Source organism: Paenibacillus oryziterrae, from assembly GCF_042610485.1.
In the GTDB taxonomy this organism is placed as follows: Bacteria; Bacillota; Bacilli; order Paenibacillales; family Paenibacillaceae; genus Paenibacillus_AQ.
Genome location: NZ_JBGJZO010000003.1, coordinates 1 through 56472, shown reverse-complemented (window position 1 = coordinate 56472; position 56472 = coordinate 1). Strand labels below are relative to the sequence as shown.

At 47.9% G+C, this 56472-nt stretch carries 64 protein-coding genes (1 of these 64 only partly in view); 14 read left to right on the top strand and 50 right to left on the bottom strand.

The genetic code is table 11. The annotated features are described in order from the left end of the window. A protein-coding gene (gene prli42, locus ACAN55_RS04895) for a stressosome-associated protein Prli42 (protein WP_379128905.1) crosses the window boundary here: on the top strand, positions 1-79 show its 3' portion. It extends 17 nt beyond the left edge of the window; only the last 79 of its 96 coding nucleotides appear in the window; its start codon lies beyond the left edge, outside the window; it ends in the stop codon at positions 77-79. A 90-nt stretch (positions 80-169) separates the two neighbouring features. Here the strand turns inward: prli42 and ACAN55_RS04890 are convergent, their stop codons facing one another. From ACAN55_RS04890 to lpdA, 4 genes are all read right to left on the bottom strand, one after another. Further along, on the bottom strand, positions 170-1612 hold the full coding sequence (locus tag ACAN55_RS04890; RefSeq protein WP_379128902.1) for a dihydrolipoamide acetyltransferase family protein: 1443 nt from the start codon (positions 1610-1612) through the stop codon (positions 170-172). Positions 1613-1746: 134 nt separating this feature from the next. Next, on the bottom strand, positions 1747-2733 hold the full coding sequence (locus ACAN55_RS04885; protein WP_379128899.1) for an alpha-ketoacid dehydrogenase subunit beta: 987 nt from the start codon (positions 2731-2733) through the stop codon (positions 1747-1749). Between the two features lie 3 nt (positions 2734-2736). Continuing rightward, entirely contained in the window at positions 2737-3762 is a 1026-nt protein-coding gene (locus ACAN55_RS04880; RefSeq protein WP_379128896.1) for a thiamine pyrophosphate-dependent dehydrogenase E1 component subunit alpha, read from the bottom strand. Between the two features lie 147 nt (positions 3763-3909). After that, positions 3910-5331, bottom strand: a complete 1422-nt coding sequence (gene lpdA, locus ACAN55_RS04875; RefSeq protein WP_379128893.1) for a dihydrolipoyl dehydrogenase — start codon at positions 5329-5331, stop codon at positions 3910-3912. 166 nt (positions 5332-5497) lie between these two features. Here lpdA and ACAN55_RS04870 point away from each other — a divergent pair, with 166 nt between their 5' ends. Next, positions 5498-5782 carry a DUF2627 domain-containing protein gene (locus ACAN55_RS04870; RefSeq protein ID WP_379128891.1) on the top strand — a complete coding sequence of 95 codons (285 nt, stop codon included), beginning with the start codon at positions 5498-5500 and terminating at the stop codon, positions 5780-5782. Positions 5783-6027: 245 nt separating this feature from the next. Here the strand turns inward: ACAN55_RS04870 and ACAN55_RS04865 are convergent, their stop codons facing one another. The 3 genes from ACAN55_RS04865 to ACAN55_RS04855 are packed head-to-tail and all read right to left on the bottom strand — an operon-like array spanning position 6028 to position 9876. Continuing rightward, on the bottom strand, positions 6028-7878 hold the full coding sequence (locus ACAN55_RS04865) for an ABC transporter ATP-binding protein (protein ID WP_379128887.1): 1851 nt from the start codon (positions 7876-7878) through the stop codon (positions 6028-6030). Continuing rightward, positions 7859-9616, bottom strand: coding sequence for an ABC transporter ATP-binding protein (locus ACAN55_RS04860; protein ID WP_379128884.1), 1758 nt, complete (start codon positions 9614-9616; stop codon positions 7859-7861). The genes ACAN55_RS04865 and ACAN55_RS04860 overlap by 20 nt, the downstream gene beginning before the upstream one ends. A 50-nt stretch (positions 9617-9666) precedes the next feature. After that, positions 9667-9876, bottom strand: coding sequence for a Ni2+-binding GTPase (locus ACAN55_RS04855; protein ID WP_379128881.1), 210 nt, complete (start codon positions 9874-9876; stop codon positions 9667-9669). A gap of 383 nt (positions 9877-10259) precedes the next feature. Between ACAN55_RS04855 and ACAN55_RS04850 the strand changes: the two genes are divergently transcribed. Further along, a complete protein-coding gene (locus ACAN55_RS04850; RefSeq protein ID WP_379128878.1) occupies positions 10260-10829 on the top strand; it encodes a thymidine kinase in 570 nt (189 codons plus the stop codon). A gap of 77 nt (positions 10830-10906) precedes the next feature. Here ACAN55_RS04850 and ACAN55_RS04845 read toward each other — a convergent pair whose 3' ends face one another. Further along, a complete protein-coding gene (locus ACAN55_RS04845; RefSeq protein ID WP_379128875.1) occupies positions 10907-11428 on the bottom strand; it encodes a DinB family protein in 522 nt (173 codons plus the stop codon). Positions 11429-11556: 128 nt separating this feature from the next. On the opposite strand from ACAN55_RS04845, the gene ACAN55_RS04840 reads away from it, so the two are divergent. The 5 genes from ACAN55_RS04840 (at position 11557) to ACAN55_RS04820 (ending at position 13618) form a co-directional block, all read left to right on the top strand. Beyond that, the gene (locus ACAN55_RS04840) at positions 11557-12219 is read left to right on the top strand and encodes a hypothetical protein (protein ID WP_379128872.1); all 663 of its coding nucleotides are present in this window, start codon (positions 11557-11559) and stop codon (positions 12217-12219) included. After that, positions 12200-12724, top strand: coding sequence for an accessory gene regulator ArgB-like protein (locus tag ACAN55_RS04835; protein WP_379128870.1), 525 nt, complete (start codon positions 12200-12202; stop codon positions 12722-12724). Before ACAN55_RS04840 ends, ACAN55_RS04835 begins: the two co-directional genes overlap by 20 nt. Continuing rightward, entirely contained in the window at positions 12721-12840 is a 120-nt protein-coding gene (locus ACAN55_RS04830) for a cyclic lactone autoinducer peptide (RefSeq protein ID WP_379128868.1), read from the top strand. Before ACAN55_RS04835 ends, ACAN55_RS04830 begins: the two co-directional genes overlap by 4 nt. Before the next feature lie 21 nt (positions 12841-12861). Continuing rightward, complete coding sequence (locus ACAN55_RS04825) at positions 12862-13203, top strand: LytTR family DNA-binding domain-containing protein (RefSeq protein ID WP_379128866.1); 342 nt, start codon at positions 12862-12864, stop codon at positions 13201-13203. A gap of 199 nt (positions 13204-13402) precedes the next feature. Then, complete coding sequence (locus tag ACAN55_RS04820) at positions 13403-13618, top strand: sporulation histidine kinase inhibitor Sda (protein ID WP_379128863.1); 216 nt, start codon at positions 13403-13405, stop codon at positions 13616-13618. 180 nt (positions 13619-13798) lie between these two features. Here ACAN55_RS04820 and ACAN55_RS04815 read toward each other — a convergent pair whose 3' ends face one another. Then, positions 13799-15277: a DHA2 family efflux MFS transporter permease subunit gene (locus tag ACAN55_RS04815; protein WP_379128860.1), complete on the bottom strand. Its 1479-nt coding sequence runs from the start codon at positions 15275-15277 to the stop codon at positions 13799-13801. Between the two features lie 250 nt (positions 15278-15527). Between ACAN55_RS04815 and ACAN55_RS04810 the strand changes: the two genes are divergently transcribed. Then, positions 15528-16037, top strand: coding sequence for a TetR/AcrR family transcriptional regulator (locus ACAN55_RS04810; RefSeq protein WP_379128857.1), 510 nt, complete (start codon positions 15528-15530; stop codon positions 16035-16037). Between the two features lie 382 nt (positions 16038-16419). Here the strand turns inward: ACAN55_RS04810 and ACAN55_RS04805 are convergent, their stop codons facing one another. Continuing rightward, positions 16420-16878, bottom strand: a complete 459-nt coding sequence (locus ACAN55_RS04805; RefSeq protein WP_379128854.1) for a hypothetical protein — start codon at positions 16876-16878, stop codon at positions 16420-16422. Between the two features lie 531 nt (positions 16879-17409). Then, complete coding sequence (locus ACAN55_RS04800; RefSeq protein WP_379128851.1) at positions 17410-17838, bottom strand: hypothetical protein; 429 nt, start codon at positions 17836-17838, stop codon at positions 17410-17412. A gap of 399 nt (positions 17839-18237) precedes the next feature. On the opposite strand from ACAN55_RS04800, the gene ACAN55_RS04795 reads away from it, so the two are divergent. After that, a complete protein-coding gene (locus ACAN55_RS04795) occupies positions 18238-18516 on the top strand; it encodes a hypothetical protein (RefSeq protein WP_379128848.1) in 279 nt (92 codons plus the stop codon). Here ACAN55_RS04795 and ACAN55_RS04790 read toward each other — a convergent pair. The 27 genes from ACAN55_RS04790 to ACAN55_RS04660 form a co-directional block, all read right to left on the bottom strand. After that, entirely contained in the window at positions 18499-18738 is a 240-nt protein-coding gene (locus ACAN55_RS04790) for a site-specific integrase (RefSeq protein ID WP_379129828.1), read from the bottom strand. The two genes, ACAN55_RS04795 and ACAN55_RS04790, sit on opposite strands and share 18 nt — an antisense overlap. A gap of 213 nt (positions 18739-18951) precedes the next feature. Further along, positions 18952-19764 carry a sporulation transcription factor Spo0A gene (spo0A, locus tag ACAN55_RS04785; RefSeq protein WP_379128846.1) on the bottom strand — a complete coding sequence of 271 codons (813 nt, stop codon included), beginning with the start codon at positions 19762-19764 and terminating at the stop codon, positions 18952-18954. Between the two features lie 201 nt (positions 19765-19965). Continuing rightward, entirely contained in the window at positions 19966-21108 is a 1143-nt protein-coding gene (gene spoIVB, locus ACAN55_RS04780) for a SpoIVB peptidase (protein WP_379128843.1), read from the bottom strand. A 138-nt stretch (positions 21109-21246) separates the two neighbouring features. After that, positions 21247-22974 carry a DNA repair protein RecN gene (gene recN / locus ACAN55_RS04775; protein WP_379128841.1) on the bottom strand — a complete coding sequence of 576 codons (1728 nt, stop codon included), beginning with the start codon at positions 22972-22974 and terminating at the stop codon, positions 21247-21249. Between the two features lie 43 nt (positions 22975-23017). Next, positions 23018-23467 (bottom strand): transcriptional regulator AhrC/ArgR, encoded by a 450-nt coding sequence (gene ahrC, locus ACAN55_RS04770; RefSeq protein ID WP_379128839.1) that lies wholly within the window; start codon positions 23465-23467, stop codon positions 23018-23020. Positions 23468-23494: 27 nt separating this feature from the next. Continuing rightward, positions 23495-23947, bottom strand: coding sequence for a hypothetical protein (locus tag ACAN55_RS04765; protein WP_379128836.1), 453 nt, complete (start codon positions 23945-23947; stop codon positions 23495-23497). An 89-nt stretch (positions 23948-24036) separates the two neighbouring features. Continuing rightward, a complete protein-coding gene (locus tag ACAN55_RS04760) occupies positions 24037-24933 on the bottom strand; it encodes a TlyA family RNA methyltransferase (RefSeq protein ID WP_379128834.1) in 897 nt (298 codons plus the stop codon). 53 nt (positions 24934-24986) lie between these two features. Beyond that, a complete protein-coding gene (gene dxs / locus ACAN55_RS04755) occupies positions 24987-26894 on the bottom strand; it encodes a 1-deoxy-D-xylulose-5-phosphate synthase (RefSeq protein WP_379128832.1) in 1908 nt (635 codons plus the stop codon). 162 nt (positions 26895-27056) lie between these two features. After that, a complete protein-coding gene (locus tag ACAN55_RS04750; RefSeq protein WP_379128829.1) occupies positions 27057-28004 on the bottom strand; it encodes a polyprenyl synthetase family protein in 948 nt (315 codons plus the stop codon). Next, a complete protein-coding gene (gene xseB, locus ACAN55_RS04745; RefSeq protein ID WP_379128825.1) occupies positions 27991-28248 on the bottom strand; it encodes an exodeoxyribonuclease VII small subunit in 258 nt (85 codons plus the stop codon). The genes ACAN55_RS04750 and xseB overlap by 14 nt, the downstream gene beginning before the upstream one ends. Continuing rightward, positions 28226-29605: an exodeoxyribonuclease VII large subunit gene (gene xseA / locus ACAN55_RS04740; RefSeq protein WP_379128822.1), complete on the bottom strand. Its 1380-nt coding sequence runs from the start codon at positions 29603-29605 to the stop codon at positions 28226-28228. Before xseA ends, xseB begins: the two co-directional genes overlap by 23 nt. Before the next feature lie 9 nt (positions 29606-29614). After that, on the bottom strand, positions 29615-30472 hold the full coding sequence (gene folD / locus ACAN55_RS04735; RefSeq protein ID WP_379128820.1) for a bifunctional methylenetetrahydrofolate dehydrogenase/methenyltetrahydrofolate cyclohydrolase FolD: 858 nt from the start codon (positions 30470-30472) through the stop codon (positions 29615-29617). A 292-nt stretch (positions 30473-30764) separates the two neighbouring features. Further along, positions 30765-31220: a transcription antitermination factor NusB gene (nusB, locus tag ACAN55_RS04730; RefSeq protein WP_379128817.1), complete on the bottom strand. Its 456-nt coding sequence runs from the start codon at positions 31218-31220 to the stop codon at positions 30765-30767. Positions 31221-31357: 137 nt separating this feature from the next. Continuing rightward, positions 31358-31591: a DUF2273 domain-containing protein gene (locus tag ACAN55_RS04725; RefSeq protein ID WP_379128814.1), complete on the bottom strand. Its 234-nt coding sequence runs from the start codon at positions 31589-31591 to the stop codon at positions 31358-31360. A 15-nt stretch (positions 31592-31606) separates the two neighbouring features. Further along, positions 31607-32146, bottom strand: coding sequence for an alkaline shock response membrane anchor protein AmaP (gene amaP, locus ACAN55_RS04720; RefSeq protein ID WP_379128810.1), 540 nt, complete (start codon positions 32144-32146; stop codon positions 31607-31609). Positions 32147-32221: 75 nt separating this feature from the next. Next, positions 32222-32629, bottom strand: a complete 408-nt coding sequence (locus ACAN55_RS04715; protein WP_379128808.1) for an Asp23/Gls24 family envelope stress response protein — start codon at positions 32627-32629, stop codon at positions 32222-32224. A 118-nt stretch (positions 32630-32747) separates the two neighbouring features. Then, positions 32748-34091 carry an acetyl-CoA carboxylase biotin carboxylase subunit gene (gene accC, locus ACAN55_RS04710; RefSeq protein WP_379128806.1) on the bottom strand — a complete coding sequence of 448 codons (1344 nt, stop codon included), beginning with the start codon at positions 34089-34091 and terminating at the stop codon, positions 32748-32750. 35 nt (positions 34092-34126) lie between these two features. After that, a complete protein-coding gene (accB, locus tag ACAN55_RS04705; RefSeq protein WP_379128804.1) occupies positions 34127-34633 on the bottom strand; it encodes an acetyl-CoA carboxylase biotin carboxyl carrier protein in 507 nt (168 codons plus the stop codon). Positions 34634-34787: 154 nt separating this feature from the next. Next, positions 34788-35633: a SpoIIIAH-like family protein gene (locus tag ACAN55_RS04700; RefSeq protein ID WP_379128802.1), complete on the bottom strand. Its 846-nt coding sequence runs from the start codon at positions 35631-35633 to the stop codon at positions 34788-34790. A gap of 56 nt (positions 35634-35689) precedes the next feature. After that, positions 35690-36331, bottom strand: a complete 642-nt coding sequence (gene spoIIIAG / locus ACAN55_RS04695) for a stage III sporulation protein AG (protein ID WP_379128799.1) — start codon at positions 36329-36331, stop codon at positions 35690-35692. A 41-nt stretch (positions 36332-36372) separates the two neighbouring features. Then, positions 36373-37143, bottom strand: a complete 771-nt coding sequence (gene spoIIIAF, locus ACAN55_RS04690) for a stage III sporulation protein AF (protein ID WP_379128796.1) — start codon at positions 37141-37143, stop codon at positions 36373-36375. A gap of 26 nt (positions 37144-37169) precedes the next feature. After that, positions 37170-38393: a stage III sporulation protein AE gene (gene spoIIIAE / locus ACAN55_RS04685; RefSeq protein ID WP_379128794.1), complete on the bottom strand. Its 1224-nt coding sequence runs from the start codon at positions 38391-38393 to the stop codon at positions 37170-37172. 35 nt (positions 38394-38428) lie between these two features. Next, entirely contained in the window at positions 38429-38818 is a 390-nt protein-coding gene (gene spoIIIAD / locus ACAN55_RS04680) for a stage III sporulation protein AD (RefSeq protein ID WP_379128792.1), read from the bottom strand. An 8-nt stretch (positions 38819-38826) separates the two neighbouring features. Next, positions 38827-39030 carry a stage III sporulation protein AC gene (gene spoIIIAC, locus ACAN55_RS04675; protein WP_379128789.1) on the bottom strand — a complete coding sequence of 68 codons (204 nt, stop codon included), beginning with the start codon at positions 39028-39030 and terminating at the stop codon, positions 38827-38829. A gap of 13 nt (positions 39031-39043) precedes the next feature. Continuing rightward, positions 39044-39562: a stage III sporulation protein SpoIIIAB gene (gene spoIIIAB / locus ACAN55_RS04670; RefSeq protein ID WP_379128787.1), complete on the bottom strand. Its 519-nt coding sequence runs from the start codon at positions 39560-39562 to the stop codon at positions 39044-39046. Further along, a complete protein-coding gene (spoIIIAA, locus tag ACAN55_RS04665; RefSeq protein WP_379128785.1) occupies positions 39555-40553 on the bottom strand; it encodes a stage III sporulation protein AA in 999 nt (332 codons plus the stop codon). The genes spoIIIAB and spoIIIAA overlap by 8 nt, the downstream gene beginning before the upstream one ends. An 84-nt stretch (positions 40554-40637) precedes the next feature. Further along, positions 40638-40931 (bottom strand): YqhV family protein, encoded by a 294-nt coding sequence (locus tag ACAN55_RS04660; RefSeq protein WP_379129825.1) that lies wholly within the window; start codon positions 40929-40931, stop codon positions 40638-40640. A gap of 216 nt (positions 40932-41147) precedes the next feature. On the opposite strand from ACAN55_RS04660, the gene ACAN55_RS04655 reads away from it, so the two are divergent. Further along, positions 41148-42014, top strand: coding sequence for a YitT family protein (locus tag ACAN55_RS04655; protein ID WP_379128782.1), 867 nt, complete (start codon positions 41148-41150; stop codon positions 42012-42014). 81 nt (positions 42015-42095) lie between these two features. Here the strand turns inward: ACAN55_RS04655 and ACAN55_RS04650 are convergent, their stop codons facing one another. The 4 genes from ACAN55_RS04650 to ACAN55_RS04635 form a co-directional block, all read right to left on the bottom strand. Continuing rightward, positions 42096-43349 carry an aspartate kinase gene (locus tag ACAN55_RS04650; RefSeq protein ID WP_379128778.1) on the bottom strand — a complete coding sequence of 418 codons (1254 nt, stop codon included), beginning with the start codon at positions 43347-43349 and terminating at the stop codon, positions 42096-42098. A 255-nt stretch (positions 43350-43604) separates the two neighbouring features. Beyond that, positions 43605-44162, bottom strand: coding sequence for an elongation factor P (gene efp / locus ACAN55_RS04645; RefSeq protein WP_379128776.1), 558 nt, complete (start codon positions 44160-44162; stop codon positions 43605-43607). A 66-nt stretch (positions 44163-44228) separates the two neighbouring features. Further along, entirely contained in the window at positions 44229-45299 is a 1071-nt protein-coding gene (locus ACAN55_RS04640; RefSeq protein WP_379128774.1) for a M24 family metallopeptidase, read from the bottom strand. Positions 45300-45373: 74 nt separating this feature from the next. Next, entirely contained in the window at positions 45374-45865 is a 492-nt protein-coding gene (locus ACAN55_RS04635; protein ID WP_379128771.1) for a YqhR family membrane protein, read from the bottom strand. Between the two features lie 211 nt (positions 45866-46076). Here ACAN55_RS04635 and ACAN55_RS04630 point away from each other — a divergent pair, with 211 nt between their 5' ends. Both ACAN55_RS04630 and ACAN55_RS04625 read left to right on the top strand, forming a co-directional pair. Continuing rightward, positions 46077-47027 carry a DUF1385 domain-containing protein gene (locus tag ACAN55_RS04630; protein ID WP_379129822.1) on the top strand — a complete coding sequence of 317 codons (951 nt, stop codon included), beginning with the start codon at positions 46077-46079 and terminating at the stop codon, positions 47025-47027. A gap of 7 nt (positions 47028-47034) precedes the next feature. Next, positions 47035-47370 carry a hypothetical protein gene (locus tag ACAN55_RS04625; protein ID WP_379128768.1) on the top strand — a complete coding sequence of 112 codons (336 nt, stop codon included), beginning with the start codon at positions 47035-47037 and terminating at the stop codon, positions 47368-47370. Positions 47371-47432: 62 nt separating this feature from the next. Here the strand turns inward: ACAN55_RS04625 and ACAN55_RS04620 are convergent, their stop codons facing one another. The 3 genes from ACAN55_RS04620 to mntR form a co-directional block, all read right to left on the bottom strand. Continuing rightward, complete coding sequence (locus ACAN55_RS04620; protein WP_379128765.1) at positions 47433-48365, bottom strand: patatin-like phospholipase family protein; 933 nt, start codon at positions 48363-48365, stop codon at positions 47433-47435. A gap of 81 nt (positions 48366-48446) precedes the next feature. Next, on the bottom strand, positions 48447-50084 hold the full coding sequence (locus ACAN55_RS04615; protein WP_379128763.1) for a family 10 glycosylhydrolase: 1638 nt from the start codon (positions 50082-50084) through the stop codon (positions 48447-48449). Positions 50085-50322: 238 nt separating this feature from the next. Continuing rightward, positions 50323-50748, bottom strand: coding sequence for a transcriptional regulator MntR (gene mntR / locus ACAN55_RS04610; RefSeq protein WP_379128761.1), 426 nt, complete (start codon positions 50746-50748; stop codon positions 50323-50325). A 180-nt stretch (positions 50749-50928) separates the two neighbouring features. On the opposite strand from mntR, the gene splB reads away from it, so the two are divergent. Then, positions 50929-52005, top strand: a complete 1077-nt coding sequence (gene splB / locus ACAN55_RS04605; RefSeq protein ID WP_379128759.1) for a spore photoproduct lyase — start codon at positions 50929-50931, stop codon at positions 52003-52005. A gap of 5 nt (positions 52006-52010) precedes the next feature. Here the strand turns inward: splB and ACAN55_RS04600 are convergent, their stop codons facing one another. From ACAN55_RS04600 to ACAN55_RS04580, 5 genes are all read right to left on the bottom strand, one after another. Next, positions 52011-52724 carry a cytochrome c biogenesis CcdA family protein gene (locus ACAN55_RS04600; RefSeq protein ID WP_379128757.1) on the bottom strand — a complete coding sequence of 238 codons (714 nt, stop codon included), beginning with the start codon at positions 52722-52724 and terminating at the stop codon, positions 52011-52013. A 44-nt stretch (positions 52725-52768) separates the two neighbouring features. Next, a complete protein-coding gene (locus tag ACAN55_RS04595; RefSeq protein WP_379128754.1) occupies positions 52769-53572 on the bottom strand; it encodes a metal ABC transporter permease in 804 nt (267 codons plus the stop codon). Between the two features lie 663 nt (positions 53573-54235). After that, a complete protein-coding gene (locus ACAN55_RS04590; protein WP_379128752.1) occupies positions 54236-54409 on the bottom strand; it encodes a hypothetical protein in 174 nt (57 codons plus the stop codon). A gap of 15 nt (positions 54410-54424) precedes the next feature. Continuing rightward, positions 54425-55174 (bottom strand): metal ABC transporter ATP-binding protein, encoded by a 750-nt coding sequence (locus tag ACAN55_RS04585; protein ID WP_379128749.1) that lies wholly within the window; start codon positions 55172-55174, stop codon positions 54425-54427. A 30-nt stretch (positions 55175-55204) separates the two neighbouring features. Further along, positions 55205-56188 (bottom strand): metal ABC transporter solute-binding protein, Zn/Mn family, encoded by a 984-nt coding sequence (locus tag ACAN55_RS04580; protein ID WP_379128746.1) that lies wholly within the window; start codon positions 56186-56188, stop codon positions 55205-55207. Positions 56189-56472: the final 284 nt, after the last annotated feature.

Below are 56472 nucleotides of genomic sequence, written 5' to 3'. Positions count from 1 at the left end.
GTTCCGTATTTTCATTTATGTAATGCTGATCGCCATGCTCGCATCTTCCTTGCTTGCCTTCATCCAGCCGTTCTTCTAATAGTATAACCTAAACAGCAGGAAGCCGATAATAGCAGCCTGGCGAATTCCGCCGGCTGCTATTTGTTATGTCATTTATAAAAAGTAAATCTTAGTACAGCTTGCTATCCGGCGTGTATCCTTCAATATTGTCTTTCACACGCTGCAGGAAACGTCCGCAGATCACACCATCCAGAATCCGGTGATCCAGAGAGAGACAAATGTTGGCCATGGAACGAACGGCGATCATATCATTGATCACTACCGGCTTCTTCACAATGGACTCGAATGTCAATATGGCTGCCTGCGGGTAGTTGATGATTGGATAAGAAAGAATGGAGCCGAATGAACCCGTGTTATTAACGGTAAACGTTCCACCCTGCATATCTTCCAGCCGCAGTTTACCCTCGCGTGTACGCATTGCCAGTTCGTCAATCTCCCGGGCTAAACCGGCGACATTCTTCTGATCAGCTTTCTTGATGACTGGTGTCATCACCGAATCCTCGGTACCTACCGCAAGCGAGATATTAATATCGCGTTTGACGATGATTTTATCGACAGCCCAAACGGAGTTCATGATCGGATAATCCTTAATCGCACTTACCACAGCCTTCATCAGGAAGGCAAGATAAGTCAGATTGATACCTTCCTTGCGCTTGAACTCATCCTTCAGCTTATTGCGCAGAACAACAAGATTCGTTACATCGACTTCAATCATTGTCCAGGCATGCGGAATCTCCGTTACGCTCTGCCGCATCCGTGAGGCAATCGTATTACGGATCGGGGTAACATCGATCAGATACTCCGAGCTGCTGCCTCGTCCGCCTTCCACTTCAATGGTTGGAATACGCGGGGATTCACTAAGATGCAGACCGGAATGGCGAACGGGTTGGATCACTTCGCCTTCCTCAGTCATCGCAGCCGCCGGAACACGCTGCGGAGCTGCCGATGTAGGGGCATCTGATGCTGCGGCAACATGTCCCGGCTTAGCCACGGCATGAACTGTTGCTGGAGCTGCTGACTGCGCCCCACCGGCCGCAATATATGCCAGCACATCCTTGCGCGTAATGCGCCCACCGTTGCCTGTGCCTGCCACGGCGTTCAGATCGATCACGTGCTCAGCCGCCAGTGTCTGCACTGCCGGAGAGTACCGGGAACGCATCGGCGCATTTGGATCATGGGCAGGCGCTGGCTGGCTTCCGCGGGGAGCAGATGCTGCACCGGAATGACTGGTAGAGCGCTGAGGGGCAGCAACTGCCGGAGCCTCCGAAACCCCAGGCGCAGACGTATCGGAAGCCGCTTGCGGCACAGCGATCCGGCAGATAATCTCACCAACATTGACGGTTTGGCCTTCCTCCGCGAGCAGTTCTCCCATAATCCCGTCAACGGTGGAAGGAAGCTCCGCATTAACTTTATCCGTAATGACCTCGCAAAGCGGCTCGTACTGTTCCACCGGATCTCCCGGCTTCTTCAGCCACTTGCCTATGGTCGCCGATACAAGCGATTCCGCGAATTGCGGCATGCTTACATCGATCAGCTTTTGCTTGTCAGACATAATTTCAACTCCTTAAAGTTTTACGAAGTAAAACTACTTCGTAAGCATAAGCTTAGTTTTACGAAGTAAAACTACTTCGTAAGCATAATCTTAAAGTTTTACGAAGTAAAACTCACTTCGTAAGCGTAATCCTTCTAGTACTGCGCCAGACGCAGCATTTCCGCTTTGACCTTCTCTTTGCTCAGCATGAAGAATTTCTCCATGGGAGGGCTGATCGGCATTGCAGGAACATCGGGACCGCACAATCGGAAGATCGGCGCATCCAGCTCGAACAGGCAGTGCTCTGCAATAATCGCAGCCACTTCTCCGCCGATACCGCCGGTTTTGTTGTCTTCATGCACAATCAGAACCTTGCCGGTCTGGCGGGCAGCGGCAATAATAGCCTCCTGGTCCAGAGGCTGGAGAGTACGCAGATCGAGAATATGAGCAGTGATACCTTCTTCAAGTTCCAGTTCTTCTGCGGCCTGCATAGCAAAATGCAGCGGAAGACTGTAGCCGATCACCGTAATGTCGGTTCCTGTACGAAGCAGGTTCGCTTCCCCGATCGGTACGGTGTAATCCTCTACAGGTACATCTCCCTTGATAAGCTTATAACACTTCTTGTTCTCAAAAAATATGACCGGGTCCGGATCGCGGACAGCGGATTTCAGCAGTCCTTTGGCATCGTAAGCCGAATAAGGAGCTACGATCTTAAGTCCGGGCGTTCCAAAGAAGATCGATTCCGGACACTGGGAATGGTACAGCCCGCCGAAGATACCGCCGCCGATCGGCGCGCGGATGACTACAGGGCAGCTCCAGTCGTTATTGGAACGATAGCGAATTTTAGCCGCTTCACTAATAATCTGATTGGTCGCTGGAAGCATAAAGTCGGAATACTGCATCTCAGCAATTGGCTTCATTCCGTACATCGCTGCGCCAATCGCTACACCGGCAATTGCCGATTCTGCAAGTGGCGTATCCAGTACTCGTTCGGCTCCGAACTGATCCTGAAGCCCTTTGGTTGTCGTGAATACTCCGCCTTTAACACCTACATCCTCGCCAAGTACAAATACCGACTCATCCCGTTCCATTTCCTCTTTCATTGCCAGCCTTATGGCATCGATATATTCCATCATCGCCATGGTCTATGCGCCTCCTTTGGATTCGCTGTACACATGCAGCAGCGTATCTTCCGGTTTCGGGAACGGTGCATTGTCGGCGTACTCAATCGCTTCTTTTAACTCCAGGTTGCATTCAGCAATATAATCGCGTTCCTGCTCTTCACTCCAAAGTCCGAGGTTAATCAGATAATTCCTGAATGCAGCTACGCCATCCTTCTTCCAGTTCTCATCTACCTCTTCTTTCGTCCGGTAAGCCAAATCGTTATCCGAAGTGGAATGCGGAGACAAGCGGTACATCATCGCTTCAATCAGTGTTGGTCCTTCTCCGGCCAATGCACGCTCACGCGCTTCCTTGACTACACGATACACTTCCAGCGGATCATTGCCATCCACGCGAATCCCGGGGAATCCATACCCGAGTGCCCGGTCGCTGACCTTGCCGCCAAGCTGACGATGGGCTGGAATCGAAATCGCATACTGGTTATTCTGGCACATAATGATGACCGGAAGCTTGTTCACACCAGCGAAATTGCACGCTTCATGGAAATCCCCCTGATTGCTGGAGCCTTCTCCAAAATCAACAAAGGAGACAAATTGTTTCTTCTGCATCTTAGCGGCCAGCGCAAAACCTACCGCATGCGGGACCTGCGTAGTCACCGGACTCGATCCGGTCACAATCCGCAGGCGTTTGCTGCCGAAGTGGCCAGGCATTTGACGTCCGCCGCTGTTCGGATCTTCAGCCTTAGCGAAGACTGAAAGCATCAGTTCACGTGCCGTCATACCAACCGTCAGCACAAAGGCGTAGTCACGGTAGTATGGCAGAAAATAATCATTCTCACGGTCAAGAGCGAATGCCGCCCCAACCTGTGCCGCCTCCTGGCCGATGCCGGAGACATGAAAGTTGATCTTGCCCGCCCGCTGCAGCAGCAGGCTCCGCTCGTCGTATTTGCGCGCAAGCAGCATATATCTGTACATATCAATGACCTGTCCGTCACTTAAACCTAGCGCTTTATGTCTGTTCATAGTTTCAACAGTACCTTGGGACTCCATAAATACGGTACCTCCTTATTTGTAAGCCTCAAGCCTAGTTAATCCATACCAGATGCCCTATACGGAGCTGATCTTATCACCTGGTACTAAGACTTGGCCTGAGTTCATTATAATCCCTTTGCTTGCAAAAAGAAACGCTACTCTTATTTACATTCCGATTGCTTTTCCGTCAACCGCCAGCATTGCTTCACCGATGATTTCGGATAGCGTAGGATGGGCGTGAATCGCTTCTCCCACTTCCCATGGGGTTGCATCGAGCAGTTGTGCCAATGCCGCTTCACCAATCAGATCGGTGACATGAGGACCGATCATTTGTACACCAAGAATATCTGAGCTGGTGCGGTCGGCTACAACTTTAACGAACCCGTCCTTCATGCCGAATACGATCGCTTTGCCAATCGCTGAGAAAGGAAATTTACCAGTGACCACATCATGACCAAGCGCTTTGGCTTCCTTCTCGGTGTAACCCACACTGGCGACCTCCGGTCTGGAGTATACACAGCGCGGAACAAGATGAGTATGATAGGGATGCAGTGTTTCTCCGGCCAAATGATTCACAGCGCGAATACCCTCATGACTTGCGGCATGGGCTAACTGCAGACCGCCAATACAGTCGCCGATTGCATAGATATGCGGTTCATGGGTCTGCATATTGGCGTTAACTTCAATAACACCCTTGTCAAAATGGATATCGGTATTTTCAAGCCCGATATTCTCAACATTAGCTTGTCTGCCCACAGATACCAGTAATTTACCGGCAACGAGTGTCTGGCTTTGCTCGCCTTTGCGCGCTTCAATCGTTACACCTTGACCTGTCACCTTGCAGGTGCTGCTATCAACAGTGGTACCCGTAAGTACTTTGACTCCACGCTTCTTCAAGAGTCGAAGCAGCTCCTTGGCCACATCAGAATCTTCGAAAGGCAGCAATTGCTCAGCGGCTTCCACTACGGTTACCTCAACGCCGAAATCAGCCAGCATCGATGCCCATTCAACGCCAATAACGCCGCCGCCCACGATAATCATCGAACCCGGGAGCTCCTCCATCGCGAGAGCCTCTTCACTGCTCAGAATAAACTGGCCGTCCGGCTTAAGGCCGGGAAGAACACGCGGACGTGAGCCTGTGGCGATAATCAGGTGAGCAGACACCACGGTCTCCATCTCACCGTCCTCCAGCTCTACAGCCACCGCACCGCTGCGCGGAGAGAAAATTGAAGGGCCGGTTACACGTCCTTTACCCTTGACCACTTGAATTTTATTCTTGCGCATCAGGTACTGCACACCTTGATGAAGCTGTTCAACCACAGCTTCCTTCCGCTGCTGCACCTTTGGGAACACCAGCTTCACACCTGAGGTTTCAATCCCGTAGCTCTCACTTTCATTAATCTCCGCATATACTTCCGCACTCCGAAGCAACGACTTACTTGGAATGCAGCCCCGGTGAAGACATGTGCCTCCTAATTTATCCTGTTCAATGACGACAACGGATTTCCCGAGCTGGGCGGCGCGTATAGCTGCCACATAGCCCCCTGTTCCTCCGCCAAGCACCGCAACGTCACAAGTGATTGTCATAATATGTATCCTCCGCTCCTACAAATAAGTTCATTCTTATCGTTCTATATTGTACTCCCTTTTGCATCTATTACAAAACTTACAAACGTCATATCCAATGGACTTTTTCAGATCGAAGCGTTATCATAAAATTAAACTATTTGGTTCAGAAGGGTAGGGAATACCTATGAAGCTGCTCATCTCACGGTTCATCGCCATCCTTATTCTTGTGATTCCCGGACTCATTGCCATGAAGGGCTTTATCATGATGAAAGACGATCTGTTTGACTACATCTCCATGCATGGGGATGAAGCAGCCATTCCTCACTTTGCCTGGCTGCATTTCGCCGGCGGACTACTCATGTTCGCCGCAGGGATGGCTTTTCTGGGGGGCTGGATTCTTACCCGTGACCGCAAGCGCAACTATGTCGGGCCACGTTTCAAGGAGAAACGGAAGCCCAAACCGCAATAACCTTGGACCCGGACTTATAAATGAACACTGCAACCTAATAAACAAGCGGGGCCGATTACCGGCCCCGCTTGTTTGATACCCATTTACTGACCATATCCCTCAACTTCCCCAAGTGAATAACCATACTGTGTTGATCTAGTAACTCTTGCCGTATACCAGTTCAGTTTATCAGTCCACTTTACTTAACCCAGTGCGGTAATCCAATAAAAAGGACAGAAATCCCTATACGTTTTACCTTCATCAACTTATTTCTCAGCCATTGCCTGGCTCTTGCCGCCTGCCACCAGTTCACTGTACAAGCCACCCTGCCGAAGCAGTTCCTCATGGGTACCCTGCTGCAGCAGACGCCCGCCTTGAAGCACAAGTATACGGTCAGCTGAGCGGATCGTATTCAACCTGTGGGCAATGACGAAGCTCGTACGTCCCTTCATCAGCGCCTGAAGTCCAGCCTGAATTTTGATTTCAGTGACGGTGTCAATGCTGCTAGTAGCCTCGTCCAGTACCAGCATTGCCGGATTCGCAAGAATGGCTCTGGCAATCGCCAGCAGCTGCTTCTGCCCCTGGCTGATCCCACTTCCGTCAGCGGCAAGCTGCCGTTCATATCCTCCGGGGATCCGCATAATAAAAGCATGGGCGTTCGCAAGCATCGCCGCTTCCTCCACCTCTTCATCCGTAGCATCCAGTCTGCCGTAACGGATATTATCGCGGATACTCCCTTTGAAGAGAAAAGAGTCCTGAAGCACAAATGCCATATGGCTGCGCAGGCTTTCACGCCGGATCGTGGTCAGATCACGGCCGTCCAGGGTAATCAAACCCTTCTCCGGGTTGTAGAAACGGGAGAGCAGCCCGATCAGCGTGCTTTTGCCTGCTCCTGTCGGACCGACCAGTGCTATCATTTCCCCCGGCTTCGCCTTGAAGGATATGTCATACAGCGTATCGGCATTCCCGTCATACGAAAAAGCTACATGGGAGAACTCCACTTCTCCCCTTACACTATCAAGTGTTACAGCGGCAGCTTCATCCCGGGCTTCCGTCTCTTCATCCAAAACCTCAAACACACGCTCGGCTCCAGCAATCGCAGACAGCAGACTGTTCCACTGGTTCGCCAGATCATTTAAAGGCCGGGTGAATTGGCGGGTATACTCGACAAAAACAATAATGACCCCAACCGTTATCGATCCCCGGATCGCCAGAATCCCGCCAACCCCGGCAACGATAGCAAAGCTCAGATTATTGAGACTGTTCATCAGCTTCGGAATGAAACCTGAGATGGACTGCGCCCAATAGCCGGACAGCATAATGCGGTTATTACGTTCACGGAAGCCGGTAATCACACGTTCCTCCTGCGAAAATGCCTTGATAATCCGCTGGCCGGATAACGTCTCTTCAATAAACCCGTTCAGCTCCCCCATATTCTTCTGCCGCTCCTTGAAGAGCGGGCCTGTCCGCCTGGTAATCCAGCGCATTCCAAAGAACATGAGTGGCACAACGATGAACGTAAGCAGAGTAAGCAGCGGGCTGAGCCACAGCATTACCGAGACGGTTCCGATCAGCGTCAGTACACTGGAGAAGATCTGGATCGCCGAACTGTTCAGGGTAGAGCTTATATTTTCAATATCATTTGTAAGCCGGCTCATAATCTCGCCCTGCTGACGGCGGTTAAAGAAGGCAATCGGAAGCCTGTGCAGATGGGCGAACAAATCGGTGCGCATCCTGAAGACCGTCTCCTGGGCAATTTCGATCATCCAGATATTTTGCAGCCAGGAAGTCAGTGAAGTGATTATATACACTGCAGCTAATCCTAGTAAAAACAAACCCCATGCCCGTCCTCCCGGCCCTTCCAGATAATCATCTACCGCAATCCCGATCAGATAGGGTCCAAGGAGAGCCAAAAGCGAGCTCCCAATGACCATAAAGAGAACTAACCCCAGCTTCACTTTACGCTCAGCCAGGTAATGCCAGATGCGTCTCAGTGTGCCTGACCAATCCTTGGCTTTGGCTTTTGGCTTCCGGCCGGAGGCAAAACTTCCTTTACCAGCATCCGGTTGAAGGAGAGGTCTTGGGTGACGAAAAGGCTCAAGTAAAGCTTTGAACATGTTGAACCTCCTTTCCGGCTTGGGAATCACAAATCGCCCGGTATAGCTGCGAGCCTTCTAGCAGTTCTTTATGGCTGCCGCTTCCGATTAAGCGCCCTTCATCAAGCAAAAGGATCAAATCTGCAGCAGCTGTAGAACTCACTTTCTGAGTGATGAGAAACGTAGTGCAGGACATCTTCTTCAATGCATCCAGCAATGCGCCCTCTGTCACTGCATCCAAGGCACTCGTACTGTCGTCAAGAATGAGGATAGAAGGTTTTCTGACCAGAGCTCTGGCAATCGTCATCCGCTGCTTTTGTCCGCCGGACAGATTCACCCCACGCTGGCCAAGCATGCTGTCATATCCATTCGGGAGGCTGAGAATGGTTTCGTGGATTTGTGCTGCCACTGCAGCCTCTTCAATCTCCGCGCGTGTTGCATGCTCATTGCCCCAGGCGATATTGTCACTCACTGTACCTGTGAAGAGCAGCACTTCCTGAGGAATATAGCCGATGGCGTGGCGAAGCCTCGAGATATCCATCTGCCGGATATCCTCTCCGCCGATTCGGATGACACCGCCGCTAGTTTCATATAGCCGGGGAATCAGTCCAACGAGCGAGGTTTTACCTGACCCCGTAGCTCCCATAATGGCAATTCGTTTGCCGGGTAATGCCGAGAAGGAAATGTCCTCCAGCACCGAAATATCACTTCCCGGATAGCGGAAATCTACGCACTCAAATTCAACAGAAGCAGCATCCCCGTTAATAAGGACATTCTTCTCCGCTGTATCCGCTCCGGCGGAACTGGCGGATACTTCTGCCTCTTCGGCGAATACTTCATGAATACGCTGTGAGGATGCGCGGGCCCTGGAGAATGTCACGACGATCCAGGATAGTGCCGACAGTGCCCCGATCGTCCGCAGGGAATAATTGACCACCGCAACAGCTTGCCCCAGGGTCGCCCCTCCCGCAGAAATCTCCAGACGGCCGAACCACAGTACGGCAAGAATCCCTGCGTTCATCATCAGCAGAATGATCGGTGTAGTGGTTTCCGTCAAGCGTAGCACCTTCACCGTCGTGCTCATCAAATTTTTGCTGAACTCAGCAAACCTGGCCATTTCATGAGCCATTCTTACAAAGACACGGATCAGACGGATACCTGTAAGGTTCTCCTGAATCACTCCATTCACACCATCCAGGCGGCTCTGCACGATACGGAATAACACAGATGATTTCTTCATGACTCCATACAAAATAAGTGCGAGAACTGGTACGGTGAGCGTCACAATAAGCCCCAGCTTCACATGTACAATCAGAGCCATCACTACGCTTCCGATAACGACCAGCGGAATCCGGGTCATGAAGCGCAGGCTCATAAATATCGTATCCTGCAGCTGTGAAATATCACCGGTCAGCCGGGTAATCAGTGATGAAGTCGCAAAACGGTTAAATACCTCATAGGAGAAGGACTGCACCCGCTCAAACAGCTTGTCCCGTAGATCAAAAGCAAACCCCTGACTGGCATGCGAGGCAAAAAAGGAGCTAAGAATACCAGCGATAAACGCGACTACCGCGCTACCCACCAATATTCCGCCCCACATCCACACCACTGAGGTATCCCTGTCTTTGATGCCGTCGTCGATGATCTTGGAGATCAGCAGCGGCTGCGACAGCTCCACGGCAAGCTCAATCAGCATCATTACAAACGCTGCAACAGCTGCTGTGCGGTATTTTTTTAGATAAGACATGATCAAGCCCATTCGTATGCCTCCGACCGGACAATCCGTTCTCCGAGATTTAGTGTTACTTTCTATTCATGCAGCGCATCGCGCAAACGGCTGGACATCATAGAGCCTTGACCCGCTTTCAGGGCTGCTTTTCTTAAGGCATGATTGCTGCGAACCGCTTCTGTCAAATCAGCCAGCATATCTGTCAGCAATGCCTGTACCTCAGGTATAAGCTTCCCCTCCTGCATTAAATTGTCCATCTGTGTTCTATACTCATTCAGCTTCTCACTCAAATGATTACTTCCTCTCTGTTATTTCTCATAAGCTATATTATAACATTTCCCGGACAAATAAGGTTCTATTTGCTTCCCGTCATCTTTTGCTGGATTGAGCGGCGGGGTGTGTGATACGCTTGGAGAGTTGTTTTTGAATAAGATGTACACAAAGATATGCTTAGCAACAACGGTCATAACTTCGGTGAATATTTGGACTTACGGCCGCTGTTGTCTTCAGATTTCTCGATTAACCGCCTCAGCGGTTGAAATCCGAAGACAAAGGCGGACGCTCACGCTCCTCCAGTTCCAAAATTCCCCTACGCTATTCCCTTCTGCTAACCAATTAACTTACACACATCTTATATATCATTATTGTTTGAAGAAGAAAGGACCGATGGACAGTGGCACAGTTGTTTTACAAGTACGGGGCAATGAATAGCGGCAAATCCATTGAAATACTCAAGGTTGCGCATAATTATGAGGAACAGGGCAAATCGGTGCTGATCTTCACCCCATCGATTGACAACCGGGACGAGGTCGGATTTATCTCCTCCAGAATCGGTCTTCGCAAGCAGGCCATCCCTGTCGACGAGAATACAGACATTTACGGCATCGTGAGCAGCAGCGTACCGAAGCCACATTGTGTATTAATTGACGAATGCCAGTTTCTGAGCAAGGACTGCATTCTGCAGCTGGTCCGGATTGTGGATGAGCTGAATATACCTGTTATGGCTTTCGGTCTTAAAAATGATTTTCAGAACAATCTCTTTGAGGGCAGCAAATATATGCTCATCTATGCCGATAAAATCGAAGAAATGAAGACCATCTGCTGGTTCTGCGAGCGCAAAGCCATCATGGCACTCCGGGTAGAGAACGGCAAACCCGTGTACAGCGGCAAGCAAATCCAGATTGGCGGGAACGAGGCTTACTATCCTGTCTGCCGTAAATGTCATAAGAATCCGTCATTGTAAACACAGAAAGCATTCCAAAGCCGGTAAATCGGCAGGAATGCTTTTTTTTATAAATTATATATAAGTACTCTTTTCAATTATTGCAAATAACGCTCCATCAGCACATTCCAATGATGTTGTTCATGCCCGATCAACACACATACCTGTGCACGCACAGAAATGGGATTACCATTTACCGTTCCGGTTAAAGTCCATGAATCCTCCTGCACAGTTGCTACAAGGGCAAGGGTTGATTCACGCACCAGACCGTATTGCTTCAACAACTCTTCCAGAGTGTAGCGGTCGAAATCACCGGCAGCCACGTAATCGTTCTCCTCATAGCCGGCGAGAGGTGTCTGATCCCCCCGGAGAACGCGCAGCAAGCGATACGACATGATCCGGTCATTGTCTGTCAGATGGCCAATCATCTGCTTAATGCTCCACTTCTCCGCCGCATAACGATAGTTCCCTTGCTCCTCGCTCAGTGCTGCCAAAAAAGCAAAAAACCGTTCCGATTGTTCCCTGAAAATGCTGTACAAGTCCCCTTCTTGCGGAACCAAATCCACATAGGCAGCCTGGTATTCCATATACTCGCTTCTCTCCGGACGCTGAAACGTCATAGACCTCACTCCTCCTATATTTTTCAAGAAATATTTGGTGAAAAGTGTCATTTCTCGTTGTTGTATTTTATTCCATTAGGTATACTATTTGCAAGATTAAGAATAAATTAATCGGTCACCGGGAGTGTATGCAGTTGGATTTTGTGTTATTTGTGCTTTTTTCGGTATTGGAATCATTCGCAATGTTCTATTTAGTATTCAAGACTTTTAAAATCGATGTGTACCCGTTAGAAATTTTGTTCAGCGGATTCATCATGGCTTTTTTCTCTTTTGTATTACGGAACGTCTACGGATGGGTCCAGGTTGATATTATTGTTCAATTTTTTCTGGTTTTTTGCTTTCTCTGGCTACTGTTCAAAATTCATATTTTTTATGCGATTATCATGACTGGTTTGGGTTATCAGGCTTACATGCTCATACAATCCTTAATCTTTCTGGCGATGAGCCAGGCAGGGGTGTTCTCGCTTAATAACTCCTATATGTCTTATCTGCTGCAGTTTCTAAGTGCTGGAATGACCATTGGGATCGCCAATTATTTAGCTAAGAAGAGAAAGGGCTTCGATTTCATTCCTGACAAACCCCGGGGGAAGATACATATTAACAAACGGGAAAAGATTCTATTCGCCTTGACCCTGCCTTCAATCTTGATAATCCTTTCAACATTCTATTTCGCTACTCATTTCATTCGTTTCTTTACTGTAATACCTTTCCTGTATGCTGTCGTGCTTTATGTATACCTATACCATTCTTATAAAAAGGATCGCGGTGAGCATGAACACTTTAGCCTATAAAATCGCCCTAATGATTAAAAGAGCAAATCCGGAGCAGACACATTCCGTAGAAGTTATGAACTATGCTCTGGGTATCATCCTCAACACCATGTTTATCATTGTTATATCAGGTCTAATCGGGTTAATAACAGGCGCGTGGCATGAAACTATGCTGTTTCTGTGCGCTTTTTCAATACTTCGCTTATGCTCAGGCGGGTTTCATATGAAGACTGCCCGGGCTTGCAACGTCATTTCCATCTTATTGTGTACGATTACCCCTTATTTCTCATCATTACTCGACGAAACAGTCTTTGGAATCAATCTGTTCTGTCTCACCGCCATGATTCTATTCGCCCCTCAGCCAGATATACACTCACAAATTCCGAAAAAGCTTTATCCGACACTCAAAATACTTTCAGTCCTCTTGGTCGGCTCCAATTTTGTACTAAACTCTTCTGTCATCGGGCTGGCATTTCTAGCACAGTCCTTAACAGTAATCTTTGCAAAAAGGGAGGAAAGATCATGAAAAAGGCAATGGCTAAACATGCATCATCAGCACTTGCAGCATCAGCACGTTTTTTCGCCTCTGTAATGAAACTGGTACTTCACAGTCCAGAAATCCCAGAAGAATTGCATAAGTAATCGTACAAGGACGGGGAAAACATGCGTGTTCTATTGAAAGACGGTTCCTCCCGGGACATCCGGCAGGAAGATATATTGTATTTCTCAAACTATAAAAATACGATATTCGTCCATACGAAAGAAGGCGAATTTGTTTTCCCTACTACTCTCTCTGATCTGTACACAGCCTATGGGAGTAAGGGATTCGAGCGCCTCGACCGCAGCAATGTTGTCAATGTCCTTAATATTGAGAGCTATGATGCATTGCGGAAGATCATTTTTTTTAATAACGGAACACAATTCACCACTGTGTCCGAGTCTAATGAACACCGGGTCGAATACTATTTGTCTGTCCGCAATAAGAAAGCATCGGAGGAGTTATAAGAGATAAATAAACTTCAATATAATACCATTAATGAGAATAATATATATTTATTTCAGGGATCGATATTATGACATATTATCCATCGTATGTAAAGGTAAATTCAGAGGATGAACGGGAGGAGACAGAGCGCCCTTCAAATGGTACCATTTGGAAAGGATGTATATTGCCAATACTTTTACAGTCACATGGAGGGAACAAATGAATTATCATTTTCATCCTTCGCCTCGCCCCTCTTCACTCGAAACTTTGAACAACGATCAATTATTGAACATCTATGAACTGGCGGTACAGGCTAAGGCATCAGAAGATTTTATTCAAATCATTGAAAGCGTTTTGGTGAAAAGAAACATTGAATTACCTGAAGCGAACCCGGTTGATTCGAACAATCCTTTGGATGAGGAAGACTACAGTTAACGAGTAACCCCTTGCTTTAGAGTTTCTTTACATATGTATGTGAAGTATTCTAATTTTCGAAAGGCAGAAGCTGTTTCTGTCTTTTTATTTTGTTGAAATTATTACATTCGGCGAGCACCGTTGTCGTTAAGCCAAAAAGCCGGAGCAGATTTTCTGCCCCGGCTTTACTTGGTTTCTCTGCTATTTCATTTCCAAAGCTGCTTCTTTCTCCATACTTACCTTCTCCAGCATCGACACCGCTTTTTTGTTAGGCATGAACATAATCACGATAAATGCCAAGACTGCTAAAATGGCTGTAAAAATATATGCATTGCTGATGCCGATGATTGACGATTCTTGAATTAGCTGAGTTTTCGACAGCACAGCACCGGATTGCATTAGCTCGGCCGCATGATTATTGGCACTGGTTGTCATAATTGTAACGACAAGTGCAGTTCCGATAGCACCTGCGACTTGACGAACTGTATTCGTCACAGCTGAACCGTGTGTATTTAAGCGTTTGGGAAGTGTATTCAGCCCCGCAGCGGTGATAGGCATCGTCAGAAATGAAAAACCGATTCGTAAGATAATGGTTCTGATCATCAAATAGGTATAACCTGTCGTAACACTCAGATGGGTAACTCCCCATACGGCAGGGATAACAAAAATCAGACCTACCAGAGCCAATGGTTTAGCGCCGAACTTATCAAATAACCGCCCGGTTACTGGTGACATCAATGCATTGATTAATGCACCAGGCAGCAACAGTAAGCCTGTATCGAGCACACTATACCCTCTGCTTGACTGCAAATACATGGGAAGTAGAATCAAATCTGCATACATAACCACCGTTGCCATAATATTAATGACCGCTGTGATGGTGAACATCCGGTTCTTAAATACACGCAGATCCAGCATAGGGTCCTTGGAAGTAAGCTGACGCCGGCAGAAAAGCATAGTAAAGATAAGGCCGCCAATTAGAAACGACAGGACCTCCGGGCTCGCCCAACCGTTTTTACCCGCACTGCTAAACCCGTACAGCATACCCCCAAACCCAACCGTAGATAAGACTATACCAACAAGGTCCGGTTTGGCCGAAGAGGTCTCTGAGACATTAACAAGATATTTGATAGACAACCCGATCACAATAACGACTAGCGGGAACATTCCCATAAATATATACCGCCACGAAAAATGCTCGATGATAAGTCCTGCCAAGGTCGGACCAATCGCCGGTGCAAAGATCATCACAAGCCCAATCAATCCCATGGCAGTTCCACGGCCTTCTGCGGGAAAGACCACAAGTACAACCATCATCAATAATGGCATAATAATCCCGGCACCTGCAGCCTGAATCAGACGGCCTGTCAATAAAACAGGAAAGCTTGGAGCCACAATATTAATAAAAGTTCCCAACAGCAGAAGAGCCATGGAACTGATGAACAACTGACGTGTAGAAAAACGTTTCATCAAAAAGGCAGTCACCGGTATTAATATACCGTTCACCAGCATAAATCCAGTCGATAACCACTGTACAGTTGTGGCCGAAATTTCGAATTGCTTCATTAATTCCGGTAAAGCCACATTCAGTATTGTCTGATTCAAAACAGATAAAAATGACCCTAATAGCAATACGAAGAGGAGAATCCCTTTTTTAACTTGCTGATCCGATTGAGGCATGTTTCTGTACACGTTCCTTTCACACTTTTATCTATTTGACATGACGTCTATTAATTGATACGGTGTCAATGAAATAAATACTATCACGCCCTCGCTAAATATGACCATTTACAATTTCATAAGTAGTGTAAACTAATCGACAATGCATAACATATCTGTTGTATTAAGCGCAAATTATAGTCAAAGGATTGAGGAAATGTCTAATATCAAAAGCGTAAAGGTGGATCCTCGAATTATTCGCACCAAGAGAATGTTTAAAGAAGCTCTCATTTCTTTGCTCGAAGAACCTGATGAACACGCTAAACTAACGGTCCAAAGTATTGCTGATCGCGCAGAGCTTAACCGTGCAACCTTCTATTTGCATTATAAGGATATCGAGGATCTCATGGAGCAGATGATCGATGAGATTTTTGAGGAGATGTATAACAAGATCACACCCATGCCCGTCAACAATAAGACTGCGGAAAAAGGATTTCCGGAACCGCGGTCCCGACTCATCTCATTCCTGGACCATATTCATGAGCACGCTGGTCTCTTCCGGGTAATGCTGGAGAATAAAGATTTCCGAAACAGAGTTTTTCGGATGCTCTTAGATATCGTGAAGCTCTGGGGGGAAGACCGAAAGGGACGCGGTCGCTCATTCCGTGTACCGAACGAGATTATTGCCTCTTCTACGCTTGGCATCGTCTCATGGTGGCTGCAGGAAGGTATATCGTATAGTTCGGAATACTTGGCTGAACAGATTGTGAAGATGATCTAGAAATCAAAAAAGACAAGCCTCAGTAGATAAGAGGCTTGTCTTTTCATTACACAATATTGATGTGTGTTTTGTGATGTACCATGTTCCCTGGCTTACCACAGATTTCGCATAGTCCAAACACTGATTGTATGTACGCATTCTTCCTCTTACGCCAGCGAGCACTCTTGTAAAACTTTTTTGCTGCTCCTGTATGTTGTAGCATTATGTATCCACTCTCAATTATTAGTTCATGAGAAACCTAATCCATATGAATATGATATAACTTAGTCCTAATACAAAAGGCGCAAAGTGAAGTGATTAATTCACTAAATAACATAGGTTTCACCAAATAAAATAAAAAAACTCCACAATAAAGTGGAGTTTAGAGACCTATTTTCGAGATTTATTGTTGTTCAATTTTAACAATAATGTTTCCTGTTGTTGTATATACAATAGATCCATTATGAGCCGCTGCATCATAAAAAAGTCCTGAAATATAGTTTAATAATGCAGCCCTTAAAGAGAATCCGATCCCCATAAATTTACCTGTTGACTGGACTGCTGGATTTGGAACTTGGAATGATTTTACCGTAATATAGGTTCCTGTAGAAGCAGCAAGTGTTGCTTCTACCTTAAAAGCTTTTCCATACATCAAACTTTCTTCTGAGTTGTAGTAAGTGTAAGTACCAGCTTTGACTCCAAAGATGTTTTTGTAAGAATAAGTTCCACCACTTTTACCTCTTGGAGACGATGCTTTCGATGTACTACTTGCTGCAACCACCTTATTGTCTAGATAGTGAGACAGAGATAAAAAAATACTGACGATGAGGACAACGGCGAGAAACATTTTGACGGTTTTCATTGATAAAACCTCCTTATAATGGATGCCGTTATTATCATTTTCTTATCTTAATGCATTATATTCAGCAAGTCCCATTTAGGCAACGGCGGAAGAAATAAAAATGAAAAGAAATTAATAGATAGGGGAAGTAATTAATACCAGCCCTATTTACTTTGGGTGAAAAATTGTCTTCCTTGATTTTATCTGTGATTGCCCCAATATGTTCCTGTGTATCCCTTAGTTTTTCTTCGAGTTGCTTAAATGCTCTGGTGTACTGGAACGTGAATAGCATTGCCTTGTCACCAGTAAACTTATTGACATAGCAAAGCATTGCCGATCCATTTGGAACATAGGTTCTCTCTTCAATTCAATTCATAATGAAATTGAAAATCTACTTCGAAAAGAACTTACTGGACAAAATTGAATTTTTATAAGAGGTCTGTTAAAGACCTCTTTTTGATAAAACATGAGTTCTATGCGGTTAGATAGATAAAGATGGGTGTAAAGAGAGGGTTCGCATATCAAAAAAGCCACTCCAGCGTGGGGAGTGACTTAAAAACCGAGTGTTGCTTTCACATAATCATTCATGCATAAATAATTATCTTTATTAGATCTGAAGGTATCTCGTTCTACTTCTTCTTTAGTTTTACCATCATGTTTACTTGGAATAACTACATGAAAAGGATCAATAAGTACTATTTTTGAAATTGCTTTTGGTTCTGGATTTGAAATTGTCTCCATTACACTAAAAACTCTTACTTGCTTAGGTATTCCCATAGCATCAACTAAGTTACTTTTAATGAAGAGCAAACTGGCTGGAAACGGGTCAATGTATAATTTAAGACATTCCTCAATTTTTTTGTTATTAAATTCTACTTCTCCTGCATTTGGAGTATCAAAAATATTTGGATTATCAAATATATCATAGATACTAGTTTTAATAGATTCACTAGTTGTTTCACTTATAAAGTTAGTAAACATATAAATCATGTGATCTTTTTGATTTTTTTACATCTACATTCAAAAATTCAATAGTTGGAGTGTTTTCAGAAAGTTGCTTCTTTAATTTTCCTTTGCTCTTTCCAGAAATAATAAATCCTTCGCTTTCAAATTTATTCTAAGCAAGCTTGTCGAAACATCCTTTGGGGCGAAACGAATTTCTAAAATCGATTTTAGACATAGGATTCGCGATATTCTTTGATAATTTCCTCATTATCCATAGGAGTTGATTGTCCCTGTTTATATGCCTTCTTCCATGCTTCATCCTGATGACTACGATCCACTAATTTATGTATTAGGTATGCCATAATTTGGAACACGTTCATTTACTTTTATTAGATATGGAAATAGGTTATAGTCGATTAAAAAGGAGTGAAATCAATGTCTAACAATAATCTTACAGTCCAGCAAATGGCATCAGAAAACATCGAACGTATTGAAGCAGACAACCAATATAAAGCCTCTGTAATCAATTCTGCAATCGCAAACAACTCACGCTTTACAGAGATAACCGCTTTAGGATTGGAAGACCTTGCAGGCGTTGCTCAAGCTTACAAAACTGGTGCAATTACATCTGAAGAGGAAATGAACGAGCAGATGAGGATTTATCTAGAAGAGTACACTGTAAATTTGATAAATATGTTAAAAGTTAATCTTTAGATATATAACTAATAAATAATTTTTTGAGCCTACATTTGAAACCACCGAGTATTTCCCGCGTTCTTGGATGTACTTAATGTAATTCCTGATATGACCTGATTGGACTTGCTTTACATCAGCTATCTGAAATTGCTTTTGTAAATAAACGCTTAATAACTTAAGTGTTTGTTCATAACTTCTTAGTGTCTTCTTTGCCAAGTTACGCGAAGCACAATAAAGCATGAAATTGTCGATCTGAAATTCAAAATCAGTCATAAAAAAATTCATCCCTCCATTGGTTTTTACCGCAACCAATAAAGGAATGAATTTATACACTCACTAAGAAAAAGTTAATTGGCTTAAACTGCCCAAAAAGAAATTTATAGGCAAAATCGATTTAGCCTGATCACACTCCCAGCACCATTAAATCGCTTACCTATCCTACTCCTTACCCTTTCAAGAAACCTTATGCTCAATCCGCAGCTTATCCGCTACCATGGCAATAAATTCCGAGTTAGTGGGCTTGGATTTGGAGATATTAATGGTATAGCCGAACAGGTGGGAGATGCTGTCGATGTTGCCACGTGTCCAGGCCACTTCTATGGCATGACGAATGGCGCGTTCCACACGCGAAGGCGTAGTCTTGAATTTCTCGGCAATCGCCGGGTACAGGGTCTTGGTAATGGCTCCGAGGATCTCAATATTGTTGTAGACCATCGTGATGGCTTCCCGCAAATATTGGTAGCCCTTGATATGGGCCGGAACGCCGATTTCATGAATGATGCTGGTGATATTGGCGTCAAGGTTCTTACCCTTGGCAATCGGAACCACATTAGACTTCTGCGAAGTGTAATTATTCATGTTCGAGGATGCAGTCACGCTGGACTGGTTACCCACCAATTGACGCACACGGTTGGCCAGAACTTCCATATCGAACGGTTTAAGAATATAGTATGCAGCCCCGAGTTGAACCGCTCTTTGAGTAATATTCTCCTGTCCGAAAGCGGTCAGCATAATAATCTTGGGCATTGGATTCAGATCAAGATCACGCAGCCGTTCAAGAACACCTAATCCGTCAAGGTGAGGCATGATGATATCAAGGATGAGAACATCTGGGATCTTACGGGCAGTGCTCAGCATATGAAGCACTTCTTCCCCATTGTACGCTATGCCTGTTACTGACATATCTTCTTGCTCGGAAATGTATTCAGCTAGCAAATTCGTGAACTCCCGGTTGTCATCGGCCAACAACACTTCAATATTCTGCACTGGCTGCTTCCTCCTTAAATTCTTCGCGATTATGGTTTATATTACCATCACTTCATGCTCCTTTATAGTTTCGACATGCAGTTCGCAATTCCTTCTGTCGAATTTTATTTTTCTTTATTTTTTTTCGGACTTGAATTATAATTAAATATTTCGCCTTAAGATTCGATTTCATTCAACTTCCTTCGACAAAAAATCTTAAGGCTAAACCGCCTTAAGATTTGGAGGAAGAATATTGGATTGTGCTACACCGGAGTCTTGAAGCATCCATTCAATGAAGCAGCCATACCCCGACTTGGGATCGTTAACAAATACATGTGTTACCGCACCGACTAGTCGGCCATCCTGCACAATCGGACTTCCGCTCATGCCTTGTACAATCCCTCCGGTCTTATCAATCAGCCGTGAATCGGTAATGCGCAGAACCAAACCTTTAGTTGCAGGCTCTTCCTGACGCGCTACATGGATGATCTCAACATTAAACCGTTCTACCTGCTGTCCGTCAACAACTGTTAGAATTTGAGCAGGGCCTTCTTTGACTTCGCTTCCCATTGCAACAGGAATAGGCTTTTGGTAAAGACTGTGATCCGGATTACGTGTCATTTTGCCGAATATTCCGAATTCTGTATTGCTTTCTACATTCCCCAGAACTTGGCTCTCTTTAAGAAAAGTAGCCCGCTTCTCACCTGGATCTCCATCCTGGCTTTTAGAAATGGAAGTTACATTGGATTGGATAATTTGCCCGCTGCCGACAACAATCGGCGTACCGGTGTTCATATCCGTAATAACATGCCCAAGTGCTCCATATACACCTTGATCCGGAGCATAGAAGGTCAGAGTGCCCACACCAGCGGCGGAATCACGAATGTACAGACCAAGCCGCCATACTTTATCATTGCGGTCATACGCCGGCTTTAACTTCGCAATCCGCTCTTTCCCTCCACGTTTGAAGGTGATGGATAAGAACGTATCGGTCTTGCCTGCATGTTCCACAAGCTCTGCAACTTTGGATACTTCATCCAGCTTCACACCGTCAATGGCGGTCATGAGATCACCCGGCAGCAAGCCGCTGTTCTCTCCAGGTGAAATTTTGGAACCCTGTGATACCTCGACCAAGTGATGGCCTACAATTAGTACACCTGCCGATTTAACCTTAACACCAATCGTTTGGCCGCCCGGAATGACTTTCAGCTCCGGATCAATACTGCCGCGGACGGGACTGACATGATCTTCAACAGTCGCCGGTTCTACAGCGATTTGATTCAGATCGAGTGGCGAGGCTGAGCTGCGGACCGTTCCCGTTACACCTGATAAACCAAGAAAGAAGGCAAGTAAAAGACCGGGCATTATTTTCCTGAGGTTCGGCTTCAATGGCTGTCACGCTCCCTTTAGCTTCTTTCGCTTGACGAAAAAGGTGGTCGCCAATTGCGTACCTATAAGATAACCTTGCCCCAAGGCTTTTATTACTGTCAATCATTGTCCCGGCTAGCTTGCGGCTGCCTTGCTGGCCTCCGCCAAATTGAGCATTTCCTGTGCGTGGTGCAGTGTCTTCTCCGTGATTTCTACGCCTCCGAGCATTCGGGCCAGCTCCATAACCCGGCCTTCATCTGACAGGGATTCCACTTCCGTCATGGTTCTGCCTGCTTCAACCTTCTTACGGATCAGGTACTGATGGTCGGCCATACAGGCCACCTGCGGTAGGTGGGTAATGGAGAACACCTGACAAGAGGAGGACAGCTTGTACAGTTTGTCGGCAATAGACTGTGCAGCGCGGCCGCTGACCCCTGTATCCACTTCATCAAAGATGAGCACAGGAATATCATCGTGGCGCGCGAAGATGCTCTTCATCGCCAGCATGATCCGTGAGAGCTCCCCGCCGGAGGCGATTTTGCCAAGTGGTCTTAAAGGTTCGCCCGGGTTCGGGGAGATCATAAACTCGGCACTGTCGATTCCCTGGCGGCTTAGACGGATTCTCCGGCCTTGATATTCGATACCCCGCGGATCTTCCGTTATCTCCAGCTTCACCTGCAAAGACGTCCGTTCCATCTGAAGATCTTTAAGCTCCACCTCCACCTGCCTTGCCAAATCCACTGCACATTGCTGCCGTGCGTCACTAAGGTTCCCCGCCGCCTCCATTAAGACGCCAAGCAAGCCATCACGCTTCACGGTCAGCTTCTCCAGATACTCATCCTTGTTCTCAAGCAAATCAGTCTCCCTGTAGATCTGATTATAATACTCAAGAATCTGCTCAATGCTATCCCCGTATTTGCGGCGCAGGCCTGTGATCAGATCCAGACGGTTCTCAATATCCTCCAGGCGCGCAGGATTAAATTCAATTTCTTCGCGGTAATCGCGTAGCTGAAAAGCCGCATCCTCGAGCTGATAATAGGAGGACTGCAACTGCTCCAATATAGGTTTCAAGCCTTTTTCATCATAACGTACGGCATCTTCAAGCTTCGAGATCACCTTGCCAATGGACTCCAGCCCTTGACGGTCGTAGAGCAGCTCATATGAACCCGATACCGACTCCATCATTTTCTCGCTGTGGGATAGTTTTACCCTTTCTTCGGAAAGTAATTCATCTTCTCCCGGTTTTAAAGCAGCAGCTGAAATTTCCTCCAGTTGAAAACGGTATAAATCCAGCATTTGATAGCTTTTTTGGCTAGAATCCTGGAGTTCCCGCAGCTCACGTTCTACCTTGGCGAACTCTGAATACCGTTCCTGATAAACCGCTTTAAGGGGCCCGACCAGCTCTTCCCCATATGTATCGAGAAGTCCCAGATGCCGTTCCGGCTTCAGAAGATTCTGGTGCTCATGCTGTCCGTGAATATTAACCAACTGCTCGCCGATTTCACGCAGCATGCTGAGATTGACGAGTTGACCGTTAACCCGGGAAATGCTTTTTCCCTGTGAAGTCAGTTCCCGCCGGATAACGAGATGCTCGTCCTTATCTGCACGGATGCCGAGACGCTCCAGCGTCTCCCATACCGGATGGTTGTTCTGTAGTCCAAAAAGCGCTTCCATCTCTGCTTTCTCGCATCCATAGCGGATGGAATCAGCAGAGCCGCGGCCTCCCGCAATTAACCCCAGAGCATCGATAATAATCGATTTACCGGCACCTGTCTCCCCCGTTAGTACATGAAATCCGGGATAAAATTGCACATCCACCGCCTCGACTACCGCGAGGTTGCGGATTGATAATGTTTCAAGCACGAATAAGACACCTCCGGAAAGATGATAATCAAATCTATTAGAATCAGGAGATATAGCCCATGATTTGTGAAATCACATTTTTGCTGTCTTCCGGCTGGCGGCAAATGATCAGAATTGTATCGTCACCCGAGATCGTACCCATAATTTGCGGCCAATCGATGTTATCGATAAGTGCTGCAACGGAATTCGCTGTACCCGGCAGGCACTTCATTACAACCAGATTTCCGGAGAAATCGATTTGGACAAAATTATCCACCAGCACACGCTTCAGCTTCTGGGTCGGATTATAACGCTGGTCCGTTGGAAGCGAATATTTATATCTTCCGTCATCCATGGGCACCTTGATCAACAGCAGTTCCTTAATATCCCGTGAAACTGTTGCTTGTGTTACTTGAAATCCGGCTTCACGCAGCTTGTCCACCAGTTCATCCTGCGTTTCGATGTCCTGCTGGTTAATAATTTCACGAATTTTGATATGCCTTTGTCCCTTCATTGTTGCCTCCCGTAATATAAAAATGTACTAATCGGATTCACCGTCGTCCTTGCCGAGCCTGATTACATTTATTTTCCCCGATGCGGTATTCACATACAATACTCCACCGCATTCCGGATACAGCAGCAGGTAAGGAAGAAGCGTGTCGCGGATTGCGCTTCCCGTTAATTCCACCTGTTTGCGGGGTCTTTCAAGAATGACCAGATACAATAAACCTTCGTCTGCGGCAGCGACATAATCAATATATAAACGGCTGAAGAGCGCCGCACCGTTCACATTGAAAGACAGCGGTATTCTCAGCTTGCCGCCAATTACCTCATAACCGCCCGCCTCCAGTAAATCAATGGCCGGGTTAGGGATAATCACTTTATTAATGGGTATGTTGTGCTTCATAAATGAACGAGGAGAGCTCTGCAGCCATACATAAATCCGGTATATGAGCCAAATGCACAGTACTGCCCCAATCAATACCATCACCATCTTGTCAGAGTTCCCGGCCATAAACGATCACCTCGGTGATTTATTCGCGCCTTTTCACCGCAAATCCTTCTTCCTGTAGCAAAAGAAACTCATCGACGCGATGAGTTTCCATGAGTTGAATTGGCGTTAAAGGTCGATGAGGCTTCTTTGACAACAGCTTCGGATACTTCTGCAATGTGCTGCAAAGTCTCTGGAGGTATTGCAGCTTCTCCGGCTGCACCTTCCGCTTCAGCACCATCAGAATTCTCCAGCCTCCAGTGAACCAGAAATTCGATATTGCCTTCCCCGCCGGTAATCGGAGAAAAGGTGAGGTCCTTCAGTATATATCCCAGCCCTGCCGCCATGGTTAATACGTTCATTAGAACTTCCTTATGAACCGCGGGTTCACGTACAACTCCGGATTTACCTACCTTTTCACGGCCTGCCTCAAACTGGGGTTTGATCAAAGCGGCGATATCTGCCGGACGCTGCAGCAATGCCTTAAGCGGCGGCAAGATAATTTTCAGGGAAATAAAGGACACGTCAATGCTGGCGAAATCCGGAGCGGGTCCAGTTAAATCCGGAGGAGTCATATACCGGAAATTCGTGCGTTCCATTACACAGACACGTTCATGATTCCGCAGGGACCAGTCCAACTGGTTGTAGCCAACATCAATCGCATATACATAATTAATTCCGTTCTGGAGCGCACAATCCGTAAACCCTCCGGTTGAGGCACCGATATCCAGCATGTTCCTGCCAGTAAGGTCAATGCCGAAATGGCGCAGCGCCTTCTCCAGCTTCAGTCCACCCCGGCTGACATACGGATGCACTGACCCTTTAACCTTCAGCACTGAGCTGCGCGGCACCTTCATACCCGCTTTCTCGATCCGCTCTTCGTCAGCCAGGACCAAACCCGCCATAATGGCAGCCTTAGCTTTCTCCCGGCTTTCATAATATCCCTGCTCTACGAGCAATACATCAATCCGTTCTTTACGGTGTTCCATGGTCATCTCCTGAATGTTGAATAAAGTCCCGCTTAGTACTGCCTCCGCTGCTCTTAGGAGGAGGTCGTAGTCTTGCCGTATGTGAATGAGCTTAATGACTTCATAGCCTTGATCTGCGAGCATATCGCTTCCAGCGTCAGACCCGACTCTTGACGTTGTTCTTTAATCGATCCATGCTCCACAAAAACATCCGGAACCCCCATAAGATGTACTCTTGTGTCATACAGTTCATGTTCTGCATAGAACTCCAGCACAGCGCTGCCGAGGCTTCCGGCTTGACTAGCCTCTTCAAGAACAATCATACTGGTTCCGGCATGAGCCAGATCAAGCAGCATGGTATTGTCCATTGGTTTCAGGAACCGTGCATTGACTACACCGACCTGAATACCTTCTCGTTTCAGAACCTCAGCTGCTTCCTCCGCCAGTTGAACCATCGAGCCACAGGCTACAATAGCATATTCATCACCCGCGCGAAGCTGCTCCCACGAGCCGATAGGCAGACTGCGAAGCTCTTGATCGAGAGCGACCCCGGTGCCATTGATCCGTGGATAGCGGTAAGCAATCGGACCGTCATTGTAATCAAGCGCCGTCTTCATCATATGACGCAGTTCATTCTCGTCTTTAGGCATCATCAGTACGATATTAGGAATATGGCGCATAAAAGCGATATCATATACACCTTGATGTGTCTCTCCATCCGCACCGACAAAACCAGCTCGGTCAATGGCGAACATTACATTTGCGTTATGGCGGCATATATCATGGACGATCTGATCATAGGCACGTTGCATAAAGGTTGAATACACAGCATAGACCGGTTTCATTCCTTCCATCGCAAGTGCCGCGCACAGTGTGGCCGCATGCTGCTCAGCAATCCCTACATCAATCATCCGATCCGGGAATTCCTTAGCGAACGGGAACAGACCGGAACCGCCCGGCATTGCCGGTGTTACAGCAACGATTCTTTTATCTTCTCGTCCAAGCTCGATCAAAGTCTGGCCGAACACTTCCGTATACATCGGATTGCCGACCGCTTTAAGCACCTGTCCGGATTCAATTTTATAAGGTGTAATACCATGCCATTTGTACGAATCCGCTTCTGCCGGCTGATAGCCCTTACCTTTGGTTGTAAGCACATGAACGAGTACAGGACCCGCCACATTATCCGCCTGGTGGAAGGTATCGATAACCTTTTGAAGATCATGCCCGTCAACAGGCCCAAGATATGTAAAACCCAGCTCTTCAAAAAGCACTCCCGGCACCATCATATATTTAAGACTGTCCTTCACCCGTTCAGCGGTCTTGGCCAATCGGCCTCCGATCGCCGGAATCTTCCGGATCAGTCCCTCAACTTCATCTTTAGCACGCAAATAATGACGGTCTGAACGAATTTTACTGAGATAGTTATGCATGGCTCCTACATTGGGTGCTATGGACATCTCATTATCATTCAGGATAACCATCAGCTTGCGTTTCTCGTGACCGATATGATTTAGCGCTTCAAAAGCCATTCCGCCCGTAAGAGCGCCATCACCGATCACGGCGATGACCTTGTTGTCTTCGCCTTTCAAATCACGGGCCATTGCCATTCCCATGGCCGCTGAAAGCGAAGTACTGCTATGTCCGGCTTCCCAGACATCATGTTCACTTTCAGTACGTTTTACAAATCCGCAGAGGCCGCCTTGTTTGCGAAGAGAATCGAAACGGTCCATCCGTCCGGTCAGAATCTTGTGGACGTATGCCTGATGGCCTACGTCATATATCATTTTATCCCGTGGACTGTCATAGCAGTAATGCAAGGCCAGCGTGAGCTCCACTACTCCAAGGTTAGATGCCAGATGCCCTCCAGTCACAGACAGCTTCTCAATCAAAAACCGGCGAATCTCCTCCGCTAGAGTAGTCAGTTCTTCGACCGACAATGATTTTAGTTGCTTAGGGTCATTTATTTGTGGAAGCAGCACGTGGTTTCCCCGCTTTCCTAGATGTTATAGAATAATTATTCGACAGATTACTGAATATAAAAACCATTATAACACAAACGAAACGGCTGTCGAAATACAGCCGCTCCTGAAACGATCTATTAAAGTGTTTCGGGTGATTGAACTTGTAACCCACTACCGGGTTTAATGATCACGCATCATCAGGTAATCGGCGATCTCCAGAAGACGCGAGCTGTCTTGGAAGCCGCCATCCCTAACTGCACTTACGGCAATCTGTGTTAGTCGCTCGACTTCCTGCCTGGAAGCTTCCAGTCCGATAAAATATGGATAAGTCACTTTCTGTTGAACGAGGTCACTGCCTGTTTTTTTGCCAAGCTTCTGTTCGTCGCCCACAAGATCAAGAATATCATCCTGAATTTGAAAAGCCAATCCAATTTGGGTTCCAAAAATTCTCAGCGCCTCCAGCTGCTCCACGCTCGCTCCGGCGATCCTGCCACCTGCCAGCAGAGAGAACACGATCAGGTCACCCGTCTTGTGCAGGTGAATATAACGAAGCTGCTCCAGGGCAGTCAGCCCCTGCTCACCTTCCATATCCGCTACCTGCCCGCCTACCATTCCTCTGGGACCAGCCATCTCGGCCAGATCTTCAACGATAGACAGGACGCATTCCGCAGGAATACCGTATTGACGTGAAGTCTGGACCACACTGTAGAAGGCATGGGTTAAAAGTGCATCTCCCGCAAGAATTGCCGCAGCTTCTCCAAATACTTTGTGATTTGTCAGCTTGCCCCTGCGATAGTCATCATTATCCATGGCCGGCAGATCATCATGAATCAAAGAATAGGTATGTACCATTTCAATGGCACAGGCCACGGGAAGAGCTGCCTCACGCTGTCCGCCAAGTGCTTCACAAGCTGCGATGACGAGAAGGGGCCTCATCCGTTTCCCTCCGGCCATAAGCGAGTACTTCATGGACTCCCGCAGGCTCTGAGGCACCTCCCACTTGTCCGGAAACAGGTTCTGCAGCTTCTCAGCGACTACTGTGCTTACCTCTGTAATATATTGCTCCAGCGGCACACGGAGCATTCCGTCCGCAGGGCCGCTTTGAAGCTCATGATCAGAACGGCTCATCGGTATCCCCTTCCAGCTTGGCACCGAACGGTTTCTTCCGAAGCTCACCATCTTCAGCAGTAATCATCTCAATCTTGCGCTCTACCTGCTCCAGCTTGCTTCCGCACAGCTGTGACAGCTTCATACCCTGCTGAAACAAATCAATGGCTTTCTCCAGAGGCACATCACCGTGCTCCAGCTCACGTACGATTTCCTCGAGCTGGTTCATGGCTCCCTCAAAATCAAGTTCTACTTTCTTTGACATTGTCTTCGCCCTCCTCCTTCATTCCATAGATCTGGCAGTCGAGCTGTCCTTCATTAAGCTTGACTACAATAAGATCACCGATCTGAACATCATTCAGTGATTTAACAAGATGCTCTTCTTTCTCATCATAAACGAGGCTGTAGCCTCTCGACATTACTTTAAGTGGGCTAAGCGCATCCAACTGGCGCATCTCCGTCACTAGGCGGGATATCTTCTCTTGCAAGCGCATCTGCATGGCATTTAGCAGCTCGCGGTGCAGGCTCTCGCTGCGGCGGCGTGCGGCGATGACACCCTCACGCGGTGTAAACCGCTGAAGGGTGTGATGCAGCACGGCCTGGCGCTCACGCGCCCGGCTGAGCCGCGCGAGGCTTGCGGCGCTAAGCCGCCGCTGCAGCATGTCCAGTCTCTGGGCATGCTGCAGCAGGTACCGGCGCGGGTTCACCAGCACCGGAGACCGCTCCAGCGCAGACAGCCGCTGACGCCCATGCTGGGCGCGACGGGACAGGGCCTGGCGCAGCCGGCCCTTTAACTGCTGCAACTGAGCTGATAGCTCCGCAGCATGCGGAACAGCCAGCTCAGCTGCTGCAGTAGGTGTTGCCGCACGAAGGTCGGCAACAAAATCGGCAATTGTGAAATCCGTCTCGTGGCCCACGGCCGAAATGACCGGAATTCTGGACTCCGCAATGGCACGTGCCACAGGTTCCTCATTGAACGCCCATAACTCCTCAAGGGAACCGCCGCCGCGGCCTACAATCAGCACATCAGCTTCACCCAGGTTGTTCATGGCCTTAATCGCCTTTACGATGGAAGCAGCTGCTCCAGTCCCTTGAACCACCACGGGATAGAGCAGAATGGCTACCTGAGGAAAACGCCGCTGAAGCGTAATCATTATATCCCTTACGGCCGCTCCCGTAGGAGACGTTATGACACCAATCGAACGGGGGAAGCGAGGCAGTGGACGTTTTCGGCTCTCTGCGAACAGACCCTCCTGCTCCAGCTTGCTCTTCAGCTGCTCATAAGCCAGATAAAGACTGCCGATCCCGTCCGGCTGCATATGGGTGGCATAGAACTGGTACTGCCCGTCCCGTTCATATACCGTTACATTCCCTCTCGCAATTACCCTTGCGCCTTCCTTCGGCACAAAAGGCAGCCGCTGATTGTGGGATGTGAACATAATCGCCTTAATGCGGCTGCTCTCATCCTTCAACGTGAAATACATATGTCCGCTGCCGTGGTGTGTGAAATTAGAGATTTCACCGCGAATCCATACATCGGACAATAAGACATCCGAATCCAGCTTCATGCGGATATAGCGGTTAAGTTCTTTGATGGAATATACCTGTTTCTCCGCGCGCATCGGCTCTACCTATTCCAGTCCACGGCGGCGCTTGGCTGCGATCAGTGTATTACTCATGAGCATGGTAATGGTCATCGGCCCTACTCCGCCCGGTACTGGCGTAATAAATCCTGCGACTTCCATAGCACTTTCGTAATCTACATCACCGGCAAGTTTGCCGCTATCGAGACGGTTCATACCGACATCAATCACGATGGCTCCCGGTTTCACATAAGAGGCATCAATAAAGTTAGCCCGTCCAATCGCTACGACCAGGATATCCGCTTGAAGGCAGAGCTCTGCCATGTTGGCTGTTCGGGAATGACACATCGTTACAGTTGCATTCTCCCGCTGTAGCAGAAGGGATACTGGTTTGCCGACGATATTACTGCGGCCGATAACCACAGCGTGCTTACCGGAAATTTCCGTTCCGGTCCGTTTAATTAATTCGATCACACCCGCAGGGGTGCAGGGAAGCAGACTGTCATCGCCTATAACCAGATTGCCGACATTCACCGGATGGAAGCCGTCTACATCCTTCTCCACCGCAATGGCGTTTATAACGGCCTTCTCGTCAATATGCTTAGGCAGTGGGAGCTGCACAAGGATGCCGTCAATTTCATGACGGCTGTTCAAATCATCGATCATGGCCAGCAGTTCTTCCTGAGAAGTGGAAGCAGACAGCCTGTGCACCTCGGAATGGAAGCCCAGACTAATGCAGGACTTCTCCTTATTACGCACATACACCTGTGATGCAGGGTCTTCTCCAACCAGAACTACAGCAAGGCCGGGCTGCTCTCCTCGCTCTGCAAGCTGTGCAACCTCCCGGGCAATGCCGATACGAATTTCATCCGATACTTGTTTACCGCTGATGATTGCTGCTGTCATGACAGACCTCTCCCCTTTGTGTGTCTATATAAGTTGAGCTTGATTCTAATTGCCTAGATGGTCGTGGCTCCGGTGAATGTTTGGACTTCCGGCCGCTGTTGTCTCCTGATTTCTTGAATTAATCCGCTTATCGCGGATGAAATCATGAGACAGCTAATGCTTCCGATGCGAGCTTTCCTACGGAAAGCTTTCGGGCGGTCGCTGCCGCTCCTACAGCTCCAAAATTCCCCTCCTCCACTTCCTCAAGGCTATACCTTTATCTCAACTCAACTTATATTTTAATTTTTTACTATTATGAATGACTCTCCTTGATCGTGTCCAGCTCCTGGATCATTTTTCCTAGTACACCGTTCACGAATTTACCGGAATCCTCGGTTCCAAAATGCTTAGCCAGGTCAATGGCTTCGTTGACTGCAACCTTCGCAGGCACATCACCGGCCGAAAAAATCATCTCGTAAGTGGCAAGGCGCAGAATCTGGCGGTCTACCCGCGACAGACGGCTCATCTGCCATCCTTTCAAGTAATGCTCCAGAATATCGTCGATCGCAACCTTGTGCTCCCAGATTCCGTTCACATGTGCAACAACGTATTCCTTCAGTTGGGTTTCGTCCGTAATCACCTGTTCTGTTTCGTTCTGGTCTGAAGCCTCTTCTAGCAACGTTTCCACCGCATCTGCGCTCTCCACTTCATTCATTTCCATTTGATACAGGCTCTGCACAATAATTTCCCTTGCTATCCGTCTTTTCATCATTTCCTCCTACAAATTAGATCGAAGTCGACCTTCTTAATATTTCTTATATTTCAAAAAAAACCGCGATCTTTTCTTCCAGGGCATCAAAAAAATACAACACAGAAATCCTGCTCCGGAAGAAAAGCTATCGCGGTTCATTTAAACGGACGCCACCGGCCTGACAACCGCTGAACCCAATCTTCCCATTGGAAAAGAGGGGCTTGCGCATTATCTTTCCTTTTGCCGAACGTATATCCGATGAACACTACCAGTGCAAAGAACAGCATATCCCAAAAACCGCTAAACAAGTAAATCAATCCGAGAAGGATTCCAAAGGCCACTCCGGCAATTCTGCCTCCGTGACTTCCCCATACATCTTTCCAGTACATCTGGGAAATTCACCTCTATTCCACTCGACTTTTAAAACTTGGAGACTGGGTAAGATTGGCAATATATACCGATACGTCAGCCACCGGAATCCCGGTCGTTTCCTGCACAAAATCATGCACCTGGCGTTGTACCTCTGTGGTCAGCAGCGGCAGGGAATGCTCCCCGTCTACAACAGCGCGGATCATGATTTCAAGTCCAGCCTGCGAGACGCGGATACGGGACTTCAAATCCCTGATCCCTTTAACCTTGCCAGCAGCTTTCAAACTGAGATTCTCAATCGTTTCCATGGATATTTGAATGTCTCCATACTCCGTACGCTGATCCACCGATGGCATTGAAGCCCGGTCGCGGCGCAGGGAAATATAGAAGAAACGGATGCTAAGCAGAAATAAAATAACGGCAGTAACAATAGCAGCAATATAAACGGCGGGTCCATTCTCGATTTCCAAATCCTCAGGAATCACACCACTTAACAGGAGGATGGCTATAACAGAGAGTATTCCAATACTCAGGCTGTAGATAAACAGCAAAAGTCTGTCCAAAATTTTGGCCACGAGTCTCGAAGGCCTCCTTAAATTAGAGTAAACCCTCGACTTTGATGTCGGGGGTTTGGTATTCCTTAGGGGTTGTTATTTCACGCGAAGGAAGGCATCACTTTCATCGGCTTTTTCCGCGTTTCTGAACTGCACATCATGGATGTGTACGTTCACTTCCACCACAGTAAGTCCTGTCATCGTCTCGATGGAGCGTTTGACGTTGCGTTGGATTTCTGCAGCTACCTCCGGCAGACGGTTTCCGTATTCAATAATAACGGAGACATCAACCGCAGCTTCGCGTTGGCCTACTTCAACCTTAACTCCCTTGGAAAGGTTCTTCCGTCCCAGAAGCTCGACAATTCCTCCGGCGAATCCACCGCTCATACCGGCTACACCCTTAACCTCAACAGTCGCCAGCCCAGCAATAATTTCGATCACTTCTGGAGCGATCTGAATTTCACCGATTTCCGTCCGTTCGTATTCCGTCGGCAATGTACTCATCTTGGACCCCACACCCTTCAACAAAAAGTTGTTATGATTATCAAGCAGCGAGAGCACGTCTCTTATTAAACATACTATATCATTTGCTGTACTTTATGACAAACAAAGTAAGCAGCACTTAAATTTCGTACTCTTCAAGGAATTTAATATCAAAATCCCCGTCCAGGAACACCGGATGCTCAAGCAATTTCTGGTGGAACGGGATGGTTGTATGAATCCCTTCCACAGCAAATTCGGCTAATGCGCGTTTCATCTTGGCAATGGCTTCCTGGCGTGTTGGTGCCCAGACAATCAGCTTAGCGATCATGGAGTCGTAATATGGTGAAATCGTATAACCGGGGTATGCTGCACTGTCGACCCTCACACCAAGACCTCCTGGCGGAAGATAGAAGTTGATTTTGCCTGGTGAAGGCAAAAAGCCCCGTTCCGGGTCTTCAGCGTTAATCCGGCATTCCATGGACCAGCCTTTAATCACGATATCATCTTGTGTAAAGGACAGCGGATTACCTTCCGCGACCGAGATCATTTCCTTAATCAGGTCAACACCTGTTACCATTTCCGTTACCGGGTGCTCTACCTGAATGCGGGTATTCATCTCCATGAAATAAAACTTACCGTCCGGTCCAAGCAGAAACTCCAGAGTACCCGCGCCCGAATAATTCACAGCCAGCGCTGCGCGTATGGCGGCATCGCCCATAGCTTCACGAATATCCGGTGTCAGTACAGGACAAGGTGCTTCTTCCACCAGTTTCTGGCGACGGCGCTGCACAGAGCAGTCACGCTCGCCCAGGTGGACGACATTGCCATGTTTGTCGGCAATGATCTGAATCTCAACATGTTTCATACCGGTAAGGAATTTCTCCAGATAGACTCCGGCATTGCCGAATGCTTTCTGGGCTTCCTGCTGTGCGGCAGTAATCTGTTTCACAAGCGATTCTTCATCCTCGGCGATACGGATACCTTTACCCCCGCCTCCGGCTGTTGCCTTGACGATTATGGGATAACCAATTTCACGGCCAAGCATGACCGCTTCTTCCACATCTCCAACAATTCCGTCTGATCCCGGAATAACAGGAACTCCGGCCAGCTTCATGGTATCCTTCGCTACCGCTTTATCACCCATGCGGGTAATGGCATCCGGTGAAGGCCCGATGAAAATAATATTACAGGACTCGCAAATTTCTGCGAAATCGGCATTTTCAGCCAAAAAACCATACCCTGGATGTATAGCATCGCATTCCGTCAGGGTAGCGACGCTCATAATATTAGTAAAGTTGAGATAACTATCTTTCGCTAATGTCGGACCAATGCAGTAAGCCTCATCTGCCAGCCGGACATGCAAGGAATCCCGGTCAGGCTCCGAATACACGGCTACTGTGGAAATGCCCAGCTCACGGCAGGCCCTGATAATCCGGACCGCAATTTCGCCGCGGTTGGCGATCAGCACTTTTTGAATGTTCATGCTTTTCCTCCCAAAAGTTTAAACGTTGCTTGTCGCTATTCCGGTTTCACCAGGAATAATGGCTGCCCATATTCCACAAGCTGTCCATTCTCAGCCAGAACGGAAACGATCTCGCCTTTGATTTCGGCTTCCAGCTCATTCATAAGCTTCATCGCTTCAATGATACACACTGTGGATTTCTCATGTACACGGTCCCCTACGCTGACAAAGGATGGCAGCTCCGGAGAAGCCGCACTGTAGAACGTGCCAACCATTGGAGATACAATCTTATGTAAGTTGCCTTCTGCAGATGGTGCAGGGGTCTGCGGCGCTGCCTGTACCTCGTTCGCCGGCAAAATAACTTGTTGTGGGCTCAAAGGCTGATGCGCGGCCGTCATGGGATAGGCATATGGAGTAACCGAAGCAGCAGAACCATCGCTTTCATGGCGGTCCGGTTTACGGATAGCCAGCTTCATACCTTCGCTTTCAATCTCCAGCTCGTGTACGGAGGATGTTTGGTCCAGCAATTTAATCAATTCCTTAATTTCGCTTAACTTGAACATACTTTAAGTTCACTCCTTCAACTTTCTCTCGAAGCCACTCTTCTTCGCGGATAACTTTATGTATTATATCATAAACGCTAGAAATGGAAAGAGCCCGGGGAAACCCGAGCTCTTTAGCCAAATTCCACTATATTTTTCTGTTCGTTCTGTCCTATTACTCGGATACGTATTGAACACTGACTTTATCCTGGGTAACACTCAGCTCTTTCATAACCAGATCTACGATGCCCACAGCCTGCTTCGCATCCAGCTTGTCACTGAGTACGATAACTTTATAGGCATTGCCTGCTTCTTCTTTAACAATGGCTTCACCATAGCCGAACTTCTGCTGCAATTGTTCTTCGATTCCGTTAATTTTGGATTCTTTATCCTGAAGCTGATTAAGCTGTTCCATGGCGGCTGCTGTTTCTGCTGGTGTTTTGCTCATATCATTAATTTGTACTGTGAGATCGTTTTGATTCTTGATATTTTTTTGCTCCCGTTCGTACAGGTAGTTGTTGAACATGCTGCTTGCCGATACGCTTTGGGAGGCTACTTCGTCCAGAATAGCGGCATCATCTTTAACTGTTTCTTTATCAGCCGTTACCGGAGCAGTTTCTTCTTTATCAGTAGCTTTTGCTGTATCCTTCTTGTCAGTAGCCTTCGTGGATTTGTCCGGGCTTTCAGTGGTTGCCGCTGCCTGATCATCCGCAAGGGTCTTATCGTCTGGATTCTGGGCTGAAGCGGTATCTACGGAGTTGGCACTGCCTGTATCCTCGATAACTGCGGTGTCCGTTACAGTCCCGTCTGTCACCACTTCATTTACGACCACACCTTCGTCTCCCACAGAAGGAATGTCGTTGTTAGCTGCATCTTTTACACCATTCTCTACCTGAATGCTACCTGCAGTTTCTTTGGGTATCGATGCTCCGGAATCCTCAGTAAAAAGATAATAAGCCGATAATACTACCATTAAACTGAGCATCGAAACTAACCAAATCGTTTGTCTTTTACCGTTCATTACTATTCCTCCTTTAATTGACGGCCAAGCCGTTCTCCCGGGTTCCGGGAATCATTCTATTCCTGCTTGTGTGGAACGACTGAGATACGGTATATCGGAACATTTAGCCCCTTCTCCACCGCCTGCTCGATCAAACCCCGCACTACTTTATTTTCTGCACCTTTGGCGACCACCAGCACCCCTCGCACCTGTGGCTTAATCCGTTTGGTAATAATCGGTGTCTCATCGCCGGATTGAGTATAGGTAACGATCTCACCGTCTCTTGTGTATTGGGTGGTGTGGCGTTTACCACCACTAGCGTCACTTTCTTCACTGAGCTGCTGGGTATCATTCAAGTTGCGCTGGACTACGATTTCTTCTGTAGATTCGACCGTCACCATGATATCTACCGTTCCGACACCGACGATTTTCTCCAATATCTCCTTAGTCCTGTTCTCCAACGCCAGCTCGATGCTCTCAAACGGATTGCTTCCAGAAAGTTCCGGCTGCATCACCACCTGTGAGGTTTGGTCCAGCGGCGGTTCCCGCCCCGTATTCTCGCTGTCCAGCTTCTTGACGTTGACGAAGGAATTAAACAGCATGATGGCGGCTCCCAGCAAGCCCAAAATAATCAGCCACCGGAAGGTATGGCTTCGCTTCGGATTGCCGGAACCGCCGCCTCCTGCCCACTGCTCCAGCTTTTTCAGCCAATTGCCCACGTGAATGACCCTCCTTTAGAATTCCGTTTTCCTGCCATATATTAGAGTTTGGATGTTCCGCCGATGCTTGGTGTCACCTCGATGATGTCCGGCGCAAGCCCCCACTTCTGCACGAGCAGTTTCTTAATCGTATTCACCTGTTCCTGTGCAGCGGCTTCAACTTCGGCTGAAGGACCACTTGCTGTGTGCGCAGGCGCTTCTCCAGCAGTTTGGGTAGTTTCCAAGCTTCCTGATTCTTTCTCATGGATGCTGACCTTAATGGGTTCGACCGGAGTTATGGCTATAGCTTCTGAGGACTCATCATTTGCTCCGGATTGTGCAGTATCCGTCGTCTCAGACATGGTAACGTCTACCGATGAAATGGCAGGCTGATCTTCTCCACCGGAATTGTCCGATTCCCGCATCACCAGTTTTACAGTAACCTGGACTCCTTGTACTCCGGTTTCGGATGTAATCTGATCCTTCATTTGAACCGCTATCTCACCGGCCGCCAGCTTCAAGCTTTCTTTCTGCCGACCTTCTGCCATCTTCAGTCCATCCGCCAGAATTTTCTCCAGAGAATCACTCTCTTGTCCCGGTCCGGCAAAGATCCCTCCTTGTTCGTTCTGCTGTGCCATAGCCAGGCTTAGTTCGGACACAGCATCTCCTTTCAGAAGGGAAATGATCGGGCCCAGCATGGTGAGTAGGACAAGCAAGCTCAGCACCAGCCGAGCGTACCGCTCCATCGACTTGCTGGGGAGGAGCATCTCGACGAACGAAGCCAGCAGCACCACCAGAATTATCTCTCTGAGCCAACCCCCAAGCCAGGCCATAGGGTCATCCTCCTTACTTCATGTTCTCACCTCATCATGACAGTGACGTTTCCTGCCGTGAGCATGATTGTGACCGCCATAAAAAACATCAGGGAGACTGCAGCCAAGGCGGCGAATACATAAATCATGCTTTTGCCGATGGTCTGCAGGCAGGTTACAATCGGTGTCTCACCCAAAGGCTGCATGACAGCAGCGGCCAGATTATAGATAAGCGCGAGCACCAGTATTTTGATTGCCGGAAACGCGCAGAGGAATAAAATAATGATGACGCCCGAAAGTCCGATCGCATTCTTCACTAGAAGTGAAGCGGAGATTACGGTATCTGTAGCATCCGCGAACATTTTACCGATAACCGGTACAAAATTGCCTGTAATATACTTGGCAGCCCGGATCGTGATTCCGTCAGTAACCGAGCTCGTTATGCCTCTCACCGAAATAACACCGAGAAACACAGTCAGCAGTACTCCCAGCAGCCCTGCTCCGATATTCCGCAAAAGATTGGCCAGATGAGTCAGCTTGTATTTATCCGACAAGGAGCTTACGAGGTGAAGCACTGCCGAGAAGAATAGCAGCGGGAAGACCACTTTGTGAATCATATTGCCAACGGTATGAATCATGAATACGATCAAGGGATGGGTCACAGAGACCGTCACAATGTTGCCCATGGAAGCGAGGAGCGCGAAGAGCAGCGGAATCATGGCCATCATGAAATCGATCATCCGGTCAATGGCATCCTTCGCATAACCCATGGCGATATTGAAGCTGTTCACCGCTATGACAAGCACGACCATGTAGCAGATGGTATAGGCGATTTTACTGACGGTTTTCTTCTCAAAAGCCGTCTGCAGCGTCTCCAGAATCATGCTGAGCACGCTGATCATTACAATCGTGACCAGCAGCTTGCCGTTATAAAGCACCTCGTGCCACATATAGGAACCCAGTCCGGATAGTACGCTCTGCATACTGAGCCCGTCATCACCCGGCAAGAGCATATCCATTAGAGAGGGTGTAGCCCCGTCCGGAAAAAAGCCTCCGTAATCCTTCATCAGCTGATCCCAGTATTTTTCGACCCCGTCTGTCGGCAGCTCTTCGATCTGTCCTTTAACCCATCCGTCTACAGGAGATCCGGTGGAGGTGCCGCCCGAAGTGCCGGAAGCAAAAGCTGTGCTCCCATAAAGGCAGCAGATGCCAAACAGCAGAAGGAGAAACATAATTATTTTCGGAGGACGAAATATGGTCCTGGCCTGCATGTGATCTCCTCCTGTCTCCCGGATTTCCGCAGCCGTTATGCCGGCAGCAGCTTCATCACTGTTTCGATAATAATGCTGATAATTGGAACGGCCAGCACCATAATCAACACTTTGCCAGCCAGTTCGATCTTGGAAGCAATCGATTCCTGACCCGCATCCTTGACAATCTGCGCTCCGAATTCTGCAATGTAAGAAATTCCGATAATCTTGAATACGGTCTTCAGATACACCATTTCCATCCCCGAGGATTCTGCTACACGCTCCAGCGTTCCGAGGATCATCCCGATCTTACCGATCAGGAACAGAAAAATCATAATGCCTGTAGCCGTAGCGAGCAGAAAAGCGAACAAAGGCTTTTGCTCTTTTAAAATAAGAATCAATATCGTGGACATCAGTCCGATTCCGACAATCTGGATGATTTCCATGGCGCCGCCTATTGAAACAAAAAGATGGATTTGATTTCCTGCAGCAGTCCATCCAGCATCCGGATCACCATGAACAGCACGACGATAAATCCGACGATGGTCACCCAGTGGGCGATGTCTTCTTTTCCCATCTGTTTGAGCACCGTATGAATCATGGCGATGATTATTCCGATGCCGGCAATCTGAAAGATTGCATTGACCTCAATATTCATTCCTGGCACCTCGCTAAAAGATCAAAATGACAATCAATGCTCCAAGCAGCAGCCCCAGGCTTTTGCTCATTTTTTCGTATTTGCCCTGATCCTCCCGGGCGACGATTTCTTCCTGCTTCAATTGCTGCAAAGCCATCGCGATATGGTTGGTCTGATTGGATCTGTCACTTGTCCCCAGCGTACAGCTCAGTTGCCGCAGAATCTCCTTCTCCGGGGCTTTCATCGCCGTACTCTCCCAATGGGTCTCCATAGCCCGTCGTATCGCGTCCTGGGCGCTTCTGTCATGGGGCGGGCTCATCTCATCGGCAGCAGCGGTGAAGAACCACTGCACCGGCCCTCTGGACTGGATACCTATCCGCCGAAGCGCTTCCGGGAGCGGCGTGAATCCGTACATAATTTCAGTCTCCAGCCGATGCAGAGCGGCGATTAGCCCGCGTATCTGCTGCGGCCGGTCGGCATACTGCCGGGCCTTTTTGAAACCTGCCAGTGTTCCTGCTGCGATGATCAGTACCGCTCCGAACAGTTTAAGCATAGGCACCACCTCCTGCCGTTTCTTCCGGAGAAGCAGCCAGTCTGCGGTTCTGGTTGTCCAGCACCCGGTATACAAGCCCTTCTTCCGATCTATGCAGGATTACATATCTTTCAAACATCCGGTGTTCCAGCAGTCCGCTAAGTCCGGGTCTGCGGGCCAGCTCGGACACTTCCTTCCCATGAGCAGTAGCCAGTACTGAAATCCCGGCATGCAGCGCTTCCGTTACAGCTTCGGCATCCTCCGGGCGCCCAATTTCATCTGCCACCAGTACGTCAGGAGACAGGGAACGGATCATCATCATCATCCCTTCGGCTTTCGGGCAGCCGTCCAGAATGTCTGTGCGCGGCCCGACATCAAATGCGGGAATTCCCCGTCTGCTGCCGGCGATTTCCGAGCGTTCATCCACAATCCCGACCTTCAGCCCCGGCCGTCGCGTGCTCTGTATCCCCAGCGTTCCCGTAGAGATTTGTCTCGCAAGGTCACGGAGCAGGGTTGTCTTGCCGTGCTGCGGCGGCGACAGGATTAGGGTGTGCATGATCCGCTGCCGGGTTTTATCCAGAAGATAAGGCAGAATGCCATCTGCTGCGCCGTGGATCTCGCGGGCAATCCGGACATTGAAGCCGGTGATATCCCTTAAATGCTCGACTCCGCCGCCGCTGAGGACAGTCCGCCCTGCCAGTCCGACGCGATGGCCGCCGGGAAGGGTAATAAAGCCTTTGCGCAGCTCCTCTTCCATCGTATACAGGGAATGGTTACTGATCAGATCCAGCAGCCGGTGGCTGTCTTCACGGTCTGGCTTGTACGCCTCGTCCGTATTCAGGGTTAGCTGTCCATTCACACTGAGAAAATGGTATTTTCCCGCGTAGTTAATTTCGAGAGGACGGCCTTCCCGGACACGAATCTCCTCGACCTTCATCAGCAAAGGCATGGGAAGCCCCCGCAGGAGCACTCTGATCTTTTCAGGAAACAGCAGAAGCCAGTCATTACTCATACCGTGTACCCCCAAGTTGTCCTCTACTTCAATTGCTTTATTCCATATTTATGCTTGTACGTGTCTTTTATGCCCTGTAATCTATCATTTTTTCAAGATGCCGATTAAGAGACACGCAACACCGCAGCCGATCCATCCTAACTTGCCCCATGACAGCTGTTGTGCCATTCCGGTCAGTCCCACGGCTGTTGTGAGAATCAGAACCGTAGGACCCACTAGAGCCAGCGTTGAATTCACAACGAGTGCCTTATCTACTTGGTTTAACCGGAGCATAATAAGGGCAGCTGTTATTTCAGCACTTCCTGAGAACAGCCGGAGGATCGCCATCCAACTCACATACTTGTCCAAATCGGACACTCCTTTCGGTATTCCTTCCATTTTTTTATTCGCGGCAATATTTCCGCTGTTATCCATGGATATGCAGGACTGGCCTGGTTTAGTCGGAAAGAGTTACCGAGGCTCAGGGCAAAGAGGTGTGAAAGAAATCATAGTGATCACCCCAATAAAAAAATATCATCGGTATGATAAATTTATTTTTAAAGAAACCTATAGATGTGTTGTTCTTAAAACACAAGAAAAAGGGGATTGTGAGTTATGCATATTCGAAATTACGGGGTGGCCGTGGCAAACGGGACAATCATGAGGCAGGTAAGGGAAGTAGCCACCATTATTCTATCCGCCCTTCTCCTCGCCAGCGGTCTGCGTTTGTTCCTGATTCCTCATCAACTGTTAAGCGGAGGGGTAGCTGGTACAGCTTCAATCATTGGTTATGTGACCAACCCCAAGTATATTTCATTGTTTTATTTCGGGATTAACCTTCCGATTCTTATATGGGGCTTTATTGCCGTGGGGAAGAAATACATCTGCCTAAGCATGCTGTCCGTAGCCTCTACTACCTGGTTTCTGAACGTAATTCCATTACATCAGGTGACCAAGGATCCCATTCTGGCTAGTATTTTCGGCGGGGTGATCATTGCTGGAGGCGTGGGCTTCTCACTGCGGGCTGGCGGTTCTTCCGGGGGATTCGATATTCTGGGGTCCATCATTACTCGCAAAAGAGATATTCCAATGGGCACGGTCCTGTTCGTCATGGACGGTCTGGTTATCCTGAGCCTGGGTTTCTTCAAAAGCTGGGATTCCGCCCTGTATGCGATGTTGTGTATTTTCGTCAAAAGCCGGGTCGTGGATCTCATCCACATCCGTCATGTGAAGCTGACCTGCTTCATCGTAACCAAAGAACGGGACCGCATGCTGAGCCGGCTGAAGCTGCTGCCCCACGGTGTAACTGTAGTGAATGCCGAGGGAGGTTACAGCCATGAGGGCAATACGATGCTGATGACGGTTACGACCCGCTATGAGCTGGCCGAGCTGCGAAAGACTATTATTGAAACCGATCCGAAATCATTTGTTAATGTTCTGGAGACCGTGGAAATTGTAGGCCGGTTTAGAAGACAAAGTTAGCGTCATTTACAAAAAAAACAGGGATATCTGGGAAGCCTCTGCGGCTCTCGGATATCCCTGTTCTTTTATTGTAGAAGGTTATTAACGTCGGTCCTGCGGGCCGCCAACAAATGCCTGCTCTGCAGTATCGAGATTATATGCGGTATGAAGCGCCTGGATAATCCCTTGCAAATTGCCCGATTCAACAACACAGGAAACCTTGATTTCCGATGTACTTACCATCTTGATGCTGACGCCCTGCTTAGAGATTACATCGAACATTTGAGCGGCAACCCCAGGATGGCTGACCATTCCCGCACCAACGATGGAAATCTTGATCAGGTTATCCTCGGAGGTAACTTCACGGAAAGGAAGCACTCCACGAAGACCCATAATGACTTCCTTGGCACGCTCCATATCACCAAGCCCTACGGTAAAAGAGAAGTCTGCTTTGTCATTCTGCACGCCGCTCTGCACGATGATGTCGACGTCAATTTCATCTTCAGCCAGCTGTCCGAATACTTGTGCGAGAACGCCAGGAACATCCGGAACTCCCAAAATACTGATTCTCGCGACGTTTTTGTCATATGCAATACCGCTTACGATTACTCCCTGCTCCATGCTGGCTTCCTCCTTCACTACAGTACCTTCATTATGGTTAAAGCTCGACCTTACGACCAGCTTCACTTGATGGCGCTTGGCGTACTCTACGGCGCGGGGATGCAATACCGCTGCGCCCAGATTGGCGAGCTCCAGCATTTCGTCATAAGAAATGGTCTCAAGCTTGCGTGCCGTCTTCACGATACGCGGGTCCGTGGAATAGATGCCGTCCACATCGGTGTAAATCTCGCACACATCCGCTTTGATTGCCGCCGCCAGTGCAACAGCCGTCGTATCGGAGCCTCCACGTCCAAGTGTCGTAATATCACCTTCCAAGGACATGCCTTGAAATCCGGCAACAATGACGATTTGCTCACGCTCCAGTGCTTCAAGCACACGGCGGGGGACAATTTCAGTAATCCGGGCGCGGCCATGGCTATCGTCTGTCTGGAAGCCTGCTTGCCAGCCGGTAAACGAAACGGCATTGCGGCCAATTCCGTGAAGTGCGATGGATAACAATGCTACAGAGATTTGTTCTCCCGTCGTCATCAGCATATCCATTTCCCGGGCTGGTGGCTGTCCATTCAGCAACTTGGCCTGATCAATCAATTCATCCGTAGTATCCCCCATAGCGGATACAACCACAACGCAGCGGTGTCCTTCATCCTGTTTGTCTGCGATGCGTTTGGCGACACGCTGCATACGCTGAGTGTCCCCGACGGAGCTGCCTCCGAATTTCATGACATAAAGTGACAAAGTCTTTCTCACTCCTAACTTCGGTCTGTATATTATATTTATTCTCACCCGGTTTCCCGTCTGCAATCAGTATATACGAAAATGACGCAGGGGGTAATGGTTTCACAAAAAATTTTGGGCTCAAAGTCTGAAAAAACCAAACAATAAGCCACCTTACTCGTGTAAGAGACTAAACATGGGTCCCGCTTCCAAACCATTTCAAAAAAGCCTCCACCGCTATGGATGCGGGGAGGCCTTTGCATAAAAATTCATTTACTATGCACGGGAAATATATTTACCTTCGCGTGTATCAACCAGAAGCACATCGCCTTCATTAATGAAGAGCGGCACTTGAACGTTCAAGCCGGTTTCTACTTTCGCGAATTTAGTGGCGCCTTGAGCGGTGTTGCCTTTTACGCCCGGCTCCGTTTCAACAACCTTCAGCTCAACGCTGGTTGGCAGGTTGATGCCGAGAATTTCACCCTGATAGCTGATGATATTAACAGTCATGTTCTCTTTCAGGAAGTTGAGTTCCCACTCGAGCTGCTTCGCACTCAGTTCGAACTGGTCATAAGTCTCGTTGTCCATGAACGCATGCTCAGAACCGCTGGCATACAGATATTGAACAGCGCGGTTCTCGATCAGCGCACGGCCGATCGTTTCGCCTGCACGGAAGGTACGTTCAACGGTGTTACCGTTGCGCAGGTTCTTCAGCTTGGAGCGGACAAACGCTGCCCCTTTACCTGGTTTTACGTGCTGGAAATCAAGAACGGTGAAAATATCTCCGTCCACCTCAACGGTTAATCCTGTTTTGAAATCGTTAACTGAAATCACTACAAACCCCTCCTGAACAAATAATTGAAATTGTGCTTATTATGAGAAATATAAATGGAACAGCAGCTACAGTACTGTATAGTCCTTGGACGAATGAGTCAGAAGCGAAATTCCGCTCTCCGTAATCACAACATCATCTTCTATACGAACTCCGCCGATTCCCGGCAAATAAATGCCCGGCTCCACGGTAACTACCATACCAGGCTGCAAAATATCGTCACTGAGCTTGGACAGCCGCGGCCATTCATGAACTTCCATACCTAGGCCATGCCCGGTGCTGTGTCCAAATTGATCCCCATACCCATAACGGGTAATGATGTCACGCGCCAAGGCGTCGCATTCACGGCCGGTCATACCGGGTTTAATATGTGCCAGCGCATGCAACTGAGCCTCCAGCACAATATCGTAAATCTCCTTCAGCTTGGGATCCGGTGATCCCAAAGCAATCGTCCGGGTAAGATCAGAGCAATACCCGTCCAGGAGTGCGCCGAAATCGAAGGTTACAAACTCATTGCCTTGGATTACCCGACTGCTCGCTACACCGTGAGGCATTGCAGAGCGTTCGCCGGAAGCTACGATCGTATCAAAAGAAGATGACGTCGCTCCATGGGTACGCATGTAAAATTCCATTTCCAGATCAACATCACGTTCGGTCATTCCCGGTTTGATCACGTTCAGAATGTGGCGGAAGGTATCGTCAGCCAGATCGGCAGCCCGTCCCATAATCACCAGTTCTTCCGCATCCTTAAACATCCGCAGATTCTCCACGGCTTTAGAAACGCCAACGAGCTCAGCAGGCTTCAGTGCTTCGGCATATGCGGTATACGCGCTGAAGGTCACATCATCCTGTTCAAAGCCGATACGGCCTTGTCCACCCTTAGGCAGTAGTTCCCGTACAGTATCGATGAACTTTGGCCCGTGCTCCACAATGCTAAGTCCCGCAGCCTGATTGGTTGCCTGGGTCATGTACCTGAAGTCTGTAAGCAAATAGCAATCATCCGCGGTTACAAGGATATATCCGGACGATCCGGTGAATCCACTGAGATATCGGCGGTTGATTCCGCTGGTTATTAACATCGCATCAAGTCCATGTTCCTGCAGAACGCCGCGCAGCTTGGAGACACGATTGTTTCCCATATTCATTCTCCTCTCGAAATAGCCACATTGTATTTTAACATAGGGGCATGCCCTTGAGAAGTTTTTTTAAGCCGTCAGGCGAGTTTTGTCTGCTGTTCCCTTACTCTTTCATCTGTATACTCAATGGCCGCCGTGTAACCGATAAACAGTCCCCACAGAAGAAAGACGCAAAATTCACATACGACTGAATTCCAGGGGAGCCGAAAAGGCCGCTGAAGCAGGAACATCCACGATCCCGCCAGAAAGATGACAGCCCACCATATGACGCCATAAGCCATTCCCGGCCAGGGCCCTTTCAGCTTACGCAGAACAAGTACATACAGTAATGAGGCGAGTGCTGAAAAGACAATAAAGAACAAATATCCAAGAATCTGTCCTGCCGGGGACACCAGAAAACTATGCTTGAAGAAGGGCTCTGCCAAAAAGCCCGGAATGACCTTAGTGAAATGCATCGCATACATCAGCCATCTTAACCCTCCCCAGATCAATCCTGCAAAAAAACCCAACTCCAACGCGAAGCTCCAACGATTGGTTTGCTCGAAACTTTGCTGATGGGATGTGCTCATCTAATCTCCCCGCTTTCATATTTACATGGAATGTTTTCCTTTAATCTTCCCAATGTCCCTAGTATGTACACCAAAAGGTGATCCAACTAGTAATGTCAGCAGAAATTAGTTACAATAAAAGTATATCCACAACATATTAATTTGCGGGAAGGTGAATTGGTTGTCCCAGGAAACTCCAAGTTACGGCGGGCAAGCCGTCATAGAAGGCGTCATGTTTGGCGGCAAGCATATCAACGTAACAGCCGTACGGCGGAAGAATCAGGAAATCACATTTTTGGAGGTGCCGAAGAGCGATAAGAACTGGGTTCTTAAACTGCGCAGGATTCCGCTGCTTCGCGGCCTTGTCAGTATTATAGATTCCAGTGCTAAAGGCTCCAAGCATCTGAATTACTCGGCTGAAGCTTATGCAGAAGACGAAGTTGGACCGGAAGAAGCGGCCAAGAAACAGGAGAAGAACAAGGATAAGAAAGAAGAAGGCTGGAGCCTCGGGATGATTCTCGGCGTGGCAGTTATGGGTATATTATCCTTCATATTCGGCAAAGTTATTTTTACACTGGTCCCTGTTTTTGTTGAAGATTTCTTGTTCGGTGGCGCTTTTGAGGGTTATGTGTGGCATAACCTGGTAGAAGGCGGCATTAAGCTGATCTTGCTGCTTGTGTATCTTTGGGGTATTTCGCAGACTCCTGTGGTCAAACGTTTATTCCAATACCACGGTGCTGAGCATAAGGTTATCAGCGCGTTTGAAGCCGGAGAAGAACTAACTGTACAAAATGTTCAGAAATACAGCCGGCTGCATTACCGGTGCGGCAGCAGCTTCATGATGCTAACCATCATTCTCGGCGTTATCATTTATTCCGTTGTTCCATGGGATAATCTTTGGGAGCGTGTAATGCAGCGTATTATTCTGCTGCCGCTTGTCATCGGTGTTTCTTTTGAGGTGCTAAAGGGTACTAATGCGGTCAAGAATGTTCCAGGTCTCAAATATTTGGGATATCCGGGGCTGTGGCTCCAACTGCTCACCACTAAAGAACCTAAAGACGAGCATGTCGAGGTCTCCATTGCATCCTTTAACCGGATGCGGGAGCTGGATGCTGAAATTGAAGCACAAGGATACACGAAAGCAAGTGTGACCGGAGGTATTTTGGACCCTGCGAAAGGATGAGTGGCCTATGATCAGGCAGGCTTTGATATTTTGGAGTGCCGTGCTGCTTGCGGTATTCGGTCTTGTGTATCAGGTAATGGTTGGTGGTCTCGGTGCACTGCGGGGATTGATATTCCCCCTGATCATTCTCGTGGTTTTATTTTATGCTTACAAAATAGCGCCAGGCAGTAAATCCCGTAACAGCTCATCAAGGGTGAAGGTTAAACCTTCCCAGAAGACAATGGCGAAAGTGACCAGCATGCGCAAGGGCCATTCAACAGCCGGCAAGCGTAAGAGCTATCCATTTCAAGTCATTGAAGGCAGCAAAGGGAAAAATGACGATCAACTTCCTAAATACCACTAAAATAGGGCATCCCCGTTCGATTGATGAACGGTGCGATGCCCTTTTTTCTTCCAGATTAGTGACTAGCGATTAGGTCTCCATTCCCGGAAAAATTTCTCTCCCGCCTTAAGACCCGCAGCGTACAGTTCATCACTCTGCACCTTACTAATTTCAAACTGGGTGGTACTTACGCCGAGGTTGGGGATTTTTACGGTACGGACAAATTTCTCCTCTTCGATATATCTTTCATCATGCGCCGTGAGCATCGTCTCGACCATAGCCTGCAGCATGGTGAACGGCCCTGTTATGCGGTGCGGCTGGGGATCTGTCTTGCCGATCATTTGAAAGCCTACCGTGGGTACCCGAGAACTTCCCGCTCCCAAAGCTCCTGATTCATCATCGAACAGCCATAGCGGAAAGTTACTGAGCAGCCCCCCATCTACCATGTAGACAAATTGTTCCGAGAAGGTTCTGCCCTTCGTAAGCCTTCCGCTTAACCGGAGCATCACAGGGTCGAAGAAATAGGGTATACTGCAGCTCATGCGTACAGCCTTCGCTACTTCGAAATTCTCCGGAGAAATGCCGTAGTCCTTGAGCCCTTCCGGCAGTACAACAATCCTCCCATTGGTAATATCCGAAGCTATGATGGACAGCTTTCCGGAGGGGAGATCCCGAAAGGTAACGATTCCTTTTCGGCGGAGATGTTCACGAATCCAGCTTTCCAACGCTTCCCCGGAATACAGACCTTTTTTCAGCATCACGCGCAGCGCCGGCCCCATAATCGGCGTATTGTACAGCGGCGCACGCTTCAGGAACGAGGTGAATGATGTCCCGCGAATGATCCGCCCCATCTCTTCACCGGAATATCCCGCTGTGAGGAGGGCAGATATAATCGAACCTGAAGACGTCCCGGCCACTTGTTTAAAAGAGACTCCTGCCTGCTCCGCCGCCTGGACCGCACCGGCCAGCGAGATGCCCTTAACTCCCCCGCCTTCGAACACCGCATTGATATCCATGCGAAAAATCCCCCGTTCCCATAGATTCTACTGCTTATCTATGAGCCCGGGGGTGTATTCATGACTGATTAAAGATAAGTGCTAAGATTTAAAATAAAAGGACAATAGACCGGCAAGTCCAAAGGGATCTTTGCCAATAATATTATTGACACGGAACATGATACTCCCGTTAACCTCCGCGTATTTCTCATTGTACTTCAACTGGCTAATAATCTGCTCACCGCTCTGCCACTCAGCAGCCTGAAGACTGTCTCCCACCTTATAAGCGGCCTGGCCGATATAAAGCTTCACACCTGTATTCTGGACTTCTTTAACCCACCAGTCTACGAGGGTGTCATATCGCGCTGCTTTAAATGACAAGCTCCAATAGATCTGCGGCGCCACGTAATCAATCCAGCCCTGCTTGATCCAGGTCCGGACATCGGCATACATCGTATCATAGGTCGGTGTTCCGGCTGTTGTATCAGAGCCTGTGCTGTCATCTTTAATATTGCGCCATACGCCAAAAGGGCTGATACCATATGAGAGCTGTGGCTTCTCAGCGTGTACCTGCTCCCCCATCTCGCGGATGAAATTATTCAAATTATCCCTGCGCCAGTCTGCTTTATTAGTGATTCCGTTGCTATTATAGGTTTTATATGCAGCATCATCTGCAAAAGCAACGTTAGCCGGATAGAAATAATCATCCATATGAATACCGTCAACATCATAGTTTCTGACAACTTCAAGAACTACGTCAATAATATGCTGACGTGCAGCGGGAATCCCCGGATTTATGTAATATTTCCCATTCGCATTTACAATCCATTCGGGATGTTGTTTGTAGACATGATTAGCCGGCAATGCCGCGAGATCTTCAGCTTTGGTTTTGGTGGTTGCCCTGAAAGGATTAAACCAGGCGTGAAATTGCATGCCGCGTTCATGAGCCGCCGCAATCATAAACTGCAGCGGATCATATCCCGGATTCTTACCCGAAACTCCAGTCAATACTTCAGCCCATGGAACCAGTTCCGATGGGTACAGTGAATCCCCTGAAGGTCGCACTTGAACAAATACAGCATTGTATCCAATGTCTTTCAGCTTGTCCAGCATGCTAATGAAAGAAGCTTTTTGCTGCTCAATCTTGCCTGCAGAACCTGTTGAAGGCCAATCCATACCGGACAGGGTCGCAATCCAAACCCCTTTCATGGCTTTACCTGTTTTTACACCGGGCACCGAAGGAAGTGTAGGAGCACTAGGATTCGGCACATTCGGTATCGTAGGGGTAGTGGGCTGATTGACCGATGCTTTGGTCTTTAATGAAATATGCATGGCTGCCTGATTCCAAATGACGTCCAATCCGAGCTGCTGGCTAACAAAACGGATCGGCACCATGATCCGGCCGGCTTTAATCTCGACCGAGCGGTCCAATCCCTCTGAAGCACCATTCACCATCGCAGTTTTTTCCCCGCTTGTAAGCTTTAGTTCTGTCTTATTTTTGGTAATCGTAACAGTTTTGGCTGCTTGATCCCATGCCACATCCGCACCAAGTCCCTTGCTGATCAATCCAAGAGGCACCATTGTAATTCTCGAGACGATATAAGGATCGACATCACCTTGCAGCGCAGTTCCGTTAAGATCAATCGTGATAGCGTCACCTGCGGCGCGGGCATTTGGCGACAGAATAGGCAGACATAATACGAACAGTAGTAATCCGGCAATCCATTTGCGATAAATCATTGGTTCCTCCTACGATGTTAAGTTGTCTAGTAAAAGTACAAGGTTAAAGTATAATGTGATACTTATACTTACTTGTATTTACAAAAAAACGGCATCATCCTACTTAGGATGATATCCGTTCTGACGTAATAAATGGTAAAAGGTTGCGGTCTCTCAGCAAAAAAACGTCGTACCGTCCTATGTAATCTATGCTTTCATATCAAGTAATCATAGATTGCAGGACAGTATACGTTCTTTCTTACGAGTCGCTGACTAATTCTTGATGAATATCGTACAAAGTCTGAAGACGTGCATCATCGCGCCGGAAATATTCCACCAGCGTCTCAATGCGGGTAATCGAATCCCAGCTTAAATGATGCTCGATTCCCTCGACATCCTTATAAATATTCTCATGCTGAACCCCGATCAGTCCCAGAAATTCCTCAAGCAGCTGATGGCGGTCAACCAGACGTTTCCCCACTTTTTTTCCTTTGGTGGTTAGGACAAGCCCACGATATTTCTCATAGATGAGATATTCGTCCTTATCCAGTTTTTGGATCATCTTGGTCACAGAGGAGGGGTGAACTTCCAGTCCCTCGGCAATATCCGAGACCCGCGCATAACCTTTCTCATCGATGAGCTTGTATATGCGCTCTAAATAATCCTCCATGCTGGGTGTTGGCATCTACTTTACCTCTTTTCTGTAAATAAGCATGGCGCGAAAGGCCAAACCTTGCTCTAACAATGATACATGTTTCTCCCGCAACTTGGCAAGTCCCGCAGGTAGTTGCACATCATTACCATGACTCTGCTGGCTGCTCTATGCGCACAATAACCGCATATCTAACTAAAGGAGTGTGAGAATATGTCTGTGGTCATTCCTGAACGCCCCCCGGTGAAACGCACCCGCAAAGCGACAGGGCTGTTTATGCCGGAGCTTGTCTTTTTCGAACCGAGTGCCTTGGATTACCCTAAAGGGAAGCAGATCATGGAATGGGTCAAGGCCAATAATATTCCTTATCGAATGACATCTTCCCACAATCGTATCCTGAATTTCCCCGGGGAAACCGAAGCCGAACAATATAAAATCGCCAAGCGGACACTCGTTGTCGGCCTGCGGAAGACCCTGAAATTCGAGCAATCCAAGCCATCCGCCGATTATGCCATTCCCATTGCAACCGGGTGCATGGGCCATTGTCATTATTGTTATCTTCAGACTACACTTGGAGCCAAACCATATATTCGTGTATATGTGAACACCGGAGACGTTATCGATGCCGCCAAAAAATATATTTTGGAGCGAGCCCCTGAGATTACAACGTTTGAAGCCGCCTGTACCTCCGACCCGCTAGGGCTGGAGCATATCACCGGTTCTCTGGAAGAACTTATTACTTTTATGGCAGATGAACCGCTGGGGCGCCTGCGTTTTGTCACCAAATACCAGCATGTCGAGCCCTTGCTACATCTGAAGCATAATAATCATACACGCATCCGGTTCAGCGTTAATGCCGATTATGTAATCAAAAATTTCGAGCCGGCCACCGGAAGCTTTGAGGAACGGATTGAAGCCGCTGGTAAAGTCGCACGCGCCGGTTATCCGCTGGGATTCATCATTGCTCCGATTATCTGGTATGAGGGCTGGGAGCAAGGATATGGTGAGCTGCTGCACAAATTATCTCTCGCCCTTCCCCATGGGATAGGAAAAGGCCTGACCTTTGAGATGATCCAGCACCGGTTCACGAAAACAGCCAAGACGGTGATCGAGAAACGTTATCCCAAATCGAAGCTGGAAATGGACATGGAGAAACGGAAGAAAAAATGGGGCCGCTGGGGCCAGAATAAATATGTATATACGGATGAACAACAAAACGCCCTGCGCGAGTACATCACAGAGCGGATTTTTGAATATTTTCCCGAGGCGGAGATTGATTATTTCACCTAAACAGCCTAGATGATCAGCCAGGCAGGTGTAATCTCTTGAAGCCAGACTGTAATGCGGAACATTTGATCCGTAAAGAGCAGAATTCCCATAAGCACCATAATCGCGCCGCCAATCTTCATCAGCAGTCCGGAATATTTAAGAATCCGTCGGGCACCGCCGAGGAAAAACGCAAGCGCAAAGAAGGGAACAGCAAATCCTAAACTATAAGCCGTAATTAAGGTAAACCATGTCCCCGGTTCGCTTGCGGATAGTGCAATAATCGCTGTGAGTATCGGTCCGATACACGGTGACCAACCGGCTGAAAATCCGATTCCAAAAATAAAAGAGCCGATATACCCTGCAGGCTTCCATTTAAGCTCCAGCTTCCGTTCTCTCAGCAGGAACTGCGGCTGGAAGATTCCAAGCAAGAATAACCCCATCACTATGATTAAAATAGCCGAAAGCTGGCGGATCAGCTCTCGCTGGCCATTAAAAAATTGACCAAACAAACCTGCCCCGAACCCAAGCGTATAAAATACAGCGGAGAACCCTAAAATGAACGCAAGCGTATGGCTGAGCGTCCGGAAACGGACTTCTTTTGTATTGTCTCCCGATTTCAATTGCTGCACAGACAATCCTGTTATGTAGGATAAATAAGAAGGATAAAGAGGCAGACAGCAGGGTGATATAAATGATGCCAAGCCTGCAGCAAATGCTAGTCCCGCATTAATATTTGACACGAATGGCAGCTCTCCTTCTTATGAATAGAGTGTCTCCGGGTGTTTTAGGCAGGAATTCCTTTTTTACCGAACAGCGTCAGTACGAGCAGCGCAATCAGCAGCAGCACGATCGTTGCCCCTGGAGCCAGGTTCCAGATTCCCGCAACAACAAGCCCTCCCACGACGGCAATCTCTGCAATGACAACGGACAGCACAACAGAAGATTTGAAGCTGCGCGAGAGCAGCAGACTGGTGGCAACAGGGATAGTCAGCAGGGCCGAAACCAACAGAGAGCCGACGATTTTGATAGCCGTACTAATAACAAGCGCCGTAAGTACTGTAATCAGCAAATTGAGCATTTTCACCGGAAGACCGCTGACGCTCGCCGCATCCTCCTCAAAACTAAGTAAGAAAAATTCCTTGAAAAACAAAGTAACCACCGTAACTACGGCAATAGTCACTATTCCGACAACCAGCAAATCCGTATTATCCAGCGTATAAATGCTGCCGAACAAATAACTCATCACATCGGCATTATACCCTTTACCCAACGTGAAAAATAAGGACGCCAGCGCCACCCCGCCTGACATAATAATCGCAATGGACAGTTCCGCGTAGCTTTTGTAAGCCTTTCTCAGCTTTTCGATAGCGAAAGACGCCACCACAGCGAAGATTAACCCTGCTCCAAGCGGATAAAATCCTGTCAAAAAACCGAGCGCCACCCCAGCAATCGTCACATGAGCAAGGGTGTCCCCGATCATAGACAGTCGTCTAAGGACAAGAAAAACGCCTATTAACGGCGCGGTAATACCAATCAGCAGGCCGCCTGCAAGCGCCCTCTGAAAAAAATCACTGTACAGAATTTCCAAAGTTATATATCTCCTTTAACGATCCCTCCCATCCCCTCCCTTCCAAGGGAGGGCCCCCAGGGCTGCCGCCCTCAGGACTCCCGCTAAGGTTCAACGGACGTGGGATGATCGGATGCTCATGTTTGAAACGGTTGGTGGATCGACCGCTTTCGTCCCTGACGGGACACGCTTGGACGTTAGCGGTACTTATCTCCCAGGCCTTAATGATTAAGTCAACGGCAAGATCTAAGGTCAAGGGCGTTTGGTTATCTTGATGTTGTACTATGGATAACCTGAGGTAAATCCTAAGGTCAAAGGCAAGACCTAAAGTCAAGAGCGTTTGGTTATCTTGATGTTGTACTATGGATAACCTGAGGTAAATCCTAAGGTCAACGGCAAGATCTAAGGTCAAGAGCGTTTGGTTATCTTGATGTTGTACTATGGATAACCTGAGGTAAATCCTAAGGTCAACGGCAAGATCTAAGGTCAAAGGCGTTGGTTATCTTGATGTTGTACTATGGATAACCTGAGGTAAACCCTAAGATCAAAGGCAAGATCTAATTCAAGGGCACTTGGTTATCTTGATGTTGTACTATGGTAACCTGAGGTAAACCTTAAGATCAAAAGCAAGATCTAGGTCAAGAGATTTAGGTTATCTATATGTTGTACAATGGATAACCTTTATTACTGCCCTTCCCCCACATTACAGGTGTAAGCAACGAAGGGGAGGTTTGGAACTGTAGGAGCGTAGCGTTCGCCTTTGTATTCGGATTTCAACTGCGAACGCGGTTTAAATTGAAGAAATCGGAATACAACAGCGACCGGAAGTCCAAACATCACCGCAGTTGCGGTCTCCACCTGTAATACCCTCCGCTATATTAGCGTGTGCTGCAGATTATTTTCGGCGCAGTCCTGAATCTCATGGGAGTGGCGCGAGTAGAAGTTGATTTTTCCGTTGCTCTGTACGGGCTCTTGGCCCAGATAGTTGCGGATCATCTCGATGTCATGCGAGACCATCAGGAAAGTCATATGATGGTGGGCGTGCATGTGGGTAATCAGTTCGAAGAATCCGGCCTGGGTCTCCGCATCGATACCGACGGTAGGTTCGTCCAGAATGAGCAGATCTGGATGGTTGATTAATGCCCGGGCAAGAAATACCCGCTGCTGTTGACCACCGGAGAGCTGGCCTACCCGTTTGTCCGCAATGTCTTGAATACGCATCACTTCAAGAGCATCGTCGCACTGGCGGTGCTGGGCGCGGGATACGCGGCGTATTAAATTCTTATTGTTATAAAGTCCGGATTGGACGACCTCGCGAACGGTTGCCGGAAATAAAGGATTAAAGGCATTTTTTTGCGGAACATAACCGATGCGCTCCCAATCCTTGAATTTACGCGCGGTCTCACCGAATAGTCTGATTTCTCCGCTTGACGCGGGCAGCAGGCCGACAATCATTTTGAGCAGTGTTGTTTTGCCGGCACCGTTTGAACCAATGATTCCGACAAAATCGCGTTCCTTCACGGTATAATTCAGACCGGAGATTACCTTTTGATCCCCGTAAGAAAAGGACAGGTCCTTTATTTCAATCATATGCTGATGACAATCCAGGGATACCGGTTGCATAGTGAATCCCGCCTTTCTACATACTTTCCTTTATTGTAAGGCCAGAATCAGATTTTGCAAATTTTTCTCCATGAGCGTGAAGTAGTTGTCTGCTGCCTTCTCCTGCTGCTCGGTAAGTCCTTCTACGGGATTAAGAACCATAGTTGAGACTCCGGTTTCACTGGCGAGGGTTTTGGCAAGCTTATCCGAGACCAGTTCCTCGAAAAAGATATATTTGATGTTGTCCGCCTTCACCATTTCAGCCAAATCCACTAAATCCTGCCCACGTGGCTCTGCGTCAGGGGAGAGTCCCATGATCGCGTGCTGTACGAGACCATAATCACGGCACAGGTAAGCAAAAGCCTGATGAGAAACAACGATTTCTTTATTCGGAAGCTTGGATAGCTCAGTTGTAAATGTAGTGTCCAGCTCTTTTAACCGGTCAGCCAGCGTATTGAAACGGGCTTCATACCCGTCTTTATGCGAAGGATCTACTTTTTGCAGACTGTTTTTAATATTTTCAGCCATGATCAGCGCTGATTTTGGGCTTACCCAAGTATGCGGGTCGGTATGTAGGCTGTCTTCTCCTTCATGCTCAGCAGTTTCAGCTTCTCCACTCTCATGACCATGACCATGCTCATCCTCTTCATTAGTCATAATGTAATCAATACCTTGGCTGACCTCAACCGATTCAACTGCCGAATCACTATCCAGTCCCTTCAGGAAATTCGGCACCCAGCCCTCCAGCCCCGCTCCGTTATACAGGAACAACTGGGCTTTCGAGGTATTCACAATATCCTGACTGCGCGGTGTCCAGTCATGCGGCTCTACTCCTACGGGAAGCAGGTTAATCGCATTCACATCTTCTCCGCCAATTTCCTTAGCGAACTCATATATCGGATAAAAGGTAGTAACCACGTTCACTTTGCCCTCTACTATTGTGCCACTACTTTTTGGCCCACACCCTGCCAGTACTGTAATCATTATTAAGGCCAGAACAAGCAAAAGCCCTTTACGCTTCACATTTACAAACATAATATATATCGACTCCTTAAATCGTAAATTTTACTATTAGAATTATAATAGTAATGATTACGATAAGTCAACCGCTTATCCTGAAAATTTAAAAGATATAAAAAGAACCGGATTTCGTCATTACAGGGACGGTATTCGATTCTCGTAGAAATATAAGGATTTTCTATAGTGTGAAACATATAACCCTATACTATATATTTAATCGAGTAGGAGGGGGCGGCGAGCCCCCGACCTCTCACACCACCGTACGTACCGTTCGGTATACGGCGGTTCATGGAATATTC

Bases quoted from the DNA above. Each gene is read 5' to 3' on its own strand.
- ACAN55_RS04845 (WP_379128875.1), bottom strand. From the start codon at position 11,428: ATGACGTTTCAGCGTCCGGAGAGAAGCGAGTATATGGAATACCAGGCT.
- spoIIIAC (WP_379128789.1), bottom strand. From the start codon at position 39,030: ATGAATATTGAGGTCAATGCAATCTTTCAGATTGCCGGCATCGGAATA.
- ACAN55_RS04840 (WP_379128872.1), top strand. From the start codon at position 11,557: ATGCAGTTGGATTTTGTGTTATTTGTGCTTTTTTCGGTATTGGAATCA.
- ACAN55_RS04815 (WP_379128860.1), bottom strand. From the start codon at position 15,277: ATGCCTCAATCGGATCAGCAAGTTAAAAAAGGGATTCTCCTCTTCGTA.
- accC (WP_379128806.1), bottom strand. From the start codon at position 34,091: ATGAACATTCAAAAAGTGCTGATCGCCAACCGCGGCGAAATTGCGGTC.
- spoIIIAE (WP_379128794.1), bottom strand. From the start codon at position 38,393: ATGCAGGCCAGGACCATATTTCGTCCTCCGAAAATAATTATGTTTCTC.
- ACAN55_RS04860 (WP_379128884.1), bottom strand. From the start codon at position 9,616: ATGGGCTTGATCATGTCTTATCTAAAAAAATACCGCACAGCAGCTGTT.
- ACAN55_RS04765 (WP_379128836.1), bottom strand. From the start codon at position 23,947: ATGGTGATGGTATTGATTGGGGCAGTACTGTGCATTTGGCTCATATAC.
- spoIIIAD (WP_379128792.1), bottom strand. From the start codon at position 38,818: ATGGAAATCATCCAGATTGTCGGAATCGGACTGATGTCCACGATATTG.
- ACAN55_RS04625 (WP_379128768.1), top strand. From the start codon at position 47,035: ATGATCAGGCAGGCTTTGATATTTTGGAGTGCCGTGCTGCTTGCGGTA.
- ACAN55_RS04790 (WP_379129828.1), bottom strand. From the start codon at position 18,738: ATGCTTTATTGTGCTTCGCGTAACTTGGCAAAGAAGACACTAAGAAGT.
- lpdA (WP_379128893.1), bottom strand. From the start codon at position 5,331: ATGACAATCACTTGTGACGTTGCGGTGCTTGGCGGAGGAACAGGGGGC.
- ACAN55_RS04885 (WP_379128899.1), bottom strand. From the start codon at position 2,733: ATGGCGATGATGGAATATATCGATGCCATAAGGCTGGCAATGAAAGAG.
- ACAN55_RS04635 (WP_379128771.1), bottom strand. From the start codon at position 45,865: ATGAGCACATCCCATCAGCAAAGTTTCGAGCAAACCAATCGTTGGAGC.
- ACAN55_RS04810 (WP_379128857.1), top strand. From the start codon at position 15,528: ATGTTTAAAGAAGCTCTCATTTCTTTGCTCGAAGAACCTGATGAACAC.
- ACAN55_RS04715 (WP_379128808.1), bottom strand. From the start codon at position 32,629: ATGAGTACATTGCCGACGGAATACGAACGGACGGAAATCGGTGAAATT.
- spoIIIAA (WP_379128785.1), bottom strand. From the start codon at position 40,553: ATGAGTAATGACTGGCTTCTGCTGTTTCCTGAAAAGATCAGAGTGCTC.
- ACAN55_RS04865 (WP_379128887.1), bottom strand. From the start codon at position 7,878: ATGTTCAAAGCTTTACTTGAGCCTTTTCGTCACCCAAGACCTCTCCTT.
- ACAN55_RS04870 (WP_379128891.1), top strand. From the start codon at position 5,498: ATGAAGCTGCTCATCTCACGGTTCATCGCCATCCTTATTCTTGTGATT.
- splB (WP_379128759.1), top strand. From the start codon at position 50,929: ATGTCTGTGGTCATTCCTGAACGCCCCCCGGTGAAACGCACCCGCAAA.
- ACAN55_RS04640 (WP_379128774.1), bottom strand. From the start codon at position 45,299: ATGGGAAACAATCGTGTCTCCAAGCTGCGCGGCGTTCTGCAGGAACAT.
- folD (WP_379128820.1), bottom strand. From the start codon at position 30,472: ATGACAGCAGCAATCATCAGCGGTAAACAAGTATCGGATGAAATTCGT.
- ACAN55_RS04615 (WP_379128763.1), bottom strand. From the start codon at position 50,084: ATGATTTATCGCAAATGGATTGCCGGATTACTACTGTTCGTATTATGT.
- ACAN55_RS04835 (WP_379128870.1), top strand. From the start codon at position 12,200: ATGAACACTTTAGCCTATAAAATCGCCCTAATGATTAAAAGAGCAAAT.
- ACAN55_RS04825 (WP_379128866.1), top strand. From the start codon at position 12,862: ATGCGTGTTCTATTGAAAGACGGTTCCTCCCGGGACATCCGGCAGGAA.
- ACAN55_RS04725 (WP_379128814.1), bottom strand. From the start codon at position 31,591: ATGTACTGGAAAGATGTATGGGGAAGTCACGGAGGCAGAATTGCCGGA.
- ACAN55_RS04800 (WP_379128851.1), bottom strand. From the start codon at position 17,838: ATGTTTACTAACTTTATAAGTGAAACAACTAGTGAATCTATTAAAACT.
- ACAN55_RS04830 (WP_379128868.1), top strand. From the start codon at position 12,721: ATGAAAAAGGCAATGGCTAAACATGCATCATCAGCACTTGCAGCATCA.
- mntR (WP_379128761.1), bottom strand. From the start codon at position 50,748: ATGCCAACACCCAGCATGGAGGATTATTTAGAGCGCATATACAAGCTC.
- spoIVB (WP_379128843.1), bottom strand. From the start codon at position 21,108: ATGCCCGGTCTTTTACTTGCCTTCTTTCTTGGTTTATCAGGTGTAACG.
- ACAN55_RS04820 (WP_379128863.1), top strand. From the start codon at position 13,403: ATGAATTATCATTTTCATCCTTCGCCTCGCCCCTCTTCACTCGAAACT.
- ACAN55_RS04580 (WP_379128746.1), bottom strand. From the start codon at position 56,188: ATGTTTGTAAATGTGAAGCGTAAAGGGCTTTTGCTTGTTCTGGCCTTA.
- ACAN55_RS04750 (WP_379128829.1), bottom strand. From the start codon at position 28,004: ATGAGCCGTTCTGATCATGAGCTTCAAAGCGGCCCTGCGGACGGAATG.
- nusB (WP_379128817.1), bottom strand. From the start codon at position 31,220: ATGAAAAGACGGATAGCAAGGGAAATTATTGTGCAGAGCCTGTATCAA.
- spoIIIAB (WP_379128787.1), bottom strand. From the start codon at position 39,562: ATGCTTAAACTGTTCGGAGCGGTACTGATCATCGCAGCAGGAACACTG.
- ACAN55_RS04660 (WP_379129825.1), bottom strand. From the start codon at position 40,931: ATGGAAGGAATACCGAAAGGAGTGTCCGATTTGGACAAGTATGTGAGT.
- ACAN55_RS04760 (WP_379128834.1), bottom strand. From the start codon at position 24,933: ATGGAACACCGTAAAGAACGGATTGATGTATTGCTCGTAGAGCAGGGA.
- ACAN55_RS04890 (WP_379128902.1), bottom strand. From the start codon at position 1,612: ATGTCTGACAAGCAAAAGCTGATCGATGTAAGCATGCCGCAATTCGCG.
- ACAN55_RS04585 (WP_379128749.1), bottom strand. From the start codon at position 55,174: ATGCAACCGGTATCCCTGGATTGTCATCAGCATATGATTGAAATAAAG.
- spoIIIAF (WP_379128796.1), bottom strand. From the start codon at position 37,143: ATGGCCTGGCTTGGGGGTTGGCTCAGAGAGATAATTCTGGTGGTGCTG.
- accB (WP_379128804.1), bottom strand. From the start codon at position 34,633: ATGTTCAAGTTAAGCGAAATTAAGGAATTGATTAAATTGCTGGACCAA.
- xseB (WP_379128825.1), bottom strand. From the start codon at position 28,248: ATGTCAAAGAAAGTAGAACTTGATTTTGAGGGAGCCATGAACCAGCTC.
- xseA (WP_379128822.1), bottom strand. From the start codon at position 29,605: ATGCGCGCGGAGAAACAGGTATATTCCATCAAAGAACTTAACCGCTAT.
- ACAN55_RS04880 (WP_379128896.1), bottom strand. From the start codon at position 3,762: ATGGAGTCCCAAGGTACTGTTGAAACTATGAACAGACATAAAGCGCTA.
- ACAN55_RS04630 (WP_379129822.1), top strand. From the start codon at position 46,077: ATGTTTGGCGGCAAGCATATCAACGTAACAGCCGTACGGCGGAAGAAT.
- ahrC (WP_379128839.1), bottom strand. From the start codon at position 23,467: ATGAAGGGACAAAGGCATATCAAAATTCGTGAAATTATTAACCAGCAG.
- ACAN55_RS04700 (WP_379128802.1), bottom strand. From the start codon at position 35,633: ATGAACGGTAAAAGACAAACGATTTGGTTAGTTTCGATGCTCAGTTTA.
- ACAN55_RS04620 (WP_379128765.1), bottom strand. From the start codon at position 48,365: ATGGATATCAATGCGGTGTTCGAAGGCGGGGGAGTTAAGGGCATCTCG.
- ACAN55_RS04805 (WP_379128854.1), bottom strand. From the start codon at position 16,878: ATGAAAACCGTCAAAATGTTTCTCGCCGTTGTCCTCATCGTCAGTATT.
- ACAN55_RS04655 (WP_379128782.1), top strand. From the start codon at position 41,148: ATGCATATTCGAAATTACGGGGTGGCCGTGGCAAACGGGACAATCATG.
- ACAN55_RS04795 (WP_379128848.1), top strand. From the start codon at position 18,238: ATGTCTAACAATAATCTTACAGTCCAGCAAATGGCATCAGAAAACATC.